Origin of the sequence: Bacillus sp. FSL H8-0545 (assembly GCF_038006105.1) — a bacterium.
Lineage (GTDB): Bacteria > Bacillota > Bacilli > Bacillales > Bacillaceae_G > Bacillus_A > Bacillus_A cereus_U.
This window is the reverse complement of sequence record NZ_JBBOUO010000002.1, coordinates 288356-346026: the sequence shown is the minus strand read 5'-3', so window position 1 is coordinate 346026 and position 57671 is coordinate 288356. Positions and strand designations below refer to the sequence as shown.

Here is a 57671-nt window from a genome sequence, read left to right as displayed (position 1 = left end):
GAGCGCTTCAAAGACAAAATCACTATGAATGATATCTTCATTTCCAACAATGTGTTTAACGGCCATTATGATAATTTTATGATTAGAACGGAAAACCTACAAGGTGGTTTTGCTGAACCTTGTGATAATTGTAGTAGAACGTTTTTTGATTTCTATAACATTGATTACTAGGAGGAATGAAAATGGAAATATCAAATAAGACAATAAAAGAATTAAAAAAAGCGGGATGGTATGAGGGTAGAAAAATAGATATATCAGAAAATGTAAAGTTTTTGGAAGAAAGGGGATTTGAGGTTTTTGAAAGTGCCAAAAAATTTATGGAGGAGTTTGGAGAATTACGATTCAATGTTGAAAGGGTTTGGCCAGATGGGGTTACTAAGGACATATCTAAACATACTACTTGCATTAAGAAAGTGATAGGTGTGTTAGATAGTTCGTGTTTTGGTTTAGAAGATTATATTGATGATAAAGTTATTCCTGTAGGTTCACTATATGATTTCGGGCTAAATTTATACATATCGGAATCAGGAAGAATATTTAAAGCAACAGGTTGGGCAGGAGATACTGTTTTAGAGGCATTTGATAATATTATTCTTGAAAAAGGAGCAATGATTTGGGGTAAATTTAAAGGGTAATAATGTTTTTCAATGCAAAATTATGTCCTAACCTACTGCATAATTGTAATGAAGCAGTGCGTAGGTGGAGGAGCAACAATAGACTTATGGGAAAGGTGGTTTAATAAATTATGAAGTATGGAATTCATACTAAATTAGTTGAAGAAGTTATTCGATTTGCAAATTCTATGCAAGATATTCAAAAGACAGTGGTCCCTGAAGATGTTGCTATTATTAATGATTTTATTGAGGCGAAAAAATTTGCTTTTTATGAGATTTTTGGTGAGGATGAATACACATGGTCAGATATTAGGCAAATTGAAATGGGGAAAGTTAAGGGGAAATTGTATAAACTAGACCCTAGTCAAAAACCTAATGGTTTAGAGGAAGTGACAGAAGAAATTGCTAATGGACTCAGAAACCAAATTCCGGACTCGTATAGTGATTTTTTTGAGAATGTTGTGGTAGATTTAAGAAATTGCGCGATAAATCGCGCGATAAATGGTCAAAGTGAAAATTTTTACGAACAAATTTTCAATATTTACAAAGCTGGTGGTTTTCCTTGTGGCTGGAAAGGCGATTATCCAGACAACGGAAAAATAATTGCTTATTTTGTATAAATTTGTTATCTAAAGTAGCTTTGTTAAAAATACAGATATTTATAAAATACTAAATTAATAAACTTAAAGTACTTGTTTCCTACGAGTGAACTGTACCCCGAATCATGGACACTTAAAAAAAGCCCCATGATTCGGGGTTTTTGTGTATTTTTATCAAAAAACCTCGTTATAATGGAACCAACGATAGAAATGAGGTACGGAGAATGAGTAAAATTATTTTTAACGAAATTCAAATGAAACAGCTAGAAAAAAATAAAAATGTATTAAAAGCGTCGGACCGTTCGATTAGCTATTGTTCAGATTTCAAAGTAAGAGCGGTAAAAGAAAATCAACAAGGAAAAGGTCCTAGCCAAATCTTTTTAGAGAATGGGTTTGACTTAGCTGTGATCGGTGAGAAGAAACCAAAACAATGCTTGAAACGTTGGCGAAGAACCTTTGAACAATTTGGTGAGGAAGGCTTTTATACAGAACGCCGTGGGAAAGGAAGCACGGGACGCCCTTCGGAAAAACCCCTCTCTTCTGATGAAAAATTAAAGAAAGCGGAAGCACGTATTGCGTTTTTAGAAGCGGAATTGACATTCCTAAAAAAGTTAGACGAACTCGAAAGGCAGGCGTTACAGAAGAAGCGTTAACACCACGAGAAACATACACACTGATTGAACAAACCATACGTCGATTCCAATTCCCACGTATGGTGCGTTACCTTTGCACACTGACTGGGGTAAGTCGGAGTGGATACTATGCGTGGCTTCATCAGACAGATAAACAGCTGGAAAAAGAACGCAATGATGAAACAGATTATGAATGGATCCAAGAAATTTTTAATCGAAAAGGGAAAACATGTGGTGGTCGTTCTATCAAAATGGTGTTGGAAAAGACAAAAGGAATTTGTATGAATCTCAAGCGTATTTACCGTATTATGCGTAAATATAACCTTGTGACAAAGATTCGCCGAGCGAATCCTTATAAACACATCGCAAAAGCGACACAAGAACATAAAACATGTCCGAACCTTTTAAAACGCCAATTCAATCAAGAAGAGCCTGAAAAAAGTATGTTAACGGATATTACCTATTTATTTTATGGAAAAGGAAAGAAGGCTTATTTATCATGTGTAAAAGACAGCGCAACACGAGAGATTTTAGCCTATCATGTCTCTTCCTCTTTACGAATGGATATCGTCTATCAAACATTAGATAACTTGAAAGAGAGATTAGGAGAAGTCATTCATCCTGAAGCGCTTCTACATTCAGACCAAGGTATTCATTATACACACCCTGAATTTCAGAAACGTGTAAGAGAAATGGGGATCAGACAATCTATGTCCCGTAGGGGCAATTGTTTAGACAATGCACCAATGGAATCCTTTTTTGGTCATATGAAAGATGAATTAGATTATAAAGATTGTCAAACCTTTGAATCCCTTGAGCTCAACATAAAGGATTATATGGAGGAGTATAATTATAATCGTTATCAGTGGACATTAAAAAAGATGGCTCCGATCGAATATCGGAATCACCTTTTAAGTGCTTGATTTTTCAGGGCTTTTTTATTAAACTGTCCATTTTATAGGGTACAGTTCAGAGCAACAAGTGCTTTTTTAATTGATTGGTATGCTTTAACTTCATAAATAGTTGGTAAGTTGGAGGGGATAATGGAAGAAATGGTAAAATAAAGAGAGACATAGCAAATCGAGTTAGGGAGTTGTTTTCATGAGAAGAATAACATGGGAGCATACACATGACCCTATTACCGAGCAGATAATTTCAAAAGTTGAAGAGAAGTTTAATGTGATTTTTCCTCAAGATTACAAAATTTGTGTAATGAAATATAACGGTGGTCATCCAGTACCGAATATATTTTTCTTTGAAGATGGAGGAGAAGGAGTTTTTGATTGCCTACTAAGCTACACGAATGAATATATTAGCATAACAGTTACTTATGATATTATCACACCATACATCCCAAAGGGAATAATACCCTTTGCTACGGATCCATTCGGTAATAAAATATGTTTTGATTTTAGAAATGATAAACACTCACCAACAATAGTTTTTTATGATAGCGATGAGTGTGATGAACAAGCAATTGAATATATTTGCAGTACTTTTACAAATTTAATAGATTCGTTGCATTTTAGTGAAAACGAATGAGTCGGAGGTCGATGAATTATGAATCTTAATTTTGAATATACTTTCAAACAAATTAAAGCCGAAGATATAGAAATCTTTGAAAGACTTAATGGATTAGAACTACCAGAGGACTATAAGAGTTTCTTATTAAGAGATAATGGTGGTAAATCTAATAGAAGAAGATTTACTACGAAAGATGATGTAGTTACGTCATCAATTATGATGTTTTTTCCACTATCAGAGGAAACAGAAAATAATCTGCAAAATTCTTTAAATTATTATATTAAGGGAAATAAATTGCCTTCTAGACTTATTCCAATAGGAAAAGATCCAGCTGATAACATTATATGTATGTCAATCCATGGTAGCGATATAGGTAGTGTTTATCACTGTCATACCTATCAGATAAAAAATGAAGCGGAATTAGAAGCAAAGTTTATTAGGGAAATAGCTTCTAGTTTTACGGAATTTATTAATAAACTTTCTGAGAAATAGAATTGTATTGTCAGAGGGCGAATTTGTAAAATACCCACATTAGGTACCGTTGGTTGAGTAGGTAGAAAAAGAGCAGTGACGGATTGTACAATCCATTATTTGAATCAAAGTTAAATAACGTTATCGGTATCGAATGAACCGATCACTCAACCAATAACACATATAACCTCTTTGTAAAGTACAGAAAAAATAGACAGGATTTACATCATGACAACAAGAACATACAATCAACAAATCAAACCCTTTATAATTTGATTTTTAAAACGAAATGTAATTTCGTATTTTACTAACGTAAATAATATAATTCCACAAAAAAGTGTACCTTCATTTGTTCATATAGTATGTTACGATCTATATAAGATTTTTCTCATTTATTTTTCTTAAAGCATCTCGACTTCCCACGAGATGCTTTTCCCTTTTTAATGATTTTTGGTATTAATTCATCCAACGAATAGCAGTAATTTCGTATAATTCTAAAAAATTTGACCATTTCTTAATCTTCCCTTAACATTACCTTATACATATATACGATATAATAAGTAATCCTCTTTATCTAAACTCTATATATTTATTGTTTCCTGTTGCAAAATCCTTATGATAAGGGTTCTTTTTTGTTCCATTTGGTTTGGGATCTATTCAGAAATCTGTGGTCTTTTTCTTATTTCATTTTGGACGGATATTTCCAATCATGTTTTTTCTTAGAAACAGTTGAAGAAACTACCCGGGGATCAGTCGGGATACGTGTCATTTAGAGTCAACCATTATTTTATCAGAACTATGTGGGATATATATTTTTAAAAGTATTGATGAAATAGTTAGGAGTTCGCTGTTTTTTTTCGCATAAAAAAAGAAGCCACTATAAGATGGGTTCTTTAGGAGATTGTTTCGTTTAAAGAGTGATATGTCTAATAAACATATAAAAGAAGATATAGGTTACCACATATATGTACATTAAGAATTTCAATAATGGATTTAGGGCGATGTTGCCGTGCCCCAGAAAGAGAGGCGGATTAAATGGGCTTTCATGTAGATTTAAAGGAATTTCATGAAGTACTGGAAAAACTTCAAAAAGACACCAGTAAAACAAATAATCAACTTGAACAAGCCAAACAAGCATTGAATGGCATTATCCAGGCCGATGCCATGCAGGGTGCAACAGGGAAAGCGATTGTCAACGACATCAATAATAACCAAAATACAGTTGTGATTGGATTGAAAGATACCAATGAATTACTTAGTATAGAAATGGCGCAAACCTTACAGGATTTTCAGTCAACAACGGGAGAAACTGATGAGAATGCGATTATTCTGGAAGATGCATTACTGCAAGCACAAAACAAACTTTCCAATCTCCAACCCAAGAAACATGAAATGGATAGTCGCATCTCTAATATTTACAACAGCGTAAGTGATTTGATTTCACTGAGTATGCCGAACAGCCAGTTTGATGAAAAACTGGTTGCAGCCAGCAAAGAACTAGAGGATACGATTCAAAAAGTACAGCAATTTGAAAGTAAAAAAGAAAAAAGCAATGCGGAAGACATTCTCAATACCCTAAACAAACAAGTTCAAATGGCAAAGGAAATGAGTAGTTTATCTTATACTGATCCGCAACTCCAAGCCTTCTTTGCACAAGATGCGTTGGCAAAAGGCATTCATGAAATGGATACACAAATCACGAAAGCGGAAAAAGAAGCGAAACTGCAAGCTGAAAGAGAAATGAAGAAAAAGCAAGAGGAATGGGCGGAACATCATCCAGTGGAGGCTTGGCTTCAAAACTTTTCCAATAGTGCCGGTGAGAAATGGGATGTATTGAGAAAAGGCACAAAATGGGTAGGGGAGAACATCCCTTTCCTAAAAGGACTTGCTGATGATGCCTTGGTGTTGGAAGGTTTTTTAGGCGCGGCAGGTTCCGCTATTAGTGGGATAGCGATAGGTGCGACGAAGCTAGGGAGCCTAGTCTTAGAGCTTGGTGAGTGGGGCTTTAACTCGATACGTGGCGTAGAAACAGAGCAATGGAAACTGGACGATATATATGGAGCAGGTAATACGATAAAAAGTCTTGGACAAGCCATCATCAGTTGGCAGGATTATCCTAAGTATGGTAAGGCGCTATTTAACTCCGTAAAAGGTTATGTGGAAAAAGCATTGACTGACCCTTATGCTCTTGGTGGCGCGATATTTGATATTGGTAGTTGTTTTGTCGGCGTTGGTGAAGTAACCGCCGCAGTGAAAGGAACAGCTGCATTCGGAAAACTCGCAGAGGGTAGAAAAGTCTTTCAAGTAGCCGAGAAAAGCGGTAAAATAGGTGGTAAGTTGGAAGAAGTAGCGGCATTCATGAATAAGTTGCCGGGTAGTATGAAGAATGTCGGGGAGAAGATTAAAAATATTGAGATCCCGAATGTATTCCCTGAACCTTCGGCAGCTGGCGTTGGGAATGTAGGAGAAAGAAAAACACTTGGAGAATTATTTTCTGTTGTTAAGAGTGAAACTAAGGATACGAGTAATGTTGGTAAGGGAGCTAGTGAGGCTGGGAAACATGTAGATGATGTGAAAATCCCTGAAAATATAAAGAAATGGAATTATCCACCTAGTGAAGAATTATACAAGAAATATGAGGATGTATATAAGAATCCAAAATACTATGACCAAGAAACAGGGGAAATTCATTGGCCGCCTAATGATGGATTTGTTTCGGGAACTCAAAAAGTGGAAACATTACATCCCGGAATGAAGTTGGATAGATATGGTAATCCAGCAGGTTCTTTTTTAGCTCCTGAAAGTGATTCGTTCCCAAGTAGAGCTTTGGCCCCGCATAGTGAACAAGCGCCTTATTATGTTTATGAGGTTATCGCTGATTTTGAAGTAACTTCAGGGAAAATTGCTCCTTGGTTTGATCAGCCAGGTGGAGGAACGCAAATTATTAAATATAAACCTAATGGCCGAACTTACTCTATAGAAGAATTAATAGAACTTGAAATTATTAAACAAATAAAGCCATAAAGGAGTATAAAATATGGACTTAAGTGGTATATATAATTTAATTGAAACAGAATTTAAAGTGATTAAAAGGGAAAAAGATATTATTTGTGTTGCACCATTAGGTGGGGAAGATTATCCTGAAACTATTGTTAAGTTAACTTTTAATAAAGTAAATAATCATTATGAGATTTTTGAAGTTGTTAGAGGAAAAGAATACAAAGTAGATACATTTTCAGATAAATACAAATCAGCATTGGCTTTATATATTTTTTCGAAAAGTAAGTTAGAAGTAAGAAAGTATGATACAAATGTTCAATATGAGATTAGGAGTACAACATCATTAAATAATATTCAAAAGATATTCAAAACTTTTTCAGATGAACAGTATTATTCTTTTTTCGAACTTAAGCCTGATAGAATAATTTTAGAAAAAAGCACAAATGATAGATATAATGTTTTATTTTTAGGAAAAAGTGACTCTAAGATTTATATAGATAAATCTAGGGAATTGAATAGTGCCGCGGTTGTTCTATACAATTTTTCTTTTAAACTAAGCCAATTTTATGATCTTATTAATATGATTGAAGTAAAGACGGATTCTGATTTTATAGAAACTCTAAAAGAATTATATCTTTTGGGTTGAAGAATGCAAATTTGTATCTTTGAAGGCTCTGTAGCAAAGTTTTACAAGAGATAGACATAGGTCAGCGTGTATAATTAAATATGGTTCTGGTGCAAAAATTCCAAGACTCTTGCAAGTAATCTTCTAATCTTGGACATACTGATAGTATGACTCTAAAAAAGGTGCGTGATCAGTATGGAAAAGGAAAATTTGTTTAAATGGAAGCATTATCAGCCTGAACTAATCTTATTAACAGTAAGGTGGTAGCTACGGTACAATTTGAGCTTCCGTAACCTGGTGGAAATGATGGAGGAAAGAGGATTATCAATTGCTCATACAACGATTATGCGCTGGGTTCATCAATATGGATCTCAATTAGAAGAGAAAGTACAACATCATCTTAAATCAACAAATGATTCATGGAGAGTCGATGAAACATATATCATAGTAAAAGGTCAATGGATGTACTTATACCGTGCAGTCGATTCAGAAGGGTATACAATTGATTTTTATCTAAGTAAATCAAGAGATAAACAAGCAGCCAAGCGCTTTTTCAAGAAAGCCTTGGCTTTTTCGTATGTTTCTAAACCTCGCGTGATAACAGTAGATAAGAACCCTGCCTATCCTGTAGCGATTCAAGAGTTGAAAGAAGAGAAACATATACCTGAAGGCATACAACTAAGGCAAGTTAAATATCTCAATAATATAGTGGAACAAGACCACCGGTTTATTAAAAGGCGAGTTCGTTCTATGTTAGGATTCAAGTCGTTTAAAACAGCAATCTCTATATTGAGTGGTGTTGAAGCCATGCATATGATGAAAAAAGGGCAACTTGTTTTACTGGATAAGTCTGTCCAAAACCAGAAAGAATTTATTCATACATTGTTTGGCTTAGCCTCATAAGATAGAAATGAAGAGGAAATTGCTACTCTATGTTTCTAACTAACACTTTCGCACCAGAACCCTTGATTGTCTATGGCAGGCAACAAGTGCTTTTTTAATTGATTGGTATGTTTTAACTTCATAAATAGTTGGTAAGTTGGAAGAAGTAGCGGCATTCATGAAGAAGTTGCCGGGTAGTATGAAGAATGCCGTAGAGAAGATAAAAAATATTGAGATCCCGGATTTATCCCCTAAACCTTCGTTAGCTGACGTTGGAAATGTAGGAGAAAGAAAGACACTTGGTGACTTATTTTCTGTTGCTAAGAGTGAAACTAAGGGGCAAGGGCAAAACGAGAATCGGTTATCTGGAGAGAAATTCGATAATCTTTCACTTAATATAGAGAAGAAAACATCTGTAGGGAATGAACCTTTGTTTGAGAAAAAGCCAGCGCAGTTTTTTGATGGGTTGAATTTGAAGAGTGGTCAGAAAGTTCCTCCAGAGGGGTTAAGTAATGCTGAGCTAAATACCAGTAATAGTATTAAAAAACTTATTAATAATAGTGGGTATTCAGTAGATAAATTTGTTGAGTTGTTACATCCAGATAGGGTGTTAAATGCTAATGAAAAGACGGTAGTTGATGCTATAAGAAATGAAATTGGAGTACCTAATGTTGGTACAAGGATGACAAAAGTAATCCCGCAAAGTGATATATATAAGTATTTATATGACGAAAACTATACAGGTGTAAGAGGATTTACTGCAGTTGATGAGCATAGTGCAAATTTAAAAACACTGTTTGAAAATTATGAAGGGGCTAGGCTTGACTATGATGGAACGATGTTTAAAGTAGATGATGGAGGAAATGGTGTATCAACACCAATTGGTGCACCAGATAAGTTTTATCGTTTTCTGACAGAAGACTCTTTCCTCAAAAATGTGAAACACCAATTTTAGGTGGGAGATGAATGTCAGTAGGCGTAAGCCTACGTTTTTTGTATACTGTAGATATACTATGAAAAAGTGAGGTGCAACCTATGTTAGTAAATAAAGCATATAAATTTCGTATCTACCCAAATAAGAAACAAGAAATATTAATTGCTAAAACGATTGGTTGCAGTCGCTTTGTATTTAACCATTTTCTTGCTCTTTGGAATGATACGTATAAAGAAGCTGGAAAAGGATTAACCTATCCTTCTTGCTCTGCCGAGCTTACGCAATTAAAAAAACGACAAGATACGCTTTGGTTAAAAGAAGTAGATAGTACCGCTCTTCAATCCTCATTAAAAAACCTCGCAGATGCTTTTTCACGTTTTTTCAAGAAACAAAATGATATGCCACAATTCAAGTCTAAAAAGAATAAAATACAATCCTATACAACAAAATGTACGAATCATAATATCGCCATTGTAGGTCATACAATAAAGTTACCGAAGCTCGGTTTCGTTAGATTTGCCAAAAGTCGTGAAGTGTCAGGACGTATCCTAAATGCCACGATTAGACGAAATCCAAGCGGTAGACACTTAGTGTCTATTCTTACAGAAACAGAAGTGCAACCAGTAGAAAAAACAGGTTCTTCTGTTGGTATCGATGTGGGGTTAAAAGATTATGCCATTCTTTCAGATGGCATAACATACAAGAACCCTAAATTCTTCTGTACATTAGAAGAAAAGTTAGCGAAAGCACAGCGTATCCTTTCTAGAAGAACAAAAGGTTCTTCGAACTGGAATAAACAACGTGTGAAAGTTGCGCGAATCCATGAACATATTGCAAATGCAAGAGCTGATTACTTACATAAACTTTCTACTGAAATCATCAAAAACCACGATGTTATCGGTATGGAAGACTTACAAGTCCGTAATATGCTCAAAAATAGAAAGCTTGCAAAAGCGATTGGTGAAGTATCTTGGTCACAATTTCGAACGATGTTGGAATATAAAGCAAAATGGTATGGCAAAAAAGTTGTTATGGTATCTAAAACATTTGCTTCTAGTCAATTATGCTCCAATTGTGAATACAAAAACAAAGACGTTAAAAATCTAACCATTCGTGAGTGGGATTGCCCTTCTTGTGGCGCACATCACGATAGAGATCGAAACGCAGCGCTCAATCTTAAAAACGAAGCAATTCATCTCTTAACCGTAGGAACTATGGGGATAGCCTAATGAATTAGAAACCGTTAGGTTTCTGTACTTAGGAATCTCCCACTTCAAACAGTCCGCGAGGATGTTAAGTGGTGAGTAGTTCAAGGGGCTATTGAATATATAGAAAATGATCCATCAAAGTTGACGATTCCAAGGTGGGAAGCTAATGCCGATAATTATCCATTTACTGCAAGAGGGTTTACAGGAATTAAGAATATTGCATTACCCGAATTTTCATATGAAAGGGGTTATGCAAGAGCTTTCCAAGATGGAGATATATTGAATATTATAGATTCAGAAACTGGAAATGTAGCAACAAAATTTGAATTCAATAAAAAAATTGGATGGGTTATGGCTGATTAGGAAGGAAGTATAATAAAGTATGAGTGACTACGCTATTTATAAAAATAATTTGTATAGATTAGATGTATCGGATAATAACCTAGAGCTTATAAGTAATTCAAATGAATCCATAAAATATGGATTTAAAGAATTAAAATTTGAACAAGGATTCGTTTCAAAAGTAATATATATAAAAGAGGTTGATATTAATGAAATAGAGATGGCTTATAAATTGAAATACAAAGTAATATATAAAGAAAAAGAATTTGTTCCATGGACAATAGGTAAGTTTATACTAGAAATAAATAAAATTACGCTAGGTACAAGTGATGAAAAAGAAGCTAGAAATTATGGATTTGAAAAGATGGAACAATTTGTTTTTAAAAAAGAGGTTCCAATAGAGGAAGTAGATGCTTTAATAGAAATTAAGGAGTCTATTTTGAAATTTCAAAATATGGATGAAAAGGTCACTAGAATCGAACAAAAGGGTATAAGAAGTTATTTAAAGAACCTTTTAGAATAGATAATATTTAATTATATTGTATTAAAAGGAGAAAACATGAAAATGAGTAGTGTATCTATACAAGAAAAAATAAATGAAATAAATTAGAAAAACTTTTTAGTGAATTGAGTGTAGTATTAGAGGAAAATAAGAAAGGTGATATAGATTATCAGATATCTGAAGTTAGATATGTAATTAATATTTTAAATGAATGCCCAAATAATAATTATATAGACTTTGATGATGTTATAAATGAAATAAAATTAATTTATAGTAATCTATATCCACCAAGTGGAGGATTATCTGATTTCTTTATATGGAAGGCAGATTTTAATGAACGTGTTAAAGCTAATGGGCCTTTAGGGAGAATTGGGGATGAATTGGGGGAAATGTTAAAGGAATTAATTGTAAAGGAATAGAAAATAATTGGTTCTGTTGCAAAGTTTTTTAACAGAGAAAAAGTTGGTATGATTGTAGATGGATTTTATGCAATCGTTAGTAATTGTTGTAATTCATTATACGTCGAAAAAACGAATAAACTAGCTATATGAAGTTCTTTGATAACTTGATATATGAGGTTGCAGAAAGAAAATAGAGTGCGAAAACCAAGACATTCGGTTCCTGCGTAAAATATCAACCGTACGAAAAGAGCGTCCAAGCGTTGGACATCTAGGGTTGGAATACTCCGAAGTAACGCACAGGGAGATGGAAGGTTGCTTTCGTCGTGGAACTGAGAAGCTCCCACTTCAAGCTTTGCTAAGTGGCGAGTAGTTCACTCAATGTAATCACTTCTTCCTGCAAGAATCAGTTTTTTATGTTATTAGAAGTGGATTCTTCTAAGTTCAACAAATACCTTATATGTAAATAAAATCCCAGGAAATCATAGTTCCTAGGATTTTTGATCAATTTGGTTAAGAAGCATAGCATGATTTAACTTAAATCTTTAAGTAGATTATTTTCCCATGGAACAACACTCAATAGAGTTTTTTTATAATCAAACAAGTGCGATACGTAATTAATATTATACTTATCTTTATTTATGAATTCTATATCATTTGCGTTAAAGTGGCTGCCGATACGAAAGGCGTTAAAATACTCGTGCCAATCTGAATAAGAATGTTGTGAAAGTCGTGCAGCCTGTATCATAAAGTTCTTTGCTTCCTGTTTTGATAAATAACCGAGTCTTCTACCGACCCGACATAAACAGATACACCATGCATAATCAAACGCTGCAATTCCGGAATCCGTCAAAATATGTAATCCGTAATTAGCAATATAAAGTTTTTCATAGTCAGGATGGTCTTTCGATAATTGCTTTCGCGCTGCTTCGGAAAGAGGCGTCAATTGATGGCGTATACGATTAAATTCCTGCCGTGTTCCTTCTTCAAAAAACCAAATGATTTTCTCTTTTAACTCCTTTGAATTTTCAATCTTCCATGTCCATAACACGTTCTTCAAAAAACGTTTCCCAATAAAGCGGTCTCTGATAAGGGTGAATTCATATCGGGTAAAGTAGTTTGTAAGATAAAAACAATTCAAAGAAACGGAAGACAGACAGCGGAAATATAGTTCGAGCTGTTTCTCTCGTTTTCTTTTATATAAAACAGGCATTCTGTCTCCTCCTTATGCTAATGTTTTAAGCCTAACGAATTTCCATGCTTCCCAAATAAGTGGGAGTAGGAGAAGTAATGCATATTTAGATGGTAGTGGGGTCAAAACAATAAGAATCATAAAGATCAAATAAACCCAGGTGCGGCTAATAAATAGAAATAAAAGGTATAGCGCATAGCCGATAATAAACTTCGTATTTATTTCTTGTTTCTGTCTCTTCTCTGGAATTTCAGTGTGAATACGGACACTGTATGAAAAAAATTCTGCACGCTCTGGATAATGTTTTACCACATCCAACACCCTAGTGGTTGCAGTTTCTATATCACCTGATTCGAACGAATACTTCACTATTAAGAACTGCGCGTCCATATGCTCCGGCTCAATCGAAAGTAGATGCTCACAGTCCTTGATAGCATCTGCAAATTGCCCGCGGTCATAGTAAATCTGGGCCCGATAAAGTAAACCACCTGGGTCATCCGGGCAAATGACAAGTATGTCATTGAATGATTGTAACGCACGTTCTTTACTTTCTATGCGCAAATAATAAATACCCTGCATGCGTAAAAGTTCCGGATCTTCTTGATAAAGCTCGTATGCAAAATCGAGTGCACTTTTTGCCGCTTCTAAGTTATTATTCATAAGTGTGAGCTGGACTTCTTCACGTAAATGAAAATACGCTTCAAAATCTAAATCATCACTTTTCTTGAAAATATCATAACGCATTTCCTTCTCGCCACTCATTCTCTCTAGCAAAAATTGTACCGTTTCTTCACCGTATTCAAACTCTAACTCCTCTTTTTGCTCACTAAAGCGAAATACATTGTCGAGAAGTTCCCAAATCGAGCGGGGGAAATGGTAATGATATTGTAAAAATTCTATTAATCTATCTTGAATCACCGCCGCATGTTCTACGTCCCATATCACATCGGAACTTAATAAGTCTTCCCAATTTTTCGGCTCGATTCGTGCAAAGTAATCGTTATACAGCGTCTCGATTTTTTCCGTAAATGCATGAACGGGATGTTCTGAAACGAGAGTAGCGGTAAGTTCAGCATCACCATCCATCCATGTAGGAGAAACAGGATGGATATAGGAATTTCCTTCGTTTTCATCTGTTTTTTCTAGTTGAGAGGGAGGTGCGGTCTTCATTTGTTTTGCGCTTTTTATCGCTTTATCAAATGCTTCTCTCAGTCTCTGATATCCTTCAGGATCGTCTTCGGGATGATAAATCTTTAGAAGTTTTGCATAAGCCTTTTTAATAGCTGCAATATTATCGGTAGGCTCAATTTCTAACGTTTCCCAAATGCTCATGAATGACTGACCCACCTTTCAATATTCTCTAAATGCCCTTTTAATATATGAGCAGCTTCTTTCACTTTTTTATCATTTTGCGTTGTGAGCGCATTTTCAAATTGCTGTAACAAGATAGCGACTTTCTGGCGTTCGTCACCGAGTAATTCTTCATAGAGCCGTTCGCCTTTTGCGAGCAGCAATCGGTTTTCGGACCGGTCTCGTGGATGAATTTTAATTTTTTTCAATTCTAGTAGTCTAGCTTCAATTTCTTTTTCTGTAAGATTTCCGGCATTTTGTTGGATAATTGCTCTTTTTTTCTCTCCAGTCGTTGTACTTATTACCTCGACTTCGAGAATGCCATTTATGTCATATGTATAACGAATGTCAATCGCCTCTTGTCCAGCAGGAGCAGGAGGGACTTTAATTTTAAGTTCGCCAAGTTTTAAGTTATTTTTAACCAAGCGGTTTTCTCCTTGATAAACATCGACAAGTATGGAGTGTTGTCTATCATTGACAGTATAAAGTCGTTCCACTCGACTTACAGGAATTGGTGTATTTCGTTCAATAATCGGGAAGAAGTATCCGGATTCTTGTTGTCCATTTCCGAACGCTTGAACAACACTAGTTCCTAACGTATATGGACAAACATCCGTTAAGATAACCTCTTCTAGTGCTTTGTTTCGTTCTTTTAAAGCAACTTGAATCGCAGCACCTAAAGCAACCGTTTCATCAGGATTAATATTCGCATGAGGCATGCGTCCGAACATTTTAGAAATGACGGATTTGATAAGCGGCATCCTTGTCGCCCCGCCAATTAGAATGACAGCATCTAAATCCTTAGGGTTTAGCGACGCATCGCGAAGTGCGCGTTCAATCGGATAGCGAAGCCGTAAGAGAAGCGGGGTTACTAATTTTTCAAATTCACTTCTGTTAATGCGAGTTTCATACGTCTCATTATGAATAACGACTTTCATAATCGCGGCAGGCTCATTACATAATGTAAGTTTGCAACGTTCTGCTTGTGCATAAATTAAAGATAGCGTTTTTGAGTCAAGGGAATCGGAATCGAGTTGGTGTGACTCTAAAAAAAAGGACATGAGACTGTTTGTGAAGTCTTCGCCTCCAAGATAATTATCGCCGGCAATCGATTTAACATCCATCACTCCTTCAAATAATTCCAAAATGGATACGTCAAATGTTCCACCGCCTAAATCAAATACAAGAAATTTTGTCTCTGCCGCTTCCTGATACAGTCCGTAAGCGATAGCAGCTGCCGTTGGCTCACTAATGAGACGTTCAACTTTTAATCCAGCAATTTCAGCAGCTCGTTTTGTCGCTTTGCGCTGAGCATCGTTGAAATAAGCAGGTACGCTAATGACAGCACCAGTAACCGCTTCGTTTAAATAAGCTTCTGCATCTTGTTTTAAAGATTGGATGATAAAAGATGAAAGTTCTTCTGAAGAAAATGTATACATACCTAACTCGTATTTTTTCTCTGTTCCTATAAATCGCTTAAACGTTGATGCTGTAACGTGCGGATGGGTAATCAGCCGTTCTTTGGCGATGCGTCCGACTAAAACTTCACCGCTCTCGTCAACGCTGATGACAGATGGTGTAAGATATTCGCCAAGTGCATTGGGGATAAGGGCTGCACCATGATCCATCCAATAGGCTACTAAACTATTCGTTGTTCCTAGGTCAATTCCAATCGTTGCCATAATAATCTCCTCTCGTTTTTACTCTATCATACTATATATTATTATAATAATATATAGTATAGGAAAAAATGGAATTATAGGGTTTTATTTCTTGAAGGAAAGGGAGAGAAACAGATAGTTTAGTAGTGTTGAGTTTGTTATAAGTAAAGAGGTATAATTTCATCAGAATGTTTTTACAAACATGGGGAAATTTTATGTAAAGGGGGGTAAAGAGGTCAGATGATAATTGGAATTATATGTTTGATTTTAGGAATAGTGTTAATTTGGATGAGTGGAGGAGGACTTTTATTATTGGTGCCTGGCATTCTATTTACAGTGGCGGGCGGTGTTATATGTGTGATTTTTAGACGGTTAGAAAAAGAGAGAAGAAGATTAAGTAAGAATGCTTAGAAGTTACATATTGTATAGTTTGTACTTACATGATTAGGCGGAAGCATCGAGTCTAAAATATCTCTTATATTTTATAAATTATAAAAAAGAACCCTAAACCTCTTGTTTTAGGGTTCTAATCATGAAAGAATCGTTATTCTATATGACTAGTTAACAAATAGACAATATATCTATTTTGTCGCTTTTCGTCCTTCTAATATTCAGTATAGAGATAAACTGAAAAGGGCAATGAGTACGAGAATGAATAGGATATTGCTAAACATGGAAACGTCCGCATTGTTTGCAATTCCTAGGAAGCTTTGGCGCATTGCGGAATGGTCCATCATTGCTGCTGTATAGGTAATACCGATTGACATCGCGACATTGAGTGTTAAATTATAAAACTCGATTGCTGTTCCTGTTTTTTCTTTCTCGATTGTACAAATGCAAGAATCAAGTAATGGTGCATACATGAATGCAAATGAACTAGAGAATAGAACTATAGATATGACGAATACAATGGCAATTACCAATGTCCATTGTATATTTGGAGGAATTTAGATTTATAAAAGAAATTAAATAAGTAGGAGGTTTAGAATGAATATTAGTGAGTTAAAAACTAGATTGAATGAATTAGGAATAGAAGAACATGAATACAACTTAGGTGATAAATCTATTGGTGAATTGGAATTAGGTATATTAAAAGAAGAAAAAGTATGGAAAATATATCAATCGTTAGAGAGAGGTGGAATGAATATTATAGATACTTTTGAAAATGAAAATGATGCTTGTGAATTGATATTAAAATATTTGATAATGCGAAAGAATCGAAGAGAGAAGAAAATAATGTTTTTCTCCTAAAAAATACCTAGCATTAACCATAAAGCGATAAAATCAATTTATGGTTAATGCTAGGTATTTTTTGTTCTGAATTAAAACAATCAACTTGTACGACCGATGAATTACATGTTTACTTAAATAATATTGACAGTAAGTTAGCAGAAGAAGTGGAGAAAACAGGGAAATGGCCAGAAGAAGTACAAATTCCAAAGAATTCTGATGTCTTAAGGGCTGATGGACACATTGATTGGGGGCAAGTACCAAACGGTGGGTATGTTGTAAATAAAGATGGGAAAGTCATGAAGGATGAGTATACACTAAAAATAGGTGAAGTTATTGACCGATATGGACCGTCAAATGGTACGTATACATCACCTGTGGTAAATGGAAACCTTATAGTTACGGCGAGAGAGCTCTTCCGTATTTGGAAGATGTGAGCAAATACCATCAATATGAGGTTGTAAGTGATTTCTCGAATATAAAAACCTATATTGATAACTGTAGTGACCCTACACTAAAAGCACAGGTAGATGCTGCTATTCAAAAGTACTATTGTGGTGATTATAGCAAATTAAAAGCACAAATTGGAGAGATAGCCCCAGGTTTTGGGACCATAAAAGGGGGAACACAATTACAACTTCCTTTAACAGTCGAACAATTAGAAGGATTGAAATTATTGAAACAAATAAAATAAGGAGGATAATTTTAATATGACAAGAGATGAGGCAAAACGAATCCTATCAGAAGAAGGACTAAAATATTATAACTGGTTTCATGAAAAAGATGTGGATCCGGATGAGGTTCTAATTTATAAAGAGGATAATAAGTGGGTTGTTTGTGCAACTGATGAGAGAGCGAGTATTGTAGAAACCTCAATTGCTCATTATGGTAATGAAGAAGAGGCATTAGATGATTTTATTAAACGAGTAAGATTGGAAAAGATAGTAAAGCCATAAAGATAAAAGGTTGAATTAATTATTTTTAAGTTAGTCCTCAAAGTCATCAAGGTTATAAGTTTTTTCTCAATAACTTTCCCATCATCATTTAGCTTGACTTTCGTTCATACTTCTTGATCGTAAGGATTAGGATGTTTGTTCCCATCAAGTATTTCTCCAAATTCATCGTAACAGAAGTAATCATTATATCGATTTTACAATCTTTTTGAGCTTCTGATCTGAGACGGCTTTTTTAATCGAAAGTATATTTTTCACTGTCCGTTTTGAAGAGTTAATATGTACTCTCGAAAATGTTTTTAAAAAAATCCCCCCACTCTTCTTGGATTAATCCCGCCTCATATTTATCCCATTCTAAATTTAATATCAAGTCCATGAACTTTCGGTGGCTGGCATTGGGAATGTGGGAGAAAGAAAAACACTTGGAGAATTATTTTCTGCTGTTAAGAGTGGAACTAAGGGGACGGATGATATTGGAACACCGCCTCGATACGGGAAAAGAAGAATCTCAAAGGAATTATATGATGAATTAAGAGATGGAACGCCTATTGCAAAGTTACGAGAAAAAGTTAACGAGGGCATTGAGGATAAAATAGGAACGCCTGACCCTGCTTTACCTGGTAAGTATATTACAGGTAGACTTCAAGCTGATCATATCGTATCAATGAAAAATATAGCGAAGATGGAGAATTTTGATAAACTAACAAAAGAACAACAACTTAAGGTTTTAAATAATGAAGGAAATTTTTTAGTATTAAGTGAAGCAGCCAATAAATCTAAGGGGATCTAAACCTTATTCTGATTGGACAATTTATAAGAAAGAAAATATTGAAGTTGACCCTAAGTTTAGAGAAGAAATGATAAAGAAGGAAAAAGAATTAGAAATGAAATTACAAAAACAAATTGATGATTTTGTTGAAGGAAATAAAAAAGGATATAGATAAATAAAGGAGATGACATAGCATTATGGAACAAAAACTTGGGTTTTTAAGAAAATATAAAAGAAATGCACAACTTATATCATGCCATGAGATTAATAAACTTGATTGTGGGAAAATACCAAATTCATGGTATGGATTGTTTCAAGAAGAAAACGTAGACAAGAGAGTTGAGATTATTTTATCGATATGGAAAGAGCAAGTAGGGGGGGAATTAAGAAACACTATTTCTTATTTGTCTAGGCACCTTGAAGAAGTAGAGCTTATGGATATAAACGGTAGATATTCAATTTTATACACTATTAAAACAGATAATGGTGAAATTGAATATTATGAGGGGGGAAATCCCAAAGATGAGTTTAATAATGAAGAATTAGAAAAATCTTGGGATAAGTTTCCTTCAACAATACGAAATTTTTATCAAACTGTTCATAATGGTTTCTATTTTTATGCGAGCCAATCTATGGGGTTAGTTCCTTTAGAAGATGTAACTTTTTTTGATGATGATGAATGGGGTATTATCGAGGAGTTAGAAGAGCCTTTACAAATTGATTTACAAACTACTTTTGGTTTCTTCAAAAGTGGTATGGGTGGTTATGTTGCAGTAGATTATAAGAATTCTAATAATGATAATGCGACTTTATGGTGGACGAATAAAGAGCCTAGATATAATATGAATTTTTGGGACATAGTTGATGAATGGATAGTAATTGGATTTGAAGTTTAGTTTAAATAAGGATGGCTCTGTTGCAAAGTTTTTATATAAACAAAAAAATCCTAATTTAGTAGGTAGAGTTTATGCAACTTTGAATAGTTTCTCTAATTCATTGTACGTCGAAAAAACGAAGTTTGGTTGTTGCAAACTTCGTTTTTGTTTATATAGGGCATGAATAGTTTCGATGCCTTTCAAGGTACGTGAAGCATGGCGAAGACTTTGAAATCCTGCGGATTTGGAAAAACGTCGCTTGATATGTGTATGATCCTGTTCGATGAGATTATTCAAATGCTTGATTGTGCAATGAATGGTATGCTTATAAAAGCCTTGCCTGTTGTGAGAACCGTTGCTTCTCCAAATGTTTTTACTAGTCTTTTCATAAAGGCATAAGCCGCTTGATGATCTCGTTTTTTGCGAAGCTGAATATCCAATGTGTGTCCATCTTTATCAATTGATTGATAGAGATAACGCCATTCGCCTTTCACTTTGATATAGGTTTCATCCAGGTGCCAAGACAGCTGCACAGATTTGTTTTTCTTTTTCCAAATCTGATAAATGAGATTTCCATATTCATGAACCCATCGCATGATGGTAGTGGGATGGACCGATACACCACGTTCTTTCAAAATTTCAGATACATCTCGATAACTTAAAGAAAACGATGATAGTAGCCGACGGCTACCAAAATAATATCTTGTTTGAACTGTTTTCCTTTAAAATATCCGATTTATGATTCTCCTCATTCTGTTTTGCAAAAGTTTAGCTTACTTTTAAAAACTTTGCAACAGAACCATAAAAGTTCTACTGAAATTGAGTTAATTCCAACAGATTTCCATGCTAATATACCACATATAGGCTCAGCATCAGATTTAAGAGGAGGAAAATAAAATGAACAAAATAATAAAGCAAGTATTAAATGAAATAATTGATTCGGAAATGGTAGTCTCAAAAAAAGAAGATGCATATAAGTCAATCGAAACAATTGAACGAATATATGGTGTAGATTTACCATTAGACTACAAAGAGTTTTTGCTTGAATATGGAGGGTGTTTTATTAAAGATAATAGAATGTATCAGGCAATTGAAGTTACCCCTGTAACCCCCGAGGATGGTTTTGATTCGATAGGTGGTTTTTATGGTATTACTAATGATGCCTATGAAATTGAATCAATCATTCAAACTTATAAGGATATTTTAGGAAGTATTGTAATGCCTATTGCAGATGCTGACGGGGAAGATTTAATATGTATAGGCTTAAAAGATAAATACAGGGGTAAAATTTATTATTGGTATCATGAAGGTAAAATACTAGACGAAGATGGAAAAGAATATTATTATCTTATAGCAAACTCTTTTGAAGAATTTATTTTAAAATTTTCAATTCATGAAAGAAAAAATGTAAATTTAGATGACATCGAACTCTTTTTAGACGAAGATTTATTAAAAGATTAAATAATACCCAACAGTGAAAAGCAGCAGGTATTAGAAGAAAAGTAAATACAATCAAACCAGGGGGCGCATTTCATGTTTAATTTACAAGAAGATATGTATGAACAATTGAAAGAGAAAAAAGGGGAAGTCACTGTATTTTTAAAAAATGGCGTTCCAGTACGTGGGCAGATTCTTGCAACAGATAAATTTACCATTCTAATGATGGTTCATGGTAAGCAACAGCTAGTCTATAAACAAGTCATTTCTACAATTGCTATGTAATACATACTGGATTTATGTAAACATTTCCCGATATTATATTATTACCATATAAACTATAATATAAGTAATTCTTTTTATTATTTATATTTTGTTATTTCCTGTTGCAGAATCCTTATTATAAGGATTCCTTTTTTGTATCAAGTATCTACAAAAAAGAGATAAGATCGGAGAGTATGATCTTATCTTTGGCTTACCACCACACTGCCATCAACTTAAGAATTTTATAAGGACCCAAAACAAAAGAATGTACATTTTCCCCTGAAGATGTCAATTTTTTCGTTTTGGGGTATTTGCTTTTCTTAGCTTGATGGTGATGGTGATGGAGTGACAACTTTGTAATCTTCTTGTAAGGAAAATATATATATTTAGAATCTTCCGTTTATTGTAGAGTGAAGGAGTACAAGGTTAATTTTACCCCGCATTAACGGGCAGTAAGACCCACACGGATTAAAGCTTCACTTTATTGTTGGTTTTTTGTCATTGGTAGAGATGATAGCTGTGTGGTTAGTATGAAGCAGCAAACAAACAACCAGCGATACAATATGAATAGAAGAGAGGAATGCCTTATGAAAACACGTAGTCAAATTACATTTGCAAGTCTGGCTCTTTTAATAACGGGAAGTTCCCTGCTATACACATCGCCAACCTCAATTGTAAAAGCAGAGCCCACCCAAAATGTATCTAGTTTGTCACATACAAGCACTCAACGAGATCGTAATTCCGTCAAGCAAGCAATGCGGGATACATTGCAACTTGGATTTCCGGGGATACTTGCTAAAACTTCTGAGGGTGGAAAAACGTGGGGTTATGCCGCTGGGGTAGCGAATCTGAGCACCAAGAAACCAATGGAAACAGATTTTCGCTTTCGTATTGGCAGCGTGACGAAGACATTCACCGCAACGGTTGTACTTCAATTAGTTGGGGAGAACCGCCTGAATCTAGACGACTCCATCGAAAAATGGTTGCCTGGTGTCATTCAAGGAAACGGATATGATGGTAAACAGATTACTATCCGGCAGATATTGAACCATACAAGTGGTATCGCTGACTACTTAAATTCAAAAGACGTTGATCTGATGAATACAAAAAAAACATATACCGCTGAAGAAATAGTGAAGATTGGGCTTTCTCTGCCTCCAGACTTCGCCCCTGGAAAGGGCTGGTCTTATTCAAACACAGGATACGTATTACTGGGTATCCTTATTGAAAAAGTAACCGGAAACAGCTATGCGGAAGAGATTGAAAATCGGATTATTGAACCGCTTGAGTTGTCGAATACATTCCTACCTGGCAATTCAAGCGTTATTTCAGGCACTAAGCATGCCCGTGGATATGTCCAACCAGACGGAGCAAGTGAGTTAAAAGACGTTACTTATTATAACCCAAGTATAGCTAGCTCGGCTGGAGAGATGATTTCTACTGCTGACGACTTAAACAAATTCTTTTCTTCCTTGCTCGGTGGCAAATTACTGAAGGAACAGCAACTAAAACAAATGCTTACTACAGTTCCTACAGGATTTGATGAAATCAGCGGATATGGTCTTGGAATCTATGAAACTAAGCTTCCAAACGGTGTCTCGATATGGGGACACACAGGTAGCATTCCAGGGTTTGTTACTCTTGTTGGAGGTACACTTGGGGACAAGCATACGTTGACCATCAATTTTAACAGTACGGATAGAGCTAACAGTCCTGATCCTTTTAAAAATATTTTACTTGCTGAATTTAGCAAGTAAGCAAAAAGGAAAACAGGATAAATTTTGTCATAGTTTTTATAGGTGTCACGCAATAACTTGAAAACTTACAAATTTATGCTATTTAAAAATATATGAACTTAAAGCACTTGATTGTCATTTATGGCAACAAGTGCTTTTTTCATAGATATATTAAGACTCGATAAACAAATAAAATATAGATTGTATATATGGATTGATAAATGAAATAAAATAAGTCGTGAATATTATATAAAAGATAAGACTTACTTAGGTAATATAGATAAAGAGTTATACAAGAAGTTAGACAAAGGCTCTAAAATAGAAGTACTAGAATATAAAGGAAAGACAATCATGTATGATAGTTACGATGTAAAGTAAGGGGGATTATATTGAAAAAGAAACGGTTTAGAATTGGTTGTATTGTAGTGTTTCTAGTGTGTACGTTCCTACTCATAGGGGTAGGAACGTACAACGAGATACAAGTCAGACAACATGGTAAGTCAAGTATAGCGGAAGTCGTAGATATGAAAGAGCACACACCTAGAGGGTTTAAGACTTATGAAATCAAGTACAAAGTAGATGGTGAAACGCACACAGGTAGCGTAAGTAAGAAAGTATACAAACGTTTAGACATTGGTTCTCGTATTGAGGTTGTTGAGTACAAAGGAAGGACTATGCTATTTGAAAGTTACGATTCAAAGTAAGGGGTATGAATAGTGAATCATAGACGTAAGAAAAAGAAGAATCCAATACACGTAGAAAAGTAACAAGTTTGTTGACATTCTCCTTGGTATTCTTCTTTTCCCAATTATTATATGGGCAGTATTAGAAGGTTCTAGGGGAAAGTTAAGTAAAAAGGCAACTCTTGTGGTTATAAGTGTTATTGTTTTCATCTTAGTTGGGGTAGTGATAATAGGAAACAAATAAAGGGGTATGTTATGAGTGAAAAGAAATTCATAAACTTAGAGAAAGACCTAGAGTATGTAGACGACTATGTTGTATTTAAGAGTACAAAGTTTGGAAAAACCTACTACTTAGATTCATCTGTGAAAGAGTATACAGAGTATGAACTTGAAGAGTATATCATACTGAAACACCCTACTTTAGAGTTGTTTGACAATAACAAAATGAAAAAGATATGGGTGAAACAGGAACTTTACGATAAGGTATATCCGACTGACAAGGTACGAATCATTGAGTACAAAGGTGAAGTTAAGTTAGACCCTAGATATGACGATAAAGACTTAGTCATACAGAAGTATAAGTTTGGGAGGTAATTGTAATATGGTTAAGTAAGGGGCATTTTATCATTTTAGCCAAGAAGACTCCTTCCTTAAGGAACGTGAAGGGTCGCAGCCCAGTGAGTAGGTGGGAGATGAATTGGCTTCGGACAAGGGATGGCATGAAGCCATCTTAATTGTTCGACATATGTAAAGTGTTACTGGACAATTTGTCATTATCACTTCACCACCTATCGAATGTATGTTTGTTGTATAATAGATATATGTCGAAATGGAGGTGAAACGAATGGTTATCAATAAAGCATATAAATTTCGTATATATCCAAATAAAGCACAAGCAACTCTAATCAATAAAACGATTGGTTGTTCTCGTTTTGTATTCAATCATTTCCTATCTCTATGGGATAACGCATACAAAGAAACAGGAAAAGGTTTGACATATGGTACTTGCTCTGCCAAACTTCCTGCCATGAAGAAAGAATTTGTTTGGCTAAAAGAAGTGGATAGTATTGCTATTCAGTCGTCTGTTCGCAACCTTGCGGATGCTTATAAACGTTTTTTCAAAAAACAAAACAGTGCTCCGCGTTTCAAATCTAAGAAGAACAATGTACAATCTTACACCACAAAACAAACAAATGAAAACATTGCCGTTGTAGGAAACAAAATTAAATTGCCGAAACTAGGTCTTGTTCGATTTGCCAAAAGTCGTGAAGTAAATGGACGTATTTTAAATGCTACGGTTAGACGGAACCCTTCTGGCAGATACTTTGCGTCATTGTTAGTAGAAACAGAAGTGCAAGAACTTCCGAAAACACATTCTTACATTGGAATTGATGTAGGACTAAAAGATTTTGCCATTTTGTCAGATGGAAAAACCTATAAAAACCCGAAGTTTTTTCGATCATTAGAAGAGAAGTTAGCCAAAGCACAGCGTGTTCTTTCTAGAAGAACGAAAGGATCTTCTCGCTGGAATAAACAACGAATAAAGGTTGCTAGAATTCATGAATACATGACAAACGCTAGAAAAGATTACTTGGACAAAATCTCAACTGAAATCATCAAAAACCACGATGTTATCGGTATAGAAGATTTGCAAGTATCGAATATGTTAAAGAATCATAAGTTAGCAAAAGCGATTAGTGAGGTATCATGGTCACAGTTTCGAACCATGTTGGAATATAAAGCAACATGGTACGGTAAACAAGTCATTGTCGTATCGAAAACATTTGCTTCAAGCCAATTATGTTCTTGTTGTGGATATCAAAACAAAGACGTTAAAAATCTAAACCTACGTAAATGGGATTGCCCTTCTTGTAGTACACATCATGATAGAGATATTAACGCAAGTATCAATCTAAAGAATGAAGCGATAAGGCTTCTAACCGCAAGGACTGCGGAGATAGCCTAATAAATTAGAGTTCGATAGAACTCTTTACTTAGGAATCCCCCACTTCTAAACGAAGTGAAAGTGGGGGTAGTTCAACATCGAGGTACTAGGATAGCAGTAACGGTTGTGATAATACGAATGATAGTAACTTCCGTAACTTAGGAGATGATGAAAGAAATTCAAACATAAATTAGTTTGTAAATGATTGGGATGCGTGAATTGAGAAATACATAATACGATTCTTTCTGCAATGAAATTAGACTATGTTATTCATGATATTAAAAAGAGACGACAAGGGGTATCAAGTTTTTGAGTTGTCTCTTTTTTATCGTTAAATCACCGCATCAAAATCATTTAAATTGGTAAACGTCAAGTAACTCCAAAATATACAACAAAGGTTGATTTTAGAGTTACTTGACGTTTACTTTTTAATCAAACTTTATTTTAAAGCTACAGTGATGAATCAAATACAGGAACGTGAAATTTGGATTCCTTATGGTGAAGTAAAAAGATATTATCTAAGCAAAATAGGAAAATGGTTTAGAAAAATAGAAAGTGAATGGAAATCACAAATACCTACAGTGAAAAGCAGCATGTACTAGAAGAAAAGTAAATACAAACAAAACAGGGGGGCGCATTCCATGTTTAATTTACAAGAAGATATGTATGAACAATTGAAAGAGAAAAAAAGCGAGGTCACTATATTTTTAAAGAGTGGTGTTCGCATACCTGGGCAGGTTATTGCAATGGATAAATTTACTGTTCTTATGATGGTTAATGGTAAGCAACAGCTAGTCTATAAACAAGCCATTTCTACAATTGCTACGTAATACATACTAGGTTTATGTAAATATTTCTCAATATTATACTATTACTATATAAACTATAATATAAGTAATTCTTTTTATTATTTATATTTTGTTATTTCCTGTTGCAGAATCCTTAATATATTAAGGATTCCTTTTTTTGTATCTAAAATCAACAATTAAAAAGATAAGAGCGGGGAACACGATCTTATCTTTAGACAAGGAGTAAACAAGAGGAATAACCATCATATTTTTATTATAATTTATTTTTTGTTAATTCTGAATATAAAAGCATATTTTAAAAGTATATCTATATTGAGCAATTTAATACAAATTCAGTTGTAAATATCTTTAAAAACGAAAGCATTGAATTCACACCAATCCCCCTGATATCCTCAAAATACACAACTAAAGTATACATTCAAAACGCTATAAATAAAGAAGATATTGAATAAAAAATCAATATCTTCTTTATTTTATCTATTATATAAAAAGTCTATCCCAAAACAGTATTAATAATTAAAAATATAAACTGTAAATCCTCTCAAATTCCAAACCATTGTTCTTTTTACTTTTGTTTCGGGAGATAGTACTCCAAAATACATGGTTCCTAATAACCCAAGCGGTGCTAATACAAAAATAACCTGATTCATTACACTATATTCAAGTCTAAATCCATTTACTATACAAATAAAAGAACAAATTGATACTAATAAACACGCTAATGAAATATAGCCCCAAATTTGCTTCATCTAGCTTCCTCTTTAATACATTTTATTCCATATTAACATTATATATTCTGCACATATAATGTTACCATAACACCACTTATCGGTAGTCCATGTATCTAGAAATCTCAAAAAGTCCCTTCAGATCTTCTGAAGAGACTTTTTATTCATAAAACTATTAGAAAAGTTACTTAAAAGATTTTTTCCAATTTGAATAATAATAAATGAACTGAATTAATAAAGTTATTACTGCAATGCCAGTAAAGGTTACAAAATAAGTTAATCCCAAATCTAATAAATATATGACTATTAGCGTGTTAACTACTAAAGGAATTGAAGCTAAAACATTATAAAAACGTTTTTTATAAAAAAGATGATCTTTTTCATTTATATAATTATTGACCATAAAAATCCTCCTCGTACTGTCCACAAGTGCATTATCTCTTTTCGAATATGTGTTGCATATCCCATGTAAATTTACCACATAATTTAATGGGACTTACAGATTGCTCTTCAACGAAAATTATACCTCATTTTTTTGTAAAAAACATACAATTTATACTTTTCGTAAAATACATAATGGAAACATCTGTTATACGAACGTATTAGAATATTATAGTCATCTATACCTATGAATGAATATTATTATGATGTAGATATTGTTTTAAAGGGTTTTATACGAAATGAGCAAATGGATTTTTTAGGAAGCGGAAATGATATACCATTTTATTTTCTTAATTCACATAATTTTCGAAATTAAAATCTACGGATGTTAATATTTGTTATATAATTTATTTATCAAAGCATTACCCCTGTAGTTTCTAAGATGAACCTGTAAGATAGTTTGTTTGTCCCGTATATTCACCTTAAACAAAAAGAACTTGTAGTGATTCCTACAAGTTCTTTTTGTTTTTCCGGTTAAATGTTGATTTGAAATAAAGTTACTATTTTTTGAGGGGGAAAAGTAAATGTTTGTAAAAGCAGAAAGATTATTAATACTAAAATTTGAGTTCAAGGATTGGCAAGCTGTCCATGAGTATACATCAGATATCAATGTTATGAAATACATACCCGAAGGGGTTTTTACTGAAGAAGATACAAGAAACTTTGTGAATGAAAACATTGGTGAAAATGCTAAGAACTTTCCTGTGGTATTAATAGATGACAATATCCTAATTGGTCATATTGTTTTTCATAAATATTTTGGTGAACATACTTATGAGATTGGTTGGGTGTTCAATTCTAAATATTTCAATAAATGATATGCTTCTGAAGCAGCACAAGCTACATTGAAATATGGGTTTAAGGAAATGAAATTACATAGAATTATAGCTACATGTCAGCCACAGAATACCCCATCATATCGAGTGATGGAGAAGATTGGAATGAGAAGAGAAGGCTATTTCAGGAAGTGTATACCACATGGAAATGAATGGTGGGATGAGTATTATTCCGCTATTTTAGAAGAATAGGGTTCTGGTGCAAACACTCCAAAACTTGGACATACTGATACTAGTACTCTAAAAAAGGAAGTGATTAGTATGGAAAAGTAAAATCTATTCTTTCAGGAATAGAAACGATGCATATCATTACAAAAAGGAATCCATAACGGGTTCCTTTTTTACACCCTTCAAAAGGTACACTTTTTAAACGCATAGCACCACAGCTCGATTCAGAAGCACATAGTAGCATCTTTCAAGAACCAAATAAAAAATAGTAGCTTAAGCCAAACGATCAGCTCACGCTACTATTTTTATTTATGTTGAATCTCTTAAGAATCTTAGTGTATGGATTGAATCATCTGGCGTAAATAATTTCTTCTTATAAAAGATTAATTAGACCTAGAAGGCAAAGTAGATATAGGAAATGGATACTTCAGTATAACTGATTTATCATTTTAGCCAAGAAGACTCCTTCCTCAAGGAACGTTTAGTGAGTAGGTGGGAGATGAATTGGCTTCGGACAAGGGATGGCAGCAAGCCATCTTAATTGTTCGACATATATAAACTGTTACTTCACTACCTATCGAATATACGTTTGTTGTATAGTAGACACATATCGAAATGGGGGTGAAACGAATGATGATCAATAAAGCATATAAATTTCGTATCTATCCAAATAAAGCACAAGCGACCCTAATCAATAAAACGATTGGCTGTTCTCGTTTTGTATTCAATCATTTCCTATCTCTATGGGATAATGCATACAAAGAAACAGGAAAAGGTTTGACATATGGTACATGCTCTGCCAAACTTCCTGCCATGAAGAAAGAGTTTGTTTGGCTAAAAGAAGTGGATAGTATCGCGATTCAGTCGTCTGTTCGCAACCTTGCGGATGCTTATACACGCCTTTTCAAAAAACAAAACAATGCCCCGCGTTTCAAATCTAAGAAGAACAACATACAATCTTATACCACAAAACAAACAAATGAAAATATTGCCGTTGTAGGAAACAAAATAAAATTGCCAAAACTAGGTCTTGTTCGATTTGTCAAAAGTCGTGAAGTAAAAGGACGTATTTTAAATGCTACAGTTAGACGGAATCCTTCTGGCAGATACTTTGTGTCATTGTTAGTTGAAACAGAAGTGCAAGAACTTCCGAAAACAAATTCTTACATTGGAATGGATGTGGGACTAAAAGATTTCGCCATTTTGTCAGATGGAACAACCTATAAAAATCCGAAGTTTTTTCGATCATTAGAAGAGAAGTTGGCAAAAGCACAGCGTGTTCTTTCTAGAAGAATGAAAGGATCTTCTCGCTGGAATAAACAACGAGTAAAAGTAGCTAGAATTCATGAATACATGACGAATGCTAGAAAAGATTACTTGGACAAAATCTCGACTGAAATCATCAAAAACCACGATGTTATCGGTATAGAGGATTTGCAAGTATCGAATATGTTAAAGAATCATAAGTTAGCAAAAGCAATTAGTGAGGTATCATGGTCTCAGTTTCGAACTATGTTGGAATATAAGGCAAAATGGTACGGCAAACAAATCATTGTCGTATCGAAAACATATGCTTCAAGCCAATTATGTTCTTGTTGTGGATATCAAAACAAAGACGTTAAAAATCTAAACCTACGTAAATGGGACTGTCCTTCTTGTTGTACACACCATGATAGGGATATTAACGCAAGTATCAATCTAAAGAATGAAGCGATAAGGCTTCTAACCGCAAGGACTGTGGAGATAGCCTAATAAATTAGAGTTCGATAGAACTCTTTACTTAGGAATCCCCCTCTTCTAAACGAAGTGAAAGTGGGGGTAGTTCAACTACGGGACAAAAAAAGATATATTAAATAAAATGATCAAACTTTTTTTAAAAAAATGAATGTGGGTAAAATGCCAAAGAGCTAAATTTTGATCAGACTTTTTTCAAAATTTAGCTCTTGTTTTTTGCTGAAAAAACAATACGTCACACAAGGTTTTGATCAAACTTTTTTTAACACCTACACCTTGTTCCATGCCGCCTGGCGAATTCAAACGGCAAGCCGCTATTCGCCCTAGATCTATCACCCCTGCCACAGCGCAGGCTTTGTCACCATGAACCATAACATCGCCATTAAAAGAACAATGTAAATCCAAACAGAACGCCGCAACAATTGAATCAAGGCGTTCTTGTCTTGGCCCGTTTCGCTGAATTTCCGAATGGTCGGAGAAAAGGCGCGGGCCAGGAAAAATATTGAACTCGCCATGAGAATAAGGGTCATCACAATCCAAGGGGTCTTCCAAGTCCAAGGGCCCGCCAGTACAAGCAGAACCCCGGATGCAACCAGCACATGCCCGGCATGCTTGGCCAGCCTGACCGAAAATCGGAATACATCCAGATAAGCCTGCTGTGTTCGGGCCTCTGTAGCCCGCAATTTTTTGATGAGCGGAAGCAATACAAAAAACGGGCCGATGGATAAGATTACACTAAAAATATGTATATACAGAAGCAGTCGATATAACATGTCCATCCTTATATCACATTAACCTTCGATGAGACGGAACTCATGAACCCAAACTCTCATATTTGGCAGCCACGGCATGCCAGGGTGAAGAGACAGGATAGATTGCTTATATTCCTCCACATTCGCATAGCCTTCTTGACGGGCATGCTCATCAGTCAATTCGCCAAGTGACTGCGAATAGACCTTCTCCACAACATACCGGTGACCTTGAAGCTCCATCACTTCCCCGACATCCGCATATCTCCCGTTGCGGCGAGTAGCCGTTTTCTGTCCTGCAAGCACTTTTTCAATGTCCTCCTGAATCGTGATGAGACGTTCAATCGTACATGTTTTTGGCGGTAAAGCGTTCGTTTCATTTTGGTTTGTCATCTGGGTCACTCTCCTTTTTTCATTTAAGCATAAGCCCACTTTATCATATAAAAAAATTATTCTATATAGCAAGTTTCTACTTAATAGGGATAACAAACTTTTGATGTTATCCCCTTAAGGTAGACAGTGTAAAAAGACCATGAATACACATGGATGTTACACTTTTACTTGGAGGCGATTTTATTATGGTTAAAAAAGGGGATAAATTTCAAACTTATTCAGATAAATTAAAGATACAAGTTGTAAAAAGTTATTTAAATGGTGAGGGTAGCCAATCAGCTATAGCGAAAAAATATAAGCCTAGAAGTAGAACACAGTTAATGAATTGGGTCCGAGAATATCAAAAAACAGGTGATATTTCAGACTTGCGGGGGCAAAATGGTGGTAATAACAGCTTAAAAACCTCTTAAAAGGTCGTCCTCGTACGAAGTTCGATAGTATGGAAGAAGAATTGGAATACTACAAGGCGCAAGTGGCTTACTTAAAAAAGCAGTATCCAAATCTATAGGAGGTGTTCTTGCTCAAACGGCTAAGTACGAGATTATTGAAGAACTACGTTCTCGGTACAAAGTAACCTGGCTTGTCGTCATTGCGCAGTTAAATCGCTCTAGCTACTATAAGTGGCGTTCAACATGTAGTCATAGGCAATTACGCCTTTCAAAGGATAATACATTGCATGAACAGATTCAAGCAATTCACATAAAACGCAAGGAATACGGTTATCCTCGCATGACAATCGCCTTACGAGAGGCTGGATTTTTCGTGAACCACAAAAAAAGTATATAGACTTATGCGAGAGCTTCACATTCAATCTATTATCCGTAAAAAGCGACGCTTTTTCAAAGGAAAATCCTCAAAGATTTTCCCAAATGTAGTAGAACGACAATTCCAAAACCGCAAACAAAATGAGGTACTTGTCAAAGATATCACTTATTTGCCATTCAAAGATAAATTTCTCTATTTATCGGTCGTTCAAGACCTTTATAATAATGAAATCGTTGCTTGGAAACTCTCACATCGCAATGATTTACAACTTGTTCTAAAAACATTAGATTTAGCAACACAAAAAAGAGATGTGTATGGAACCATCGTCCACTCAGATCAAGGATTCCAATATACATCTCCTGCTTATTATCGTATGCTTCAACAGCTAGGCGCCATCGGCAGCCATTCCCGCAAAGGAAACTTCCATGACAATGCTTGCATTGAATCATTCTTCTCTCATTTTAAATCTGAAATTATGGCTAGAGCATATTACACCTTCTCGGATCAAGTAAAATAAAAAAGTACGCCATCTTATCTCAATGGTGCACTTTTTTATACAAATCATTTAGAAGAATGTATTTATTCCATGCCGTGTATGTAGAAGCCCTGAGTGAATCAGGGTAAGGATGGTGTTTCATTTTTTCTTGTATTAAGTTAAATTATTGTAAAATTAGTATTTTACAGACTACTAAAAATAGTATAATGAATATAATCATATTTTAGAAAGAAGGTATTCCCTTGAAGAAGATTCACGTTATTCATGAAAACACAGAGTGGACAAGACATCTAACGAGAAGATTAGAAGAACTCGATCTTCCTTATGAAGAATGGCATTTGGACAAAGGGAATGTTGATCTTTCGTCTGTTCCGCCGCAGGGCGTATTTTATAACCGTATGAGCGCTTCTTCTCACACAAGAAATCACCGTTTTGCACCAGAGTTTACGGGTGCTGTCCTTGCTTGGTTAGAGAGGCATAACCGAAAAGTGTTCAACGGAAGCAGAGCATTGCAGCTTGAAGTAAGTAAAGTCGCGCAATATATGGCACTGAATGCAGAAGGAATCCGGACACCTAAGACAATTGCAGCTGTTGGTAAGGATCATATTATAGAAGCGGCAACGCAATTTGAAGGACGTCTATTCATTACGAAGCATAACCGTGCTGGAAAAGGACTAGGTGTTCAACTGTTTCAGTCTGTTGCTTCTTTACAAGAATACGTAGAAAGTGCAGCATTTGAAGAGCCAGTAGATGGTATTACATTAATTCAAGAATACATTCAATCTCCTGAGCCTTACATTACACGTTGTGAGTTTGTAGGCGGGAAATTTGTATATGCAGTTCAAGTCGATACGTCCAAAGGCTTTGAATTGTGCCCAGCTGATGCTTGTCAAATTGGAGATTTGTTCTGTCCTGTTGGAGAGAAAGCCCCGGAAAAACCGAAGTTTCAAATTATTGAGGGCTTTGATGACCCAATTATTCAAAAATATGAGGCTGTTTTGGCTGCAAATGATATCGCCATCGCGGGCATTGAGTTTATTCGAAATGCCGATGGTGAAATTTTCACTTATGACATTAATACAAACACAAACTACAATGCTGACGCTGAAGCAGTTGTTGGAAAATACGGTATGCTAGAGATTGCGAAGTTTCTTGGTAGTGAATTAGAGAAAATATAATAGATAGGGAGAAAGCTGCTGATGAAGCAGCTTTTTTTTGTAAGTTCAATTTGAGCGCAAATTGTTAATTTTGTATTTAAAACTAAATATAGGAAGCACCACACATGCCCATCAACTTAAGATATGGATATGAAATAAAATCACGATGTTTATAAGAAAGATGCGATGTTATATCTTTTCAATTAAAGAATTCTAAATGTGTTTTGATCAAACTTTTTTATAAAAATTCAACATCCAGTCACAAAGAAAGACTCTATTTTGATCAATCTTTTTTCAAAATGGAGTCTTTTTGTGTAACACAGAATGTGGATTTGTAAGAGGTTTTTAATCAAACTTTATAAACAGTATGTTTTTTATCTTAAATCAATTATATCCATAAATTTAAGAAAAATTCTGTTATAAGATGCATCAGTACAAGTTATTAAATTTTCTATCGGATTTATGTCAGTTACAGTCATATATCTAGTAAGCAAATGATCATCTCTATAATAAGTAATCAATTTCTTCTCTTCAGAAAGAAATGAACATAATAACATGTTTTCAATACGTTCTTGTTCGTCTTGGGTTAATGTAGGGCGCTCCACTTTTGTCTGCTTTTTAACAATCTTACGAATACCAGCGGATTGCTCTGGTATAGTAGTGAATGGAGTCTGTTTAACCATTCCTCTTTCTTTTGGCATATTTGTATAGTTCATGCTGTATATCCTCCTAATTGCTATTAATAACTGTATCATTATATCAAACTTTAGTTATATTAGGATTAATTATGTGATTATAAAATAAATATTTAGAGGTTTTTGGCTCCTTATAAAATCAAACCAATTTAACTAAGCATGATTTATATATATAATAGGAGAAATTACTATGGAGTCCCTTTGTAGGTAAGTGTGTTGTTGCTGGTTCTGTTGATGCAGGATTAGGATTTACTATTTTGTTACGTAAAATAGTTTTCTTTAGATACAAAAGTAACTGTCAATGGATCATCACAATATAAAATACACAACAGCAAAGAAAAAGCTAAAAGGCAGGAGTCCGGTACAATACCGGACCCGTGCCCAAGAAGCTGCCCAATGAAATAACGTGTCTAACTTTTAGAGTTAAAATTGTCTTTTTTTAATGAATTAATTGATCTTCAACAATTGGGCCATTTTCTGGAATAAAGCGACTGCTCAAATTACAGAATTTTGAAATAATTGTTATTAAGTTAAATGGCAGGATTTTAGAATATGACCGAAACATATTGTATATAAAAAAATTAACATTAGTTTCTTAATTCTTTTTATTGGGAGGAAGAGTCGGATGGAAATAAAATGGATAGGTGTTAGCGTCCTCACCGGATTCTTTCTACTGGAGCTTGGTGCAATGGCTGCGTTCAGTTACTGGGGTTATCATATCAAGACAGGGGCAGCGGTCAAAATTATACTCGCGGTTGCCACGCCACTAGTCATAGCCACTCTATGGGGTATGTTTCTCTCCCCGAAGGCGTCGCTCCCCATCTTCTCCTTCCCCATACGAACTACGCTTAAGCTGGTTGTGTTCATTGTTGCTTCCGCAGCTTTGTACGCAAGTGGGCAAAGCGCGTTCGCAGTTACTTTTCTGACGGTGTCCCTTTTTATCGTGGCAGCAGTCTTCATCTTGAAGCTTCATAAAGTAAATATGTGAAGTGGATTAGTCTAAAACCGAACTTCAATAATCGGGCGCTTTAATTGAGCAAGGATCACAAAAATCATCAAACTTTATTCAAAAGCTACAACAAAGCATATAAATTTCGTATCTATCCAACGAAGGAACAAAAAATATTAATTGTTAAAACCATTGGGTGCAATCGCTTTGTATTCAATTTCTTATTGAGCGAATGGGGCAGTTTATTTAAAGAAGTAAATCAAATCGCATAGGCTACAAAAAAGAAAGCAAACTAAAATCGTGGGTGCTGATGACGAAAAAACACAACTCCGCTATCTGTATATAGTGTATTTATTATAGTTGGCATCCTTGAAAGAATAACTAAATCAAGCTACAAGGGTGGTGAAAAAATGGCTAAAAATAAGAATAATCAATTGAAGAACAATAAAAATGCTGTACCAAAAGCAGATGTAGAATTTGCGGGAGAAAATGGACTTGAAAAAATCGCATTAAGAGCCCAAAAAAAATCAAAATAAGTAAACAATAGGGGGCAGTAAATCTGTCCCTTTGTTCCTCAAAATTAACATAGTTCTTCAAAAAAATAAGCATCTTTTGTTAGCATAAAACCAATGTATTGCAAAACCTGGAAAGTCCCCTCAGAAGTTCTGAAAGTACTTTCCATTCACATAATTAGTGTTATCGTAAGTCAATGTTATTGTTAGTTTGGATTCGACTTTTGTATAGTTGACGAAATTTGATGAAAGAGATAATTCTCCAAGGTAAGATATATCCCAGTGCTACAGTCATAAATAGTGCTGCTTCTGTTTCTGGACCTAGCCATTTTAAATAATCACGAAGTAAAAAACGGATAATAAGTACGATGAGAAAGGTAATAATAAAGCTCTTGTTTCTTACAGCATAAATATTCTGATCGAATCGGAGTTCATAGTGAGTGGTCCAAATAAGTGGAATTGACAAAAGAAATCCAAAGATAGCTGCACAAATCCATTCCCAGCCAGCGGCATGTGCTTTTGGATTTAAGATGATGTGAATGCAGGGGAGTAACAAAAATAGTATGGGTAAGAGAATGCGGGTTCCGTTTCCTTTAATAGGGCGATACATTGCCAAAGTTCTACGCCATATGACTAACGCAGCAATTATGATTACAATAGAGTAAAACGAAGAAGAATCCATGATTTCACCTCGACACATAGAATATTTCAATTATATGGAAAGTACAGATGGTTGGATAGTGGTATTCATCCTGATTGGGGAAATATAACATTAATTTGTGATATCATATATAGGTATTTGCCATTACATACTATTGCAGGTTCTGGTGCAAAAAGATGATAAATAAAAAAGAATCAAGGATTCCTAGCGGAATCACCTGTTAAGCAGTTAATCCAAACAGCTGGTTGATAAAAATATTCTGATTTTGGACAGACTGGTCCTGCAAATCAATTTGTTCTTTTTTGACCATATGCATGGCTTCAACACCACTCAATATAGAGGCTGATGTTTTGTATGATTTAAATCCCAACATAGAGCGTATACGTTTTTTAATAAAACGATGATCTTGTTCTACTATGTTATTTAAATATTTTATCCTTCGGATTTTGGTGCCTGTTGGTATCCTTTTTTCTTTCTTCAACTGTTCGATAGCAATTGGATAAGCAGGGTTCTTATCAACCGTGATGATACGAGGTTTTGAGACATGAAAAGACCGCAAGGCTTTCTTGAAGAATCGCTTTGCAGCCTTATGATTTCTAGATTTACTCAAATAAAAGTCAATCGTGTTTCCTTCAGAATCAACAGCACGATATAAATACATCCATTGTCTTTTTACTTTTATATATGTTTCGTCCACTCTCCATGAGTTATTCGTTTGTTTGAGATGACGTCGAATTCGTTTATCAAACTCCGGTCCATATTGATGCACCCATCGCATAATCGTTGTATGAGCAACGGATAAGCCCCGTTCCTCCATCATTTCCACCAAATCACGAAAGCTTAAGTTGTACCGTAGGTACCAACGTACAGTTAACAAGATGATGTCTGGTTGATAATGTTTCCACTTAAATAAATTCTCCTTTTCCATACTGATCACACACCTTTTATAGAGTAGTACTATCAGTATTTCCAAGTTTGATAGACCATTTTCATCTACTTCAAAGTTTTTGCACCAGAACCCTTAATCATGTTGTTACGGCAAGAAGTAGAACGTAGAAAACTAGCAATTATTCGTAAATTATTGGGATTAGGATTAGCTGAAATTAACGGACAAACATTAGATCAACTAACGTTAACGCAGCTTGAAGGAATTTTAATAGCAAGTTTACAGGTGTTGGAGGGAACAAGCGATGACAAAGCAGCTAACAATCTTTGATGTTGAACCAGTTGTGTCATTTGATCCTAAGAAGGCTCATGTTCATCGGTTAAATTCTAAACTACGTTTTGCTGACGTTGTTGTACAAATACCACGCCAAGCAAAGGCGATTGACGAATTAAAACCAACGACAGCGCCAGATGATCGTTACGAATTATTTGAGGATTATACAATTGGGATTTGGCGTTATAAGCGAGTGGAGGATAAACAGTTTGATTGGGAAGAAGCTGAAGAGATATGTAAGCGAGCAAGGGATAGCAAAGAGCCGATTCCAATACGGCTTCATCTATCCTTGGAACAATCATTTGTTCCGGAGAATGTTGTGCAGTATTTATAAGCAAATAAAAAAGTAATTCGTATTGAAAAACGAGAATCAGAGTTGATTTAGCCTAGCTTTTATTTTTTCAAACAAGTTGGAAATTGGGGTGATAATAAACTTTGAATTTTGTTCAGGATGAAGACTCAGTGAACAATTAATGAATAAAAGGAGAAATCCCCGCGGGGGCAGGGATTTCGGAGGGGAGAGGCTATTGTCGTACTATGTCGAAATTTGGCGTATTCGACGAATTAATATTATCACGAATTTTCAAGTAATTGTGATGTTCGATGTGTCAAAAATGTGTACGAATTTCACATGAAAGCGTTATTTTGTAAGTATCAAAAAAGAGCACCCAGTATAGGTGCCGGAATAAAAATTATTCAATGATCAAGATAATCACTTACCACCATTTTATTTATATGTTTTAAATAAAAAAATAGAACAAGATCCTGATTTGAAAAATAGAGAGCTCTTTTCAAAGAGCTCTCCGAATAAAATTTATATTGAATATGAATACAAACGATATTGTATGCGTGCTATTTAGGTAGGTGCAATTTTAAAACAAAATCCTTATTTGAATAGTGAAAAGAAAAAAGACAACAACCGGAGGGCTTGTTGTCTCAAAAAAAGTGGAATGGCACTAAAATATTAGTTTAAGATATAACAGGTTATTTAAAGTATATGATTTGCGTATAAAAATATACATCTTTCAAACAAAAGCGTTATTTCATAGCAAATACAAAAGAGCACACAAATAAGCGTGCTCTTAGATAAGAAAGGTAAGAATCTTATGAGTGGAGAGTCTCCATACAATAACATATGCTTGTCTATTTTAAATGTGAAAGTTTTTTAATAAATACGCTATTTAATCAATAGGTTATGGAGACAAAAATAGTGCACAAAGTTTTTTGTGCACCACTATATATAAACTATGTCTTGTCTTGTTAATTATATGTCCACCTCAGAAAATCGTGAACAGATTAAAGCGGAATTTAAAAAGAGCAACCTTAAAAGGTGCTCCTCGACCAAAACTTTATTTGATAAAACAAAGCAGTCAGCTTAATTAGCTAACCACTTGTTGTACAAAAGAAATTAGGCCCTACAAGCACAGATATGTAACTTGAAGTTACAGCTATAGTATAAACGTAATTGGAAATGTTATACGGGGACAAAAAGGAATCTAATAAAAATTTCATTTTGTATAAAAAACTAAAAAGAGCACTATCAATTAGTGCCCTTTGTAAAAATAGCGTAAGTGGCCAGCTCACGTTATAAAGAAAGGTAGAATTTAATATATTCAAACCCTGCTTAAATGGTGAAAACAAAAGAACAGCTAGCAAAAGCTAACTGCTCCATTGCAACTTGTTAAAAAAAGAAAAAGGCTGCTATTCAGGAATTGAACAGCTTGTAGATATTATGTGGAAGTTTTGGAATTTTATTCAGATAAATTTAAAAAAGCAGCTAGCAAAAGCTAACTGCTTAGCCCCGAGGAAGAGAGAGGGCGCTTTATTAGGTCTAAGGCTGAAATAAGGGTTTTAGATGTTAAGACCTAAGACCTAAATATAGTATGGATCTCACTTCAGAAATTATGCATATACTTGTATTCCTACAAAAATGGTTAAAAAACAAAGCAGCTAGCTCAATTAGCTAACTGCTCGGTATCTCCAAGGGAGAACAAGGAGAAAATCTAATGTCATATACAGTATTGACGGGATGTTTATTAAATAATCATTCACTTATGGTTGGTTCCAAAAAAGTGACATACCAACAAAATATAAAATTATTAAAAGGACAATTGCTATGAGGATAACCAGAGAAAAAGTTTTCCATGATTTTTTCATCAATAGACCTCCTTTATGAAGAATTTTAACATCTATTTTTAAAATGAGTTTTTATACTGGTTGTACCTTTGTTAGTAACTGCACAATCAACATCGATAGGTATAAGTGAACGTATCTGTTACTAAATATTTACTTGCTGTTGAAAAGAGAATAAAAAATTCTGCTTCGATGAAAAAAACGGAAGATGGATATAAAAACAAACACAACACAACTTCGCACGAAATACCAATTTTACGCAGAATAATACGATTATATAAAAATCAAATACAGTAACTAGGGATTTCAAACCCAAGTGCATGAATCTTAGTATATTGGTATACGCCATATAATTGATATTTTATATAAGAATAATCAAATGCTGAATTACTCATAAACAATTTTTATAGTGAATTACATTTTAATTTATAAGAGCTTTTCTTGTGTTGATCTAACTAACTCCTGATTAACCTTGATTAAATTAACCAATTCACATTTTATAACGACTTTTAAACTGTGTTCATGTATTCATTTTGTTAGAATTTATATTTGAAAATCGTTTTATTTTATATACATATATAATTTTTATCGCCAAATATGAATTTATCACTTGGTTATCTATAACTTTTATTAGAATAATTACACTTTCCCATTCAATTTCTAGTGAATTTTAGTATTACATAATTTAATTATGTAAATAAGTTCGTGTAAAAATTGAATTTAACGCGAACTTGTGTTCGTGTGTCTTTTCTGTTATAGTATATATGAGGTGATTTTTATGGATTACAGCAAGCAACGTCAAAAATCAGTCCATCGTAAGAAATTATACGAGAATTTAAATGAAATGCCCTTTTACATAGAAGAATTTGTGGAGTACAAAGAATTGCATGATGCCTCTCCCTCCACCCTACTGAATTATGTATATGATTTTAGAGTTTTCTTTAATTGGCTATTATCTGAACAAATTATTGAATTTAAGCCCATTAAAGACATATCCTTCTCTGATTTGGAGAATTTAAAGAAAAAAGATGTTGAGAACTTTATGAGGTTTTTAAAACTACAACAAAATATGCAGAATTCCTCTGTTAACAGAAAAATTTCAGCCTTAAAGTCTTTATTTAAGTACCTTACCTCCCTATCAGAGAATGATGATGGAGAATGTTATTTTTATAGAAATGTAATGGCTAAAATTGAAATACATAAAGATAAGGAAACATTAAATGCCCGTGCAAAACGTATGAGATCTAAAATATTTCATAATGATGACGATCAAGAGTTTTTGAATTACATTAAGTACGAACATGAAAAATCTTTAACAAAACATCAGTTGTTCTATTTCCTAAGAGATAAAGATCGTGATGTAGCTATTCTTTCCCTCTTTCTTGGTAGTGGTATTCGTGTAAGTGAATTGGCCGATCTTCGTATGGAAGATATAAACTTAAAAGAAAGACTAATTGATGTAATACGAAAAGGAAACAAAGAAGATTCTGTATGGATTACCCCAATTGCATTGAATGATCTTGAAAAGTATATGGAAATTAGAAATAACAAATATGCTCCGGGGAAAGAATTAAAAAATGTATTCTTATCGAAGTATAAACATACTGCACAGCCTCTTTCAGTTAGGGCTATACAAGATATTGTAGAAAAATATACTAAAGCCTTCGGTAAAAAAATGTCTCCTCATAAATTAAGACATACATTAGCAAATAAGTTATATATGGAAGAAAAAGACTCGTTACAGGTGATGCAGCAACTTGGGCATACTAGTCAAGATACAGCGTTGTTATACACTCAACTTGGGGAAACAACTATTAAAGATAGTTTAGGAAGAATTGGAAAGAATAAAGAATAAAAGTTCAGCAATTATGGATTGCTGAACTTTTATTCTTTTCCCTAACTAGAGTCATAAATGCTATGTATTATTTGCTTCATATTAAATTCTATTGTGTAAAAAATACATAGTTTAAATTCTAATTTAATTGGTGTATAAAAACCCTCCCTTGATAGATATAAATAAAAATTTGAGATTCCTACAATTGTTGTTTACGTTAAATGTGAATTTAACGAACACTTGAATAGATGTAAGTAAATCTCTCCTCTTACATGTACAAAGACAAGAAAGTGGATACTTCTGTTTCTGTTATTGTTTTTGGACAAGAAAATAGGTAGTAAGCGAATCTTTTTTTATTGGTAATTCGATATTGTACGTTATAAAATTAGTATCCAGCTTCATGTCTTTATACATAAAATAAACATACTCATCTTTAAATCTAAATAAATCTAAATAGCTAGAGTGCTAGTTATCTACCAATGCTCTAGCTATTTTTGGTTTACACAACCTACCATTATCAAAACTTAGCTTTTTGAATGCATCAAACTTTTTGTTTTTAAGTATAGAATAATTCTTCTTATACATTCATCTGCTGCAATAAAGCAAAAAATACTATTCGTTACTAGCCCTAATGCATACTGACCTGTTCCTGTGAACTACCCGCCACTTAACGTCCTAACGGACTGTTTGAAGTGGGGGCTTCTCGGTTAGTCGTTACTTTTGATAGCTAACGAATTCGTCCTAAGACAGCCGAGCTAACTCCCTTGTTCCAAAGGTTATTTTATTGCTATTTATGCTAACGCTAATAGGGGTCACCATACATCGCTATCAAGCTAAGAAAAGCAAATACCCCAAAACGAGAAAATTGACATCTCCAGGTGAAAATGTACAATTTTTTGTTTTGGGGGGCGTTATAAAATTCTTAAGTTGATGGGCATGTATGGTGACCCCACATCCATCAACTTAAGGATTTAGACTATTCTTGAAGTTAAAAGCACGTTACTATTCTTTTATATTAACGAGAAAGAGTGACGTACTTTTTATGCATAATTTCAGTGTACACAATGACATTATTTTTTGCACCAGAACCGGATAAACTACTGGTGTGCTATATTAATCTCCACTTTCCTCGTTATTACAAGCTAATAATGGTTCATACATCATTATAGCGTGATTCTCCGTTACATATTGATCTTCTACAAACTGTTTCTGTTGGCTATATACTCTACGTTGAATAACATTGTGTCGTATATAACCACCCCAGTATGCAGATTGGATTGAGTGTTCTTTTTCATAAACTTCATATTGATAAAGCTGCGGATAGGCTGTTCTCCATTCACCAACTAAATGTTTATCTGTGATATAAAGGTGAAGTTGATACGATTGGTCCGTTTCATTTTTAATTTGCAAGTCCAAATAGTTATAGGAACAAGTCGCTCCGCTTCCAAACGGCTGGGTCCGCTTGGAATCAGGAAAGACATCAAAGCTATGACGATATCGCTCTGTTACTGTCAGTGGTGTATGTAAGGTCATCCAATATATTAAATTTGAAAGCTGACAAAGCCCCCCTCCAATGCCTGCTTGAAAAGATCCATAGTGTAATATCATACCTTCTACATACCCTTTTCTCCTAGTAGGCTTACCTATTAAACGCCAGTAAGAGAATGTTTCTCCCGGTCTAATGACGATACCATCTAGCTGTTTAATGGCAATCTTTAAATTAACAACTTTATTCTGTTGATACCACATATCTACATCCTTGAGCTTACGAAGTAGTATCGTTCGGTGCTGAATCGCTGTACAGGGTAAATTTTCTTGTTGTAAAGTTTTTGCGTATGTTTTTCCGTCTGCTAACCACTGGATGTACCTCTTTGTAGAGTAATACCATGTTCCTAGCATAATACGATACTTAGACCGCTGTTTAGGACGTAAGTTCACTATATTCATTTTATTTTCTCTCTCTATCGTTTTCATATTTTGACCTGGTCAAGAAAAACTAGAACACTATTTTCTATTTCAGCATGGAAAGCATAACCTTTTCTAATTCAGCTTTATTTAAAATACTAACGGTGATTACTATTTGATACGCACTTTTTCCATCTTTCGCAGGAACAATCATCTTCATTCCTGTTATATTACTATCACTGGACTTACCAAAGGTCACTTGGTTTCCACCAATCATCTCCATACCTTGTACAAACTGTAGTTCATATTCTTCAAACATATGGAATCCTTTTCTATTCCAAGGATCTTTTTTCGCTCCTAGGACTTCTGATTGTTCGATGATGATTTGACCATCATCTCCATCTATATATTCAGTTCTAACTACAGGATTTGGTTTCTCTATTGTAATGTCTGAGTCAACCTGTTCTTTCACTAGATGGTATCCTTCTGGCATATAATTTGGTTTTTTTATCGGAAAATCAACTAGTTTTTTCGCATCTTCTATTGTAGATGGGAAATGTTTTCTAACTTTTTCCCAAAGTGGACCTTGAGAATTCCCGTTTGTTTCTAGTTTATTTTGTTCTTCTTCATTTAACATCTCCCCTAAAGCTATTTCTTTTTTTTCGAGAGTAAACCAATCTTCTTGCAATTTCACTAATGTATCAAATTCTTTTTTTGTCAAAAACTTTTCAGCCGCTGCTATTTTGTTAATCATTTCTTTATATTGGTCTTCTGAAATCTTTAATTCTGCATGTGCCTGTTCTTTTGTACCGACTATCTTTTCTACAACTGTATGAATAGAAACATCTTCTTCTTTTTTGGTTTCTTTTGTTTTGATTTTTTCTAATGTTTGTTCTTTCTGATGCTTATTTGACTCATCTGCACGTGCATTTAATAAAGAGAAGGATGATACAGCGATAAAAGCAACAACTCCAAATGCAGACCAACGATAAGAGTTCTTTTTGAACTTTTTAATCATAAGAATTCTCCTTTTTAGCGTTCGTTTATTTCTACTTAAATTAGCTAGATTCGGTGCTTGATAATAACTTGAATAATGTTCTAAAAGAGTAATAATTGTATGTCCATATGCAATTTGTTCCTCTGATTCTATAAAAGTGAGCGCAAATGCATCACAGGCTAGTTCTTGATCTTCCCGCATACATGAATAGGCATACCAAAGAATCGGATTAAACCAATTTAAAATGATTAAACTATACATAACCCAATTTACAGCTATATCTCTTCGTTTAATATGAGATAGCTCATGGTAAAAAATATATTGTAGTTGTTGCTCATTCAATACTTTCATATGTCTGCTTGACAATAATACTCTTGGGCGAAAGAATCCAAAAACAGTCGGACTTGAGATTTTTCCAGCCAACCGTAATGGAATTTTCTTCTTAATTGCCATAGATTTTTTACAGTTCTCAAAAATCCCAACAATTTTTTCATCCGTAATATTTGGTTGCTTTTTTATGTAAGAAAATAACCGTCTATTCATAATACAAGTTATCGTTGCTAGAATGACAAATCCAAAAATCCAAATATATAAAGTGACTTTATAAACGGAAAATGTAGTATCTTCTTTCTTTTTATTACTTTCTGTTTGATCACTCTCTTTCACTACATTTACGGAGTTAGATTTATAACTATCCTCTTTTGTAGTTACTGTATGATTCGTTTTATCTTCTGACACGCTTTCTTGTGGTATAGCAGAAGTAGTATTCTTTTGAAAAACCTCAGACACACCAGGGCTATATGAAAGAAGGGAATAAATACTGTAGGAACTATCTGGTGACCATGGTAATAGAAGTCTTACAATTAAAATCATCCATAACATGTACTGCCATCGCGGGGTTAACTTGTTTCTAAGCAAGATTTTGACACATAAGATTAAACCAACTAATATACTTGCCATAATAGATGTTTCTATCACCCAATCAAAAAATTGAGGTAGATAGACGTTTACAAACATATCTATCATCATTATCTATCCTTCCTCTGATTTTCCTCAGTCTTCTCATCCAGAATACGTTTAAGTTCATTAATGTCTTCTGAAGATAATTTTTCTTCTTTTAAGAAATTCACAAGTAAAGGTTTAAATGCCGCACCATAGAAACGTTTTAGGAGGGATTTTGTTTCTACTTGTAGATAACTATCTTGCGACACTAAAGGATAATATGCATACATACGACCTTTATCTTGCTGGTAAGAAACAGCTTCTTTTTGGACTAATCGATTAATAAGCGTTCGAATCGTTTTTGGTTTCCAGTCCATTGTTGCCTCTAGCACTTTAATCACTTCATTCGCTGTTTGAGGAGATTTTGACCAAAGAACCTTCATGATTTCCAATTCAGCTTCCGATATTTTAGGTAATTCTCTCATTATATAAAATTTCACTCCTTGTATTACATTTGTAATCAATAAGTTGATATTACAAATGTAATCCTTAATTGTCAACCATATTTTGGGTTTGAAAATACATTTCCATGAAACTTAAGAAATTAATCCCCAAAAAATGAATATAGTTATATAAGGGTTATCGAAAATTAAGAAATATAATCCAACTGCACACAAAAATATTAAAATTAAATACGCCAATTCTTACCAACCTCCCTAGTCTGGAACCCCTACATAAGCTAAAAACGACATCATAAGTATAAGCCCTAATACCATTAACGAAATACCCTCAGTAGTTTCAGACATCCGATGTTTTACTACCCCTAACCACGCCATAAATATATTCATACTTTTATGTTCCTCCCTTCTTGTTTAGGTTTTTAAAGCCTGTTTTACTACTTAGAAACGGTTTCTTTTATAGTCTGTAAACCCTTCAATTAACCACATGATTAACTTTAAAGAACATTATTCATGTAAATGGAATTAAATTCTCAAGGTAAAAGGTCATCCGCTAAATTTAGCGGATGACCTTTTATCTTCCCCGATGTTTTGCTTTTCGCTTTTGAATTTTCATTTGTCGTTTTTTTTCTTGGAATTCTTCTTTCTTTTGACGCGTAATACATTGTTTCATTTTCTTTTTTGGTTCTAGTTCTATTCTCATCACTTCATAAGATTTGTTAGAAACCCCTTGATTTTTCAATTCTATGGCTGCTAATTTTATTTCGATCTTCTTTGCACCCAATCAGCAATATCATTTATAACATACTCAGGAATATTTGCAGGACTATAATATTCATCCGGTTTACTTAACTCCCCATCTCCTTCTGTGAAGAAGTGATTTAACTTTGGATATAGTCGATAATCAACGTTATCTCGCTCTTTTAATTGTTCTTTCCAAAGAGGAATTTCGATTTTTGATTGAACTTGATAGTCTCTTTCCCCTTGAATAATAAGAAGCGGTGTCTTTTGTTCTTTTGACATTTCTGCTGCTTTAATTTTACGGATCGAATCCCAAAATACTGGTGATCCTAAATAAAAATCTTTTGGAGGATTCTGACTAGAGAAATTGGGATCATTTAATATTTCAAATTGCGATTTATAAAATTTATATTCTTCAGGTTTCATTGCTCCAATAGAAAATAGGTACTCAAATTGACCTAAAACAACGTCTTGGATTGTACGGGCTGGTCCTCCCATCACGATTGCCCCAGCAATATTTTGATTTTGGTCTTTTTCGATCATTTTCGGAAGCATCATTCCACCTTGACTATGACCAAGAATATAAATTTGATTCTTATCTATCATAGGTTCATTTTGAAGAAAATGAGTCACAAGAAGAGCATCATCTGTTGTCTCTTTATCAACTGTATAAAAAGGACTGAATTGTGTTTTCAATCCATGTTCATAAGTTCGTTTATTATAGCGAAGGACAGCAATTCCCTTCGATGCAAGACCTTCAGCTAAATCGCGAAATGGTTTTAAAGCAAACGCCGTTTCATCCTGATTGGTTGCTCCAGATCCTTGCACAAGAATAACCACTGGGAAAGGACCTTTTCCCAGTGGAACAGATAATGTTCCTGGTAATGGAAACGCACCACTTCCAACTACTACTTCTTTATCAACAAATGATTCAGGCTTACTATATGATGGACGCTCTGCAACAGGACTAAACGACATGCTGAGTTGAAAATCATCTATTTTTCCAGATGGATCTAGCTTAATTAGTAAAGGTACTGTAAATTGTTCAAAAACTAATTTAATCTCTACATTTGTATGAACAGAATTTGTCTCTTTTTGGGTTACCTCTCCAATTCCCTTAAAAGAACCTGCTTGTAATTGCGCAGGGAGTCCCTTCCAATAGCTTTTCAGCCATTCTTCGGATATTACTTTCTGTAATGATCGAGAAGTTAAATCAATTGCAGATTTATAATCTTCTGTATCCATATAACGGATAAATGAAAGGATAGTAGCTATAACAGGGTTTTCATCTTCAGTATTGTCTATTTTTTTTATATTTTTGTTTGTTTCCTTTAATGTCGAAATAAATTGGTAATTGAACGGATTTTTATATGTACCAGGATATAAGCTTGCTTTCAATACATCCGTATTCCGCCCCTCATACAAACTTGAAGAATTCGCGAAATTTTTAGGTGAAATTACTTCCTCCGCATATGAAACTGAAGGAATAGCTATTGCACAAATTGCACTGACAAGTAATAACTTATTCCCTATTCTTTTTTTCGTGCTCATATTTATTGATTCTCCTTTCAAAATTAAAAATTTTTAATACAGCATGCCATGTACTATAAGGAAAATAATAATTATCAAAGAAATTACTAATCTACTTTACGATCCCCCCTAACAGGTTAAAAAGCTATTATAAACAAACTTCAATAAAAGATGCCTTCTCCCTCTTTTTTTATGACTGGATTTTTTGAGTGGATGTGACCCCTAATAAACATTGCAGTTTTGTAATATTAATGTCACTAAAATCAATTTCTTCACTATAAAAAATTCACTATAATTTCCATATACAAAGATAAAGAGAGTAATATGAAAAACATTATATATTATTTGCACTGTTTTCTAGATTTTGCTATAGAATATGTGAATACAATAGATATGTTCGATATAGATCTGCACGAATAACTCTTGAGGTAGAATCAACCAATCAATAATTTTTACGTTGTCATTTAAACGTAAACAAAAAATAGCTCCAAAATAAATAATAATAGTTGATTTTGGAGCTATTTTTTGTTTACTTCACTTTTTTTCGACACTCTGCATCAAGACGCTAAATCCATTGACTACGGTAAGACTTTATTTCAAATCCACACAAAAAAATAGATTACCTGCACACTAAAAAGTATAGTGAACAGGTAATCTAGGTGTTTTGAGATTAATAAAAAACTAGTTTATTTTTTGAATTCTCCCATCAATAATAGTCTGAATTGGTTCTTTTGCTTGTTTTATATAATCTACTAATGCTTCAAAGTCAGTTGGTCCTGTTTCAGCGTCTTTCCCGTTTTTAAAGGACACAAAACCATCTCCACCTGAAGCTAGAAATGCGTTCGCAACGACGCTGTAAGTTTTAGAAGGAATAATTTCTTCTCCATTTGTTAAGCGAATACTTGTGACTTTTTCTCCATTTGGCTTGTTCGCATCCCAAGTGTATTGGATCCCGGAAATTTGAAGCATTCTTGTTATGTCTTTTTGCCATTGTTGATTTAAAATATCACGAATGTCTTGACCTGTTAAATTAACTTTTACTAATTGATTTCCGAATGGTTGAATGCCATATACCTCTCCCCATGTAATATCACCAGCATCTAAGTCATTACGAATACCACCAGGGTTCATAAGAGCAACTTGGGATTGCATTGTTGCACGTTGGGCATCAGCAACTAAATTACCGAGATTAGATTCACCAGCCGTATTTAGTTTGCGATCTAGTGGAGCGGTAGACTTACCAACAACTTCATTGACAAGAGGTGCGATTTTTTCTTGATATTTCTCCATTTTCTTCTTTATTTTTTTATCAGGCTCTATGCCTTCATGGTAAGTTGTAACAATTTCTGCTTTTTTCTCAACAATATCTTGTGTCTTACGATCAATCTTTACATCAACATCAGCAAAAGCCATACCATAAGAATTTGCTTGTACGAGAAGTTTATTATTAACAGTTCCATTTACATAGGTGTGGCTATGCCCTCCAAAAATAACATCGACTTCTGGATCAGTCTCATTTGCTAATCGGGCGATATCACCATTTGTTATACCGTTCTCATTTGTTGTACCTCCGTTATGCGCAAGAACAACGATAGATTTAACGCCTAGTTTTTTTAATTGCTTTACGGACTTGTTAATGGCTTCAACTTCATCTGTAATTTCTACATTCTTTAGCATAGTAGGCATAACAAGGTTAGGAACATCTGTTGTTACGACTCCGATAAAGCCAACAGGAACTCCTTGTACCTTTTTGATAGTAAATGGTGGTAAAAATAGACGACCGGTGGATTTATTATAGAAATTTGCGGCTACATATGGGAATTTTGCTCCTTTAAAATTCCCTGTTTTTTCATGGTATCCACCATAAATTAGGCGCTTCATTTCTTCAATGCCTTCATCAAATTCATGATTTCCTATGGTTCCAACATCAAATTTTAAATCATTTAGAAATTCAATCGTGGGCTCGTCTTGTAATAATGCTGAAACAGGAGGACTTGCTCCAACAGCATCGCCAACTTGAACCTTTAATGTATTCGGATTTTGTTTTTCACGATCACGTAAATAAGCCCCTAAGTACTCGATTCCCCCTGCATCTTTATTATTAATTTTCTTTACAGTGTCTAGTTGCCCATGTAAATCGTTAATACCGAGCATTTGTACATCTATGTAGCGGTTTGGTTCTGTACTTGCTTGAGCTGAAGGCGCAGCAAATACACTTGAAAAAGTAACTGTACTTAATGCTAAAGCAACTGGAATGATTTTTTTCAACATAAAATTTTCTCTCCCCTTATCACAATTTGACATTATATGATATAATCTGACATTATACGATATAATTTTAATAGATTAAGAGGATTATTTCTATAAAAATTCTACTAATTATAAAAAATAATAAGATTTTATTGTTTTCCGACAAAAGACTGCTTCCTCAAAAATGTGAAGATGTGAAACATCAATTTTAGGTGGGAGATGAATATCGGTAGGCGTGAGCCTACGTTTTTTGATTAGGATATAAAGAAAAAGTACCACCGGCACTCCAAACATATATATATAATCAAAACGCACACCATTAGAACCAATGGCATGCGCTACATAAATTGTTAGATATTCGCACACATCTGTTTTACAAACTATTCACAGGAAAACAGATTCATATGGATGAAATGACAGAATCAGAGTAAACGGAAGGACGTATAATCCAGAAGTGGGCCCTGTTTGATTAATGTCTCGATTCATAAATTTTTAAATAACCTCCGATTTCACTGTAAACAGATTAATTCCTGTTCCAACATTCTTTATACCTTATATCAGGATATTAAGTATAGGACGCTTGCTTAATATCTAAATTTACCAATCATTGACCAAAAAATAAAAAGACCTTATCTTTGATAAGTACCTTTGAATGAGGTCTTTCTATAATAAAAAATGGTTAACTTCCACGGTTCTGGTGCAAATACTTAGGAAAGATATAAAGAAGCGAAAAGTTTCCTATTGGAATCTAGTCTTAAGAAGCAATTCCAAATAGTTGATGGATGAACTTCACTTGATTTTGGACAGACTTGTCCAATAAAACAAACTTGCTCGTTGTAATTGATCTTGAAGAGCACGTTCACGGAACTCTCCATGTTTCCCAAAAAAGATTGCTCTTGCTAAGGAATTCATTGCCTCACCTTTATTTAAACCTCGTTGAACTTTTCTTCGTAGATTTTTGTTCGAAAGGTAGTCCAGGATAAAAATAGTTTTTTCGATTCTTCCCATTTCTCTCAAAGCCTTCGCTACTTTATTCTGCCGGGTATAGGAACCTAATTTCCCCATAATAAGTGAGCCTGATACTTTTCCCTCTCGAATGGAATGAGCGATACGTAAAACATCATCGTAATTTTCATAAATTAATTTCATATTTACTTGCCCTCGGATAAGTCCTTCTATATTCAAAAACTCCTTAGGAGAACCAATTGTATATAATTTAGAACTTGATATATCTCTTAATCGTGGTGCAAAACGAAATCCTAATAGGTGTGTTAGACCAAATACTTGATCTGTATAGCCTGCTGTATCTGTATAATGCTCTTCAATCATTAAATCTGATTCGTGATGAAGCAATCCATCAATTACGTGTACAGCATCCCTTGCGTTTGTATTAATCACTTTTGTATAAAAAGAAGAAAATTGATCGCTTATAAATTGATATATAGTTGCCCCTTTTCCAGTTCCATAGTGTGGGTTAGAACTGGCGTGTAATGATGAAACACCAATTTGTACTCGCATTCCGTCTGATGATGAAGTGGTACCTTCCCCCCAATAAGAAGCTAGAGGAAGTTTTTGTTGAAAATTAACCAACATCGCTTGTGCTCGATTTAATGCATCATCATACATTCTCCATTGACTTGCATTAGCTAATTGATGATATGAGATACCAGGTGTAGCTTCTGCCATTTTCGTAAGTCCAATATTCGTTCCCATAGCCATAAGTGAAGTAAGAGAAATGACAATTTCTTCCCCTTTAGGTGGTTTGTTTGTCGATGCATGAATAAATTGCTGTTCAAACCCTGTCCAATGAGCTACCTCTATTAGTAAGTCTGTGAGTTTAATTCGAGGAAGCATATGATAAAGTTTGCTACTTAATTGCTTAGCTGTTAGTGGGGTATCCTTATCTAAACGCTGAAGATGCAGGGTTCCACTGCTAATATCTACTCCATCTAAGGAATGAACATTTTTAGAAAATGTTGCAATTCGTTCTAATAGAGTTTTTGTTCGCTCCGCTATATACTCATCAGCATGCATAGAAACAGCTAGGCGAACCCCGTTTTCTTTGCTGTAGTTCCACTCGTTGATAGGTATTAAATATTCATCAAAATCTTTATGTTGTCGACTTCCTACAATAGAAATATCGCCAGAACGTACATAATTCCGCAGTTCCGTAAATGCGGCTAGTTCATAAAAATGCCGATTAATATTTCCATCTTCATCATGTATATATTTCTTCCATCTATTTGTCACAAAGTTCAATGGTGCACCATTGGGTACTTTTCGTTTTCCCGATTCGTTTAATTCACGTATCGTTTCTAAAGCTTCTAATACGTATCTGGCATAATTAGTAGATTGAAATTCTAGTGATCTAAGCAATGTGGGAGTATATTTACGTAGATAATTATATCTACTCTCTAACAAATCAAGATAATCATAGTTCATTGGCCGTGATAGTTGCTTTGCTTCCTCTACAGATGCTACAAATTTATCCCAAGGCATAATGGTTTCTAATACTATAAAAGGGGCTACATTCTCTTCTTTTGCTTTTATTAAAGCCATTCCTAAATCTGCATAATGAAGGATTTTTTCATTTAGTGATTTACCATTTCTTTTGTGCAATTCTTCTTGTTGTTTTCTACCTTTTAGTTGAAGGTTCATCATTTGTTTATCATGAATTTCAAAAGCCTGATCAATTAAATCTTGTGTTAAATCAAGTAAATAAGCTACCAATATGGCATACTTTTTTATATCTTTAAACCTTCGAAATGAATAAGCCTCATAGCGTGCCCCAATCCGAGATAAGTGTCGTAAACGATTAGGATGTCTACCTTTTGTATCAATATTTAACTGTAAGCCTTTTATATACTCTAAACGCTCAATTACCTTTAAAAAGGATTCTGGTGAAAATTGGCCAGGTATTTCTTTTAACCAAGCTAAATATGTTTTTGAAGAATTAGGCATAAAGTGAAGTAAACTGCTTATTTTTTCTTTTTGTAAAAGAGATAAAGAAGATGTTAGCGTTTTAAATATAATTTCTTCAGCTCTTTTACGTGTTTCCCATATTGCTCTTTCTATTACTGACATTGAAGGAAGTATAACTTGCCAAGTACGTAATTCTTGTAATGCTGTCTCAATGAGATATGTAGTATTTCCATTATTTAATGCATGAAATTGAAGAAATTTAGATAATCTTCGATAATCAGTAGTTGTAAAGTTACGAAAACCATATTCTTTGCGAATTTCTTCTACATGTTCATACCTTGTAGCTTCCCGCTGAGCATATAGCCCCCAGTCTTCTATACTTACACCAATTTGTTTCGCTACAAATTCTAAAACTTCACTAGGAATGTGTTCAATAACTGATAAAGTCCAGCCTAAATACCGTAAAATACTTAATTGCATAGAAAAACCCAGTCGATTATAATCCCTCCGATGGCGATTAATGATTTGTTTATCATGCTGACTGAAGGTAAAGTATGTACTTAATGTCCATTCGCTAATATCAGAGGGGATTTGCATATAACGCTTTCGTTCTTCTGCTGTAAGAAGTTCTCGTACCCTCACATACATTAGAATTCATCCCCTTTCTAATGATTATAAAGCTATGATATTCGATTTTAATTTTACAGAATTTCTATTTGATTGTCCCCTATTGTCAAATCCATAAAATAATAAAGTCTCAAAAACATTAATGTTTTTGAGACTTAGATGAATTATACATATAAACGTTTCAACACTTGTTTCATTTCTGGTTTAATATTAATGCTTGAACGAATTTCTATTGCTTTTTTTTCAGCCTCTTCCACGTTAGGTGCATACCCTAATTCTACCAATAATCCCGTTGCAACCGTACCTGTACGATTACGTCCACCGGAACAATGGAAAAATACTTTCTTATCTTGTTCAACAGCTTCTTTGACAGCTGCAATTGCAGTTTTTACTGATTCATCTTGTCCCTCTACACCTTCTACAATCGGATAAGCATGACGTATAGTTTCTGTTGGAAATCCTTCTGGTTCTTCTCCTCCGGCACGTAAATCAAACACCTCAGTAATTCCATGCATTTGTACAGCTTCTTGTATAGCGTCTACTCCACCAATATATACTTTTTCTTTTACAAGTTCGTGATAGTTAGTCATGTTTGATAGTCTCCTTCAATTATTATTTAGCAACAATTCGATCCGCCACTTATTACAAGGCCTGCACCTTGTTGATCTTCTACATAGTCTAGTGTTAATGTATTTACAATTTCAACAACCTTTGGATCCATAGCAACTTCAATACCATTTATTGTTTCTGTTACATCATTTTCTTGTGCTTCCCCTAAATTAATACCGTAGCTTGGTCCGCAACACCCAGCACCCTCAAATGTAAAACGTAGTGTTGTAACACCGTTTTCTTTCATAGCAGTTTCAATAAACGCTTTTGCTTTATCTGTAATATTCATTTTCATTTCTCCCCTTCATAGTAACTGATTAAAAATGTTTTATTTTACTAAATCTTTAAGCTTCTCATATCCCACAATATCATCCGATTGCCAAGGGATGATAGCACAGTTATTTTGTGATTCCTTTTGTACCGCTTGAATCCACTGTATTTCAGACTGCGCTCTTCCTCTTAACACTAAATCGCTTGTATGTGTTGCATAAAAACTTTGATTGATAACCCACCATTTTGGAGTAATATCCGCACGTTTTAAGTCTTCTTGTAGACGGCTTGCTTCATGAACTGGTGTCGCTTCTGCAAGCGTTACAATTACAACACTTGTTTCTTCCGGATTACGCAAACGTGGTAATAAGTTCTTCACAGACTGTGGTACTTCACCGGAAGAACGCGCAATTTCCTTATGATACGTTTGTGCCGCATCCAACAACAATAACGTATGACCCGTTGGCGCTGTATCAATAACTACAATTTCATCATTTGCTCTTTCAACAATATCCGCTAAAGCACGGAAAACTGCGATTTCTTCTGTACAAGGAGAACGTAAATCTTCTTCTAAATACGCTAAACCTTCTTCGTCAACCGTATCTTTTGCTTGCTCTATGACTTCCTTACGATAGTTTTCAACTTCTACTTTTGGATCAATTCGGCTTATCGTAATATTCCCTTGTTCTCCATGCATGACATAATCAATATGTGCTGCAGGATCAGTTGTAGTTAAGTGTACATGGTGTCCTTTTTCAGCCAGACCAACTGCAATTGCAGAAGCTACCGTAGTCTTTCCAACACCACCTTTTCCCATTGTAAAAATTACTCGTTTTCCTGATTCTGAAAGATTAGTAATCAATGTCTGAAGTGAAGGAATAGAGACGGTATTTGCTTCTTCATTCGAAATCGAGAGATCTTCCATTGGTTGAACCAGTTTCCTCATATTCTCTATCCCAGTAACATTAAACGGTACTAATGGAATTTCATAAGTAGGAAGATTCTTTAATTCTTCTGCCATGTTTTCTAACGCACGTGATTGTCTCTTAAACAATGCATTTGAGACATCATCATTTTGCACATAGTCTTTCAAGACCCCATTTACTAGTAGAAATTGATTACTAACACCAATTTCTTTTAATTCATGAGCTGCTCGTTCCGCTTCTTGCAATGGAGAACTATCTGGTCGTGTAACAAGCAATAACATTGTTTGGTTCGGATTAGATAGCGCCTGAACCGTTTGACTATATAACTCTTTTTTATCACCAAGCCCCGCTAATGGTCCTAAACAAGAAGCTCCATGAGTACTTTCTTCTAGGAAACCACTCCAAGCCGTAGGAAGTTGAAGAAGACGTAACGTATGACCTGTTGGCGCTGTATCAAATATAATGTGATCGAATTTCGATGTTAATTCTTTATTTGTAAGTAACGTAGAGAATTCATCAAATGCAGCCATTTCTACTGTGCAAGCTCCAGATAATTGCTCTTCCATCGTTGCAATAACGGCATCAGGGAGCTTTCCACGGTATGGACCAACAACACGTTCTTTATATTCATGGGCTGCTGTTTCAGGATCTAAGTTTGCTACTTGTAGATTTGGAACACTTGGAATTTCTTTAGGTTTATTCGTAAGTTCTATTTCGAACACATCTTGTAAATTAGAAGCTGGGTCAGTACTTATTAATAAAACTTGTTTCCCCATATCAGCTAACGTAATAGCTGTTGCACATGCAGTAGATGTTTTTCCTACTCCGCCTTTACCAGTAAAGAATAAAAATGGTGTGAATGCTATTGTGTTTGGGTTATATACGTTTGTCATTGCCTTTCACTTCTTTCTCTATTTTTTCACGTTTAACTTTAAACGTACGACTGGCTTTTGACTCAACTCTTCTTTGGTTACATCTGTTAACTGTGCAAGCTCTTCATTTGTCAGGTGACTTTTTTCTTTTACTACTTTTCCATCCACCAAAGTTACAGGCAACACGTCTGGTCCTTTATCTGTTAATAGTTGACTAATAACAACATTATTGGCAAATGCATCTGGTTCACTTGCCAAATTATAACGAGTCACATCAATTCCTCTATTCTTCAAGTTGTTAACAGCAACTGAAATACGAATTAATTCCGGATCAACACTTGGTCCACAAACTCCAGTAGAACAACACATTGCAGGATCAAAAATTTCAATCTTTTTCATCTCTGATTTCTCCCCTTCTTTATAAAATAAGCCGAGAATCTTCTCGGCTTATTTTGTTTTCAATTATTCTCCTGTTTCAGCAAACTTTTTAATACGTCCACCAATCTCATCGCGAACT

The 57671-nt window shown here is 34.5% G+C and carries 58 protein-coding genes and 12 pseudogenes (2 of these 70 running past the window's edge); 43 read left to right on the top strand and 27 right to left on the bottom strand.

Annotated features, from left to right (window positions below; translation table 11 throughout):
- On the bottom strand, positions 1 to 66 hold the 5' end (the start) of the coding sequence (locus tag MHI07_RS27765) for a hypothetical protein (RefSeq protein WP_165616061.1). 123 nt of this gene lie to the left of the window's left edge; only the first 66 of its 189 coding nucleotides appear in the window; its start codon is at positions 64 to 66; the stop codon falls past the left edge of the window.
- A 116-nt stretch (positions 67 to 182) separates the two neighbouring features.
- On the opposite strand from MHI07_RS27765, the gene MHI07_RS27760 reads away from it, so the two are divergent.
- The 13 genes and pseudogenes from MHI07_RS27760 to MHI07_RS27700 all read left to right on the top strand — a co-directional run bounded on the left by MHI07_RS27760 (position 183) and on the right by MHI07_RS27700 (position 11752).
- Positions 183 to 635: an SUKH-3 domain-containing protein gene (locus tag MHI07_RS27760; protein WP_002187037.1), complete on the top strand. Its 453-nt coding sequence runs from the start codon at positions 183 to 185 to the stop codon at positions 633 to 635.
- 110 nt (positions 636 to 745) lie between these two features.
- A complete protein-coding gene (locus MHI07_RS27755) occupies positions 746 to 1234 on the top strand; it encodes a hypothetical protein (RefSeq protein ID WP_070140204.1) in 489 nt (162 codons plus the stop codon).
- Between the two features lie 203 nt (positions 1235 to 1437).
- Positions 1438 to 2768, top strand: a protein-coding gene (locus tag MHI07_RS27750) for an IS3 family transposase (protein ID WP_340822743.1) whose coding sequence is annotated in 2 segments (ribosomal slippage) — positions 1438 to 1825 and positions 1825 to 2768 — 1332 coding nt in all. Because the reading frame shifts where the segments join, the coding sequence is not laid out codon by codon here.
- A gap of 178 nt (positions 2769 to 2946) precedes the next feature.
- Positions 2947 to 3387: an SMI1/KNR4 family protein gene (locus tag MHI07_RS27745; RefSeq protein WP_070140205.1), complete on the top strand. Its 441-nt coding sequence runs from the start codon at positions 2947 to 2949 to the stop codon at positions 3385 to 3387.
- Positions 3388 to 3405: 18 nt separating this feature from the next.
- Positions 3406 to 3861 carry an SMI1/KNR4 family protein gene (locus MHI07_RS27740; RefSeq protein ID WP_002187044.1) on the top strand — a complete coding sequence of 152 codons (456 nt, stop codon included), beginning with the start codon at positions 3406 to 3408 and terminating at the stop codon, positions 3859 to 3861.
- A 1014-nt stretch (positions 3862 to 4875) separates the two neighbouring features.
- Entirely contained in the window at positions 4876 to 6864 is a 1989-nt protein-coding gene (locus MHI07_RS27735) for a glycohydrolase toxin TNT-related protein (protein ID WP_340827126.1), read from the top strand.
- Between the two features lie 13 nt (positions 6865 to 6877).
- Positions 6878 to 7486: a hypothetical protein gene (locus tag MHI07_RS27730; protein WP_340827125.1), complete on the top strand. Its 609-nt coding sequence runs from the start codon at positions 6878 to 6880 to the stop codon at positions 7484 to 7486.
- A 174-nt stretch (positions 7487 to 7660) separates the two neighbouring features.
- A pseudogene (locus MHI07_RS27725) lies at positions 7661 to 8368 on the top strand (IS6 family transposase).
- Positions 8369 to 8525: 157 nt separating this feature from the next.
- Positions 8526 to 9302 (top strand): hypothetical protein, encoded by a 777-nt coding sequence (locus MHI07_RS27720; RefSeq protein ID WP_340827124.1) that lies wholly within the window; start codon positions 8526 to 8528, stop codon positions 9300 to 9302.
- 80 nt (positions 9303 to 9382) lie between these two features.
- Positions 9383 to 10510, top strand: a complete 1128-nt coding sequence (gene tnpB, locus MHI07_RS27715) for an IS200/IS605 family element RNA-guided endonuclease TnpB (protein ID WP_340827122.1) — start codon at positions 9383 to 9385, stop codon at positions 10508 to 10510.
- 120 nt (positions 10511 to 10630) lie between these two features.
- Positions 10631 to 10852 carry a hypothetical protein gene (locus tag MHI07_RS27710; protein ID WP_252198871.1) on the top strand — a complete coding sequence of 74 codons (222 nt, stop codon included), beginning with the start codon at positions 10631 to 10633 and terminating at the stop codon, positions 10850 to 10852.
- Positions 10853 to 10871: 19 nt separating this feature from the next.
- Positions 10872 to 11354: a hypothetical protein gene (locus MHI07_RS27705; protein ID WP_340827121.1), complete on the top strand. Its 483-nt coding sequence runs from the start codon at positions 10872 to 10874 to the stop codon at positions 11352 to 11354.
- Positions 11355 to 11458: 104 nt separating this feature from the next.
- Positions 11459 to 11752, top strand: coding sequence for a hypothetical protein (locus MHI07_RS27700; RefSeq protein ID WP_215582873.1), 294 nt, complete (start codon positions 11459 to 11461; stop codon positions 11750 to 11752).
- A 511-nt stretch (positions 11753 to 12263) separates the two neighbouring features.
- Here the strand turns inward: MHI07_RS27700 and MHI07_RS27695 are convergent.
- Genes MHI07_RS27695 through MHI07_RS27685 form a run of 3 tightly spaced genes read right to left on the bottom strand, consistent with a single transcriptional unit; the run spans position 12264 to position 15955 of the window.
- Positions 12264 to 12944 (bottom strand): DUF1266 domain-containing protein, encoded by a 681-nt coding sequence (locus MHI07_RS27695; RefSeq protein ID WP_340827120.1) that lies wholly within the window; start codon positions 12942 to 12944, stop codon positions 12264 to 12266.
- A gap of 12 nt (positions 12945 to 12956) precedes the next feature.
- Complete coding sequence (locus tag MHI07_RS27690) at positions 12957 to 14255, bottom strand: J domain-containing protein (RefSeq protein WP_340827118.1); 1299 nt, start codon at positions 14253 to 14255, stop codon at positions 12957 to 12959.
- Positions 14252 to 15955 carry a molecular chaperone HscC gene (locus MHI07_RS27685; RefSeq protein WP_340827117.1) on the bottom strand — a complete coding sequence of 568 codons (1704 nt, stop codon included), beginning with the start codon at positions 15953 to 15955 and terminating at the stop codon, positions 14252 to 14254. Before MHI07_RS27685 ends, MHI07_RS27690 begins: the two co-directional genes overlap by 4 nt.
- A gap of 240 nt (positions 15956 to 16195) precedes the next feature.
- Between MHI07_RS27685 and MHI07_RS27680 the strand changes: the two genes are divergently transcribed.
- The gene (locus tag MHI07_RS27680; protein ID WP_340827151.1) at positions 16196 to 16345 is read left to right on the top strand and encodes a hypothetical protein; all 150 of its coding nucleotides are present in this window, start codon (positions 16196 to 16198) and stop codon (positions 16343 to 16345) included.
- Between the two features lie 200 nt (positions 16346 to 16545).
- Here the strand turns inward: MHI07_RS27680 and MHI07_RS27675 are convergent.
- Positions 16546 to 16845: pseudogene (locus MHI07_RS27675) on the bottom strand (MFS transporter); the annotation flags it as partial.
- Positions 16846 to 16921: 76 nt separating this feature from the next.
- Between MHI07_RS27675 and MHI07_RS27670 the strand changes: the two are divergent.
- From MHI07_RS27670 to MHI07_RS27645, 6 genes and pseudogenes are all read left to right on the top strand, one after another.
- Positions 16922 to 17185: a hypothetical protein gene (locus MHI07_RS27670; RefSeq protein WP_340827116.1), complete on the top strand. Its 264-nt coding sequence runs from the start codon at positions 16922 to 16924 to the stop codon at positions 17183 to 17185.
- A gap of 47 nt (positions 17186 to 17232) precedes the next feature.
- Positions 17233 to 17601 (top strand): hypothetical protein, encoded by a 369-nt coding sequence (locus MHI07_RS27665; protein ID WP_340827115.1) that lies wholly within the window; start codon positions 17233 to 17235, stop codon positions 17599 to 17601.
- Entirely contained in the window at positions 17598 to 17858 is a 261-nt protein-coding gene (locus MHI07_RS27660) for a hypothetical protein (protein ID WP_340827114.1), read from the top strand. The genes MHI07_RS27665 and MHI07_RS27660 overlap by 4 nt, the downstream gene beginning before the upstream one ends.
- A gap of 16 nt (positions 17859 to 17874) precedes the next feature.
- Positions 17875 to 18120, top strand: a complete 246-nt coding sequence (locus tag MHI07_RS27655; RefSeq protein WP_335470125.1) for an Imm59 family immunity protein — start codon at positions 17875 to 17877, stop codon at positions 18118 to 18120.
- Positions 18121 to 18781: 661 nt separating this feature from the next.
- Positions 18782 to 19065, top strand: a pseudogene (locus MHI07_RS27650) (hypothetical protein).
- Between the two features lie 18 nt (positions 19066 to 19083).
- Entirely contained in the window at positions 19084 to 19782 is a 699-nt protein-coding gene (locus MHI07_RS27645) for an SMI1/KNR4 family protein (RefSeq protein ID WP_340827113.1), read from the top strand.
- Between the two features lie 69 nt (positions 19783 to 19851).
- On the opposite strand, the pseudogene MHI07_RS27640 reads toward MHI07_RS27645, so the two are convergent.
- Positions 19852 to 20497: pseudogene (locus MHI07_RS27640) on the bottom strand (IS6 family transposase).
- Positions 20498 to 20658: 161 nt separating this feature from the next.
- On the opposite strand from MHI07_RS27640, the gene MHI07_RS27635 reads away from it, so the two are divergent.
- The 9 genes and pseudogenes from MHI07_RS27635 (at position 20659) to hfq (MHI07_RS27600) (ending at position 26656) form a co-directional block, all read left to right on the top strand.
- On the top strand, positions 20659 to 21222 hold the full coding sequence (locus MHI07_RS27635) for an SMI1/KNR4 family protein (protein ID WP_340827112.1): 564 nt from the start codon (positions 20659 to 20661) through the stop codon (positions 21220 to 21222).
- A gap of 72 nt (positions 21223 to 21294) precedes the next feature.
- Positions 21295 to 21483 carry an RNA chaperone Hfq gene (gene hfq, locus MHI07_RS27630; protein ID WP_340827111.1) on the top strand — a complete coding sequence of 63 codons (189 nt, stop codon included), beginning with the start codon at positions 21295 to 21297 and terminating at the stop codon, positions 21481 to 21483.
- Between the two features lie 566 nt (positions 21484 to 22049).
- Entirely contained in the window at positions 22050 to 23219 is a 1170-nt protein-coding gene (locus MHI07_RS27625; protein ID WP_340827110.1) for a serine hydrolase domain-containing protein, read from the top strand.
- Positions 23220 to 23587: 368 nt separating this feature from the next.
- Positions 23588 to 23902, top strand: a complete 315-nt coding sequence (locus tag MHI07_RS27620; protein WP_340827109.1) for a hypothetical protein — start codon at positions 23588 to 23590, stop codon at positions 23900 to 23902.
- Positions 23903 to 23914: 12 nt separating this feature from the next.
- A pseudogene (locus MHI07_RS29470) lies at positions 23915 to 24125 on the top strand (hypothetical protein).
- Positions 24126 to 24136: 11 nt separating this feature from the next.
- Complete coding sequence (locus MHI07_RS27615; protein ID WP_340827108.1) at positions 24137 to 24475, top strand: hypothetical protein; 339 nt, start codon at positions 24137 to 24139, stop codon at positions 24473 to 24475.
- 250 nt (positions 24476 to 24725) lie between these two features.
- On the top strand, positions 24726 to 25847 hold the full coding sequence (tnpB, locus tag MHI07_RS27610) for an IS200/IS605 family element RNA-guided endonuclease TnpB (RefSeq protein WP_340827107.1): 1122 nt from the start codon (positions 24726 to 24728) through the stop codon (positions 25845 to 25847).
- Positions 25848 to 26281: 434 nt separating this feature from the next.
- Positions 26282 to 26439: pseudogene (locus MHI07_RS27605) on the top strand (transposase); the annotation flags it as partial.
- Positions 26440 to 26467: 28 nt separating this feature from the next.
- Positions 26468 to 26656, top strand: coding sequence for an RNA chaperone Hfq (hfq, locus tag MHI07_RS27600; protein WP_078182165.1), 189 nt, complete (start codon positions 26468 to 26470; stop codon positions 26654 to 26656).
- A 488-nt stretch (positions 26657 to 27144) separates the two neighbouring features.
- Here hfq (MHI07_RS27600) and MHI07_RS27595 read toward each other — a convergent pair whose 3' ends face one another.
- The gene (locus tag MHI07_RS27595) at positions 27145 to 27384 is read right to left on the bottom strand and encodes a hypothetical protein (protein ID WP_340827105.1); all 240 of its coding nucleotides are present in this window, start codon (positions 27382 to 27384) and stop codon (positions 27145 to 27147) included.
- Positions 27385 to 27547: 163 nt separating this feature from the next.
- Positions 27548 to 27766: a hypothetical protein gene (locus MHI07_RS27590; protein ID WP_000247942.1), complete on the bottom strand. Its 219-nt coding sequence runs from the start codon at positions 27764 to 27766 to the stop codon at positions 27548 to 27550.
- A gap of 562 nt (positions 27767 to 28328) precedes the next feature.
- Between MHI07_RS27590 and MHI07_RS27585 the strand changes: the two are divergent.
- Both MHI07_RS27585 and tnpB (MHI07_RS27580) read left to right on the top strand, forming a co-directional pair.
- Positions 28329 to 28832: pseudogene (locus MHI07_RS27585) on the top strand (GNAT family N-acetyltransferase).
- A gap of 606 nt (positions 28833 to 29438) precedes the next feature.
- The gene (gene tnpB, locus MHI07_RS27580; RefSeq protein ID WP_340827102.1) at positions 29439 to 30560 is read left to right on the top strand and encodes an IS200/IS605 family element RNA-guided endonuclease TnpB; all 1122 of its coding nucleotides are present in this window, start codon (positions 29439 to 29441) and stop codon (positions 30558 to 30560) included.
- A 314-nt stretch (positions 30561 to 30874) separates the two neighbouring features.
- Here tnpB (MHI07_RS27580) and MHI07_RS27575 read toward each other — a convergent pair whose 3' ends face one another.
- Together MHI07_RS27575 and MHI07_RS27570 are read right to left on the bottom strand one after the other, a co-directional pair.
- Positions 30875 to 31315, bottom strand: coding sequence for a DUF2269 family protein (locus tag MHI07_RS27575; protein ID WP_078182012.1), 441 nt, complete (start codon positions 31313 to 31315; stop codon positions 30875 to 30877).
- Between the two features lie 18 nt (positions 31316 to 31333).
- The gene (locus tag MHI07_RS27570; protein ID WP_071734882.1) at positions 31334 to 31684 is read right to left on the bottom strand and encodes an ASCH domain-containing protein; all 351 of its coding nucleotides are present in this window, start codon (positions 31682 to 31684) and stop codon (positions 31334 to 31336) included.
- 149 nt (positions 31685 to 31833) lie between these two features.
- On the opposite strand from MHI07_RS27570, the gene MHI07_RS27565 reads away from it, so the two are divergent.
- The 4 genes and pseudogenes from MHI07_RS27565 (at position 31834) to MHI07_RS27555 (ending at position 34123) form a co-directional block, all read left to right on the top strand.
- Positions 31834 to 32094, top strand: a complete 261-nt coding sequence (locus MHI07_RS27565) for a helix-turn-helix domain-containing protein (protein ID WP_215582850.1) — start codon at positions 31834 to 31836, stop codon at positions 32092 to 32094.
- Between the two features lie 262 nt (positions 32095 to 32356).
- On the top strand, positions 32357 to 32470 hold the full coding sequence (locus tag MHI07_RS29465; RefSeq protein ID WP_215582847.1) for an IS3 family transposase: 114 nt from the start codon (positions 32357 to 32359) through the stop codon (positions 32468 to 32470).
- Positions 32469 to 32966 (top strand): annotated as a pseudogene (locus MHI07_RS27560) (IS3 family transposase); the annotation flags it as partial. The gene MHI07_RS29465 and the pseudogene MHI07_RS27560, both read left to right, overlap by 2 nt.
- A 221-nt stretch (positions 32967 to 33187) precedes the next feature.
- A complete protein-coding gene (locus tag MHI07_RS27555) occupies positions 33188 to 34123 on the top strand; it encodes an ATP-grasp domain-containing protein (RefSeq protein ID WP_078182008.1) in 936 nt (311 codons plus the stop codon).
- 353 nt (positions 34124 to 34476) lie between these two features.
- Here MHI07_RS27555 and MHI07_RS27550 read toward each other — a convergent pair whose 3' ends face one another.
- The gene (locus MHI07_RS27550) at positions 34477 to 34818 is read right to left on the bottom strand and encodes a YolD-like family protein (RefSeq protein ID WP_340827101.1); all 342 of its coding nucleotides are present in this window, start codon (positions 34816 to 34818) and stop codon (positions 34477 to 34479) included.
- 197 nt (positions 34819 to 35015) lie between these two features.
- On the opposite strand from MHI07_RS27550, the pseudogene MHI07_RS27545 reads away from it, so the two are divergent.
- The 4 genes and pseudogenes from MHI07_RS27545 to MHI07_RS27530 form a co-directional block, all read left to right on the top strand.
- Positions 35016 to 35202, top strand: a pseudogene (locus MHI07_RS27545) (hypothetical protein); the annotation flags it as partial.
- A gap of 220 nt (positions 35203 to 35422) precedes the next feature.
- Positions 35423 to 35785 (top strand): YrdB family protein, encoded by a 363-nt coding sequence (locus tag MHI07_RS27540; protein WP_070138874.1) that lies wholly within the window; start codon positions 35423 to 35425, stop codon positions 35783 to 35785.
- 44 nt (positions 35786 to 35829) lie between these two features.
- Positions 35830 to 36009, top strand: a pseudogene (locus tag MHI07_RS27535) (helix-turn-helix domain-containing protein); the annotation flags it as partial.
- A 147-nt stretch (positions 36010 to 36156) separates the two neighbouring features.
- Positions 36157 to 36282: a hypothetical protein gene (locus MHI07_RS27530; RefSeq protein ID WP_001107285.1), complete on the top strand. Its 126-nt coding sequence runs from the start codon at positions 36157 to 36159 to the stop codon at positions 36280 to 36282.
- A 160-nt stretch (positions 36283 to 36442) separates the two neighbouring features.
- On the opposite strand, the gene MHI07_RS27525 is transcribed toward MHI07_RS27530, so the two are convergent.
- Both MHI07_RS27525 and MHI07_RS27520 read right to left on the bottom strand, forming a co-directional pair.
- Entirely contained in the window at positions 36443 to 36940 is a 498-nt protein-coding gene (locus MHI07_RS27525) for a CcdC protein domain-containing protein (RefSeq protein ID WP_215582835.1), read from the bottom strand.
- Between the two features lie 199 nt (positions 36941 to 37139).
- Positions 37140 to 37847: an IS6 family transposase gene (locus MHI07_RS27520; RefSeq protein ID WP_215582834.1), complete on the bottom strand. Its 708-nt coding sequence runs from the start codon at positions 37845 to 37847 to the stop codon at positions 37140 to 37142.
- A gap of 99 nt (positions 37848 to 37946) precedes the next feature.
- Here MHI07_RS27520 and MHI07_RS27515 point away from each other — a divergent pair, with 99 nt between their 5' ends.
- The 4 genes from MHI07_RS27515 to xerS all read left to right on the top strand — a co-directional run bounded on the left by MHI07_RS27515 (position 37947) and on the right by xerS (position 42126).
- Positions 37947 to 38135: a hypothetical protein gene (locus MHI07_RS27515; protein WP_016512402.1), complete on the top strand. Its 189-nt coding sequence runs from the start codon at positions 37947 to 37949 to the stop codon at positions 38133 to 38135.
- Entirely contained in the window at positions 38110 to 38472 is a 363-nt protein-coding gene (locus MHI07_RS27510) for a hypothetical protein (protein WP_016127480.1), read from the top strand. The genes MHI07_RS27515 and MHI07_RS27510 overlap by 26 nt, the downstream gene beginning before the upstream one ends.
- 1344 nt (positions 38473 to 39816) lie before the next feature.
- On the top strand, positions 39817 to 39984 hold the full coding sequence (locus MHI07_RS27505) for a hypothetical protein (protein ID WP_340827099.1): 168 nt from the start codon (positions 39817 to 39819) through the stop codon (positions 39982 to 39984).
- A 1065-nt stretch (positions 39985 to 41049) separates the two neighbouring features.
- Positions 41050 to 42126: a tyrosine recombinase XerS gene (gene xerS, locus MHI07_RS27500; protein ID WP_340827098.1), complete on the top strand. Its 1077-nt coding sequence runs from the start codon at positions 41050 to 41052 to the stop codon at positions 42124 to 42126.
- Between the two features lie 503 nt (positions 42127 to 42629).
- Here the strand turns inward: xerS and MHI07_RS27495 are convergent.
- The 14 genes and pseudogenes from MHI07_RS27495 to arsC form a co-directional block, all read right to left on the bottom strand.
- Positions 42630 to 42761, bottom strand: a pseudogene (locus MHI07_RS27495) (DUF1453 domain-containing protein); the annotation flags it as partial.
- Between the two features lie 457 nt (positions 42762 to 43218).
- A complete protein-coding gene (locus MHI07_RS27490) occupies positions 43219 to 44052 on the bottom strand; it encodes a VanW family protein (RefSeq protein ID WP_340827097.1) in 834 nt (277 codons plus the stop codon).
- Positions 44053 to 44116: 64 nt separating this feature from the next.
- Complete coding sequence (locus MHI07_RS27485; protein WP_340827143.1) at positions 44117 to 46033, bottom strand: M56 family metallopeptidase; 1917 nt, start codon at positions 46031 to 46033, stop codon at positions 44117 to 44119.
- A 2-nt stretch (positions 46034 to 46035) separates the two neighbouring features.
- On the bottom strand, positions 46036 to 46434 hold the full coding sequence (locus MHI07_RS27480; protein WP_070139493.1) for a BlaI/MecI/CopY family transcriptional regulator: 399 nt from the start codon (positions 46432 to 46434) through the stop codon (positions 46036 to 46038).
- Positions 46435 to 46665: 231 nt separating this feature from the next.
- Positions 46666 to 46797 (bottom strand): hypothetical protein, encoded by a 132-nt coding sequence (locus tag MHI07_RS27475; RefSeq protein WP_340827095.1) that lies wholly within the window; start codon positions 46795 to 46797, stop codon positions 46666 to 46668.
- Positions 46798 to 46981: 184 nt separating this feature from the next.
- The gene (locus tag MHI07_RS27470) at positions 46982 to 47191 is read right to left on the bottom strand and encodes a DUF2992 family protein (protein ID WP_340827094.1); all 210 of its coding nucleotides are present in this window, start codon (positions 47189 to 47191) and stop codon (positions 46982 to 46984) included.
- On the bottom strand, positions 47167 to 48699 hold the full coding sequence (locus MHI07_RS27465) for an alpha/beta hydrolase (protein WP_340827093.1): 1533 nt from the start codon (positions 48697 to 48699) through the stop codon (positions 47167 to 47169). Before MHI07_RS27465 ends, MHI07_RS27470 begins: the two co-directional genes overlap by 25 nt.
- A gap of 660 nt (positions 48700 to 49359) precedes the next feature.
- Positions 49360 to 50949 (bottom strand): bifunctional metallophosphatase/5'-nucleotidase, encoded by a 1590-nt coding sequence (locus tag MHI07_RS27460; RefSeq protein WP_340827091.1) that lies wholly within the window; start codon positions 50947 to 50949, stop codon positions 49360 to 49362.
- Between the two features lie 804 nt (positions 50950 to 51753).
- A pseudogene (locus MHI07_RS27455) lies at positions 51754 to 54498 on the bottom strand (Tn3 family transposase); the annotation flags it as partial.
- A gap of 143 nt (positions 54499 to 54641) precedes the next feature.
- Positions 54642 to 55067: a protein-tyrosine phosphatase family protein gene (locus MHI07_RS27450; protein ID WP_340827087.1), complete on the bottom strand. Its 426-nt coding sequence runs from the start codon at positions 55065 to 55067 to the stop codon at positions 54642 to 54644.
- Between the two features lie 26 nt (positions 55068 to 55093).
- Positions 55094 to 55375, bottom strand: coding sequence for a HesB/IscA family protein (locus tag MHI07_RS27445; RefSeq protein ID WP_340827085.1), 282 nt, complete (start codon positions 55373 to 55375; stop codon positions 55094 to 55096).
- Positions 55376 to 55414: 39 nt separating this feature from the next.
- Positions 55415 to 57175: an arsenical pump-driving ATPase gene (gene arsA / locus MHI07_RS27440; protein WP_340827083.1), complete on the bottom strand. Its 1761-nt coding sequence runs from the start codon at positions 57173 to 57175 to the stop codon at positions 55415 to 55417.
- A gap of 18 nt (positions 57176 to 57193) precedes the next feature.
- Positions 57194 to 57553 carry an arsenite efflux transporter metallochaperone ArsD gene (gene arsD / locus MHI07_RS27435; protein ID WP_340827081.1) on the bottom strand — a complete coding sequence of 120 codons (360 nt, stop codon included), beginning with the start codon at positions 57551 to 57553 and terminating at the stop codon, positions 57194 to 57196.
- 63 nt (positions 57554 to 57616) lie between these two features.
- A protein-coding gene (gene arsC, locus MHI07_RS27430; protein WP_000428326.1) for an arsenate reductase (thioredoxin) crosses the window boundary here: on the bottom strand, positions 57617 to 57671 show its end. It continues 350 nt past the right edge of the window; 55 of the gene's 405 nt are visible here — the last part of the coding sequence; its start codon lies beyond the right edge, outside the window; its stop codon occupies positions 57617 to 57619.

Bases quoted from the DNA above. Each gene is read 5' to 3' on its own strand.
- MHI07_RS27760 (WP_002187037.1), top strand. From the start codon at position 183: ATGGAAATATCAAATAAGACAATAAAAGAATTAAAAAAAGCGGGATGG.
- MHI07_RS27755 (WP_070140204.1), top strand. From the start codon at position 746: ATGAAGTATGGAATTCATACTAAATTAGTTGAAGAAGTTATTCGATTT.
- MHI07_RS27745 (WP_070140205.1), top strand. From the start codon at position 2,947: ATGAGAAGAATAACATGGGAGCATACACATGACCCTATTACCGAGCAG.
- MHI07_RS27740 (WP_002187044.1), top strand. From the start codon at position 3,406: ATGAATCTTAATTTTGAATATACTTTCAAACAAATTAAAGCCGAAGAT.
- MHI07_RS27735 (WP_340827126.1), top strand. From the start codon at position 4,876: ATGGGCTTTCATGTAGATTTAAAGGAATTTCATGAAGTACTGGAAAAA.
- MHI07_RS27730 (WP_340827125.1), top strand. From the start codon at position 6,878: ATGGACTTAAGTGGTATATATAATTTAATTGAAACAGAATTTAAAGTG.
- MHI07_RS27720 (WP_340827124.1), top strand. From the start codon at position 8,526: ATGAAGAAGTTGCCGGGTAGTATGAAGAATGCCGTAGAGAAGATAAAA.
- tnpB (WP_340827122.1), top strand. From the start codon at position 9,383: ATGTTAGTAAATAAAGCATATAAATTTCGTATCTACCCAAATAAGAAA.
- MHI07_RS27705 (WP_340827121.1), top strand. From the start codon at position 10,872: ATGAGTGACTACGCTATTTATAAAAATAATTTGTATAGATTAGATGTA.
- MHI07_RS27695 (WP_340827120.1), bottom strand. From the start codon at position 12,944: ATGCCTGTTTTATATAAAAGAAAACGAGAGAAACAGCTCGAACTATAT.
- MHI07_RS27690 (WP_340827118.1), bottom strand. From the start codon at position 14,255: ATGAGCATTTGGGAAACGTTAGAAATTGAGCCTACCGATAATATTGCA.
- MHI07_RS27685 (WP_340827117.1), bottom strand. From the start codon at position 15,955: ATGGCAACGATTGGAATTGACCTAGGAACAACGAATAGTTTAGTAGCC.
- MHI07_RS27670 (WP_340827116.1), top strand. From the start codon at position 16,922: ATGAATATTAGTGAGTTAAAAACTAGATTGAATGAATTAGGAATAGAA.
- MHI07_RS27665 (WP_340827115.1), top strand. From the start codon at position 17,233: ATGCTAGGTATTTTTTGTTCTGAATTAAAACAATCAACTTGTACGACC.
- MHI07_RS27655 (WP_335470125.1), top strand. From the start codon at position 17,875: ATGACAAGAGATGAGGCAAAACGAATCCTATCAGAAGAAGGACTAAAA.
- MHI07_RS27645 (WP_340827113.1), top strand. From the start codon at position 19,084: ATGGAACAAAAACTTGGGTTTTTAAGAAAATATAAAAGAAATGCACAA.
- MHI07_RS27635 (WP_340827112.1), top strand. From the start codon at position 20,659: ATGAACAAAATAATAAAGCAAGTATTAAATGAAATAATTGATTCGGAA.
- hfq (WP_340827111.1), top strand. From the start codon at position 21,295: ATGTTTAATTTACAAGAAGATATGTATGAACAATTGAAAGAGAAAAAA.
- MHI07_RS27625 (WP_340827110.1), top strand. From the start codon at position 22,050: ATGAAAACACGTAGTCAAATTACATTTGCAAGTCTGGCTCTTTTAATA.
- MHI07_RS27615 (WP_340827108.1), top strand. From the start codon at position 24,137: ATGAGTGAAAAGAAATTCATAAACTTAGAGAAAGACCTAGAGTATGTA.
- tnpB (WP_340827107.1), top strand. From the start codon at position 24,726: ATGGTTATCAATAAAGCATATAAATTTCGTATATATCCAAATAAAGCA.
- hfq (WP_078182165.1), top strand. From the start codon at position 26,468: ATGTTTAATTTACAAGAAGATATGTATGAACAATTGAAAGAGAAAAAA.
- MHI07_RS27595 (WP_340827105.1), bottom strand. From the start codon at position 27,384: ATGAAGCAAATTTGGGGCTATATTTCATTAGCGTGTTTATTAGTATCA.
- MHI07_RS27590 (WP_000247942.1), bottom strand. From the start codon at position 27,766: ATGGTCAATAATTATATAAATGAAAAAGATCATCTTTTTTATAAAAAA.
- tnpB (WP_340827102.1), top strand. From the start codon at position 29,439: ATGATGATCAATAAAGCATATAAATTTCGTATCTATCCAAATAAAGCA.
- MHI07_RS27575 (WP_078182012.1), bottom strand. From the start codon at position 31,315: ATGTTATATCGACTGCTTCTGTATATACATATTTTTAGTGTAATCTTA.
- MHI07_RS27570 (WP_071734882.1), bottom strand. From the start codon at position 31,684: ATGACAAACCAAAATGAAACGAACGCTTTACCGCCAAAAACATGTACG.
- MHI07_RS27565 (WP_215582850.1), top strand. From the start codon at position 31,834: ATGGATGTTACACTTTTACTTGGAGGCGATTTTATTATGGTTAAAAAA.
- MHI07_RS27550 (WP_340827101.1), bottom strand. From the start codon at position 34,818: ATGAACTATACAAATATGCCAAAAGAAAGAGGAATGGTTAAACAGACT.
- MHI07_RS27540 (WP_070138874.1), top strand. From the start codon at position 35,423: ATGGAAATAAAATGGATAGGTGTTAGCGTCCTCACCGGATTCTTTCTA.
- MHI07_RS27530 (WP_001107285.1), top strand. From the start codon at position 36,157: ATGGCTAAAAATAAGAATAATCAATTGAAGAACAATAAAAATGCTGTA.
- MHI07_RS27525 (WP_215582835.1), bottom strand. From the start codon at position 36,940: ATGGATTCTTCTTCGTTTTACTCTATTGTAATCATAATTGCTGCGTTA.
- MHI07_RS27520 (WP_215582834.1), bottom strand. From the start codon at position 37,847: ATGGAAAAGGAGAATTTATTTAAGTGGAAACATTATCAACCAGACATC.
- MHI07_RS27515 (WP_016512402.1), top strand. From the start codon at position 37,947: ATGTTGTTACGGCAAGAAGTAGAACGTAGAAAACTAGCAATTATTCGT.
- MHI07_RS27510 (WP_016127480.1), top strand. From the start codon at position 38,110: ATGACAAAGCAGCTAACAATCTTTGATGTTGAACCAGTTGTGTCATTT.
- xerS (WP_340827098.1), top strand. From the start codon at position 41,050: ATGGATTACAGCAAGCAACGTCAAAAATCAGTCCATCGTAAGAAATTA.
- MHI07_RS27490 (WP_340827097.1), bottom strand. From the start codon at position 44,052: ATGAATATAGTGAACTTACGTCCTAAACAGCGGTCTAAGTATCGTATT.
- MHI07_RS27485 (WP_340827143.1), bottom strand. From the start codon at position 46,033: ATGATAGATATGTTTGTAAACGTCTATCTACCTCAATTTTTTGATTGG.
- MHI07_RS27480 (WP_070139493.1), bottom strand. From the start codon at position 46,434: ATGAGAGAATTACCTAAAATATCGGAAGCTGAATTGGAAATCATGAAG.
- MHI07_RS27475 (WP_340827095.1), bottom strand. From the start codon at position 46,797: ATGAATATATTTATGGCGTGGTTAGGGGTAGTAAAACATCGGATGTCT.
- MHI07_RS27465 (WP_340827093.1), bottom strand. From the start codon at position 48,699: ATGAGCACGAAAAAAAGAATAGGGAATAAGTTATTACTTGTCAGTGCA.
- MHI07_RS27460 (WP_340827091.1), bottom strand. From the start codon at position 50,949: ATGTTGAAAAAAATCATTCCAGTTGCTTTAGCATTAAGTACAGTTACT.
- MHI07_RS27450 (WP_340827087.1), bottom strand. From the start codon at position 55,067: ATGACTAACTATCACGAACTTGTAAAAGAAAAAGTATATATTGGTGGA.
- MHI07_RS27445 (WP_340827085.1), bottom strand. From the start codon at position 55,375: ATGAATATTACAGATAAAGCAAAAGCGTTTATTGAAACTGCTATGAAA.
- arsA (WP_340827083.1), bottom strand. From the start codon at position 57,175: ATGACAAACGTATATAACCCAAACACAATAGCATTCACACCATTTTTA.
- arsD (WP_340827081.1), bottom strand. From the start codon at position 57,553: ATGAAAAAGATTGAAATTTTTGATCCTGCAATGTGTTGTTCTACTGGA.